The following is a 57,671-nucleotide window of genomic DNA, read 5'->3' as shown; positions in this document are numbered from 1 at the left end:
CTCGCGGGTGCTCGACGAAGCCGGGATCGACGTCGTCGGGCAGTACTCCGACGCGGACTCGTTCCTCGCGACGCTCCCCGAGCACGCCCCCGACGTCGTCGTGATGGACGTGCGGATGCCGCCGACCTTCACGGACGAGGGTGTCCGCGCGGCCGTCGAGACCCGCCGCCTGGCACCGCGCACCGGGGTCCTCCTGCTCTCCCAGTACGTCGAGGCCACCTACGCCGAGGACGTCCTCGCCGCCGGCGCGACGGGCATCGGGTACCTGCTGAAGGACCGCGTCACCCGGCTCGAGGAGATCGACGACGCCGTCCGCCGGATCGCCGCCGGAGGCACCGTGCTCGATCCCGAGGTCGTCACGCAGCTGATGAGCCGCCGCCGCAACCCGCTCGAGGCCCTCACCCCGCGCGAGCGCGAGGTGCTCGGACTCATGGCCGAGGGGCGCACGAACGCCGCGATCGCCCGCGCACTGGTCATCGGGACGGGCGCGGTCGAGAAGCACGTGTCGAGCATCTTCGGCAAGCTCGCGCTCGAGGACACGGGCGAGGACCACCGTCGCGTCCTGGCCGTGCTGGCCTACCTGGGTTGAGCGGAACACCGTTGAGCAGGATCCCCGCGCCGGTCCTCGCACTCGCCGCGATGGTGTCCGTCCAGCTCGGCGCGGCGATCGCGAAGACCCGGTTCGACGACGTCGGCTCGGTCGGGGCCGCCACGCTCCGCCTCGTGATCGGCGCCGTCGTCCTCGCGCTCGTCGTCCGTCCGCGGGTCCGGCGCTGGAACCGGGCGCAGTGGCTCGGTGCGATCGGCCTCGGACTGGCGCTCGGCGGCATGAACGTCTTCATCTACGTGGCGTTCGCGAGCATCCCGATCGGCATCGCGGTGACCATCGAGTTCCTCGGGCCGCTCACCCTCTCCCTCGCGCACACCCGGCGGTGGCGGGACGTCCTCTGGGCGGTGCTCGCGCTCGCCGGGGTGGTGCTGCTCGGGGTGGGCCCGGCAGCGGTGACCGCGGTCTCCGGCGTGGTGTTCGCCGTCCTCGCCGCGGCGTGTTGGGCCGGGTACATCGTCATGAACCGGCACGTCGGCGCGGCGATCCCCGGTGTCGACGGCCTCGCGGTGTCGATGCTCGTCGCGATGCTCGTGTCGCTGCCGTTCGGGCTCCGGTCCGCCGTCGACGGGGTCGTGCGCGAACCGGTGCTGCTCCTGGTGTTCGGCGGCGTCGCCGTGCTGTCGAGCGTGCTGCCCTACGCGCTGGAGATGCTCGCACTCCGCCGGATGCCGACCCGGGTGTTCGGGGTGTTGCAGAGCCTCGGGCCGGCGATCGCGGCCCTCGCGGGCCTGGCGATCCTGCGCGAGGGCCTCGCGCCGCTCGAGATCGTGGCGCTCGGGTGCGTCACCGCGGCGAGCGTCGGGGTGACGCTGTCCGGACGACGCGAGCGCGGCCGTGGGCCTGGAGGCGCGGATTCCGTTCCGTGACGACGGAACGCGGTCCGCGCCTCCAGGAAGACCCGTCTACTCGTCGCAGAGGAAATCCGCGTACGTGGGTTCCGACCGCTCGCCCGTCAGGAGCGACGGGTCGTTGACTCGTCGTTCGACGTACGCCGCGATGACCTCGGGCGGCGTGAGCACGTGGGCGACCCAGGACGGCACCTCGCTCTTCTTCACGGTGCCTCCTCCCAGTTCCAGCATTCGGATCGAGTGTCTCGATCGTCGAGTTGCTCGTCGTACCGGTGTTCTCTCAACCATCGTCGTCCTGTCAGGGGAAGTCAATGCGGTGCGTTCTCCGGACTGCGCCTGCTGACGTCCGCGCGCAGGGTGCGGTGCTTCACGGCGGAGCGCCACACCCACGCGTTCGCCTGCTGCCCGAACTGCGCCCACTCGACGAGCACGGCGTCGCGGGTCCAGCTCTTCGCGAAGGCCTTCACCCGGACGTGGAACGAGGGGAACTGGATCCAGGCCCACACCGGCACGGGGGTGACGGCGTGGCAGACGTCGGGGCCGCGGGCGTCCTCGGACAGGGAGTACGCGCGCGGACGTTCGACCTCCGGGTGCTCCGGGGGCTGCCACCGGTCCTCGCGACGCCTTCCCACGACAGTATTCGAACGTGTGTTCGAATCGGCGTCAAGTCGGCCGCGTCGCCGGTGGACACCCGCGATCCATGACCGGCGTGTCGAGAGCGGTCAGGGGCGGGCTCGGCCGGTCGACTCGCGGACGCTCAGGGTCAGGGACGGTCCCGGGCGTGACGGAAGCGGAGCGCCGGCGTCGATCTGCTCGCGCAGGAGGGTCGCCGCCCGCTGCCCGAGCTCCACGGTGTCGCGCGTCAAGGAGGTGATCGACGGCCGGACCAGCCGGATCATCGCCGAGTCGTCGAACGACACGATCGAGACGTCCCCCGGCACCGCGACGCCCATCTCGCTCGCGACGCCGAGGCCGGCAACCGCCAGCACGTCGTTGTCGTACACGATCGCAGTCGGCCGGACGGCCCGGGAGAGCAGCGTCCGCGTCGCACTCGCCCCCGCCTCGGCGGAGTAGTCGGTCGGGATCGACTCGGTCTCCTCGAGTCCCTCCGCCCCGGTGAACGCCCGCACACGATCGATCCGCATCGCTGTGTGCTCGAACTCGGGCCGGCCGGCGACGTGCGCGATCCGCCGGTGGCCGAGTGCGTGCAGGTACCGCAGCACGGTGTCGGTCGCGTCCGAGTCGTCGATCCAGACGCTGGGCGCGGCGCCCTCGGCGGAGGGGTGCGACCCGACGATCACGGTCGGCATCCCGAGTTCCGCCAGCAGGGCGAGCCGGTCGTCGTCACGGCGGGGATCGATCACGATCACGCCGTCGACCCGGTGCCCGCGCCACCAGTCCCGGTAGGTCTCGAGCTCCTCGACGGCGTCCCGCGCGACGAGGAGGTTCATGCCGACGTGACTGCCGGCGAGTCCGAGCTGGATGCCCGAGATGAGGTCGCCGAAGAACGACTCGGTGCCGAGCGTCCGCGCCGGCCGGTTGAGGACGAAGCCGATCGACCCGGCCTTCGCGCCACCGAGGGCACGCGCCGCGGTGTGCGGTTGCCAGTCGAGTTCCCGGGCGACGGCACGGACCCGCGCGCGGGTCTCGTCGGACACCCCCGGGCGGTCGTTGAGCGCGAACGAGACCGCGCTGATGGACACACCGGCGCGCGCGGCGATGTCGGCGATCGTCGTGCGACGGTTCTTGGGCACGGACTTGACTATAGCGCTTTAGTTCGCCAGCATCGCTGCATTCGACCGGTTCGGCGACAGGAACTGAACCGGTTCAGCGGATGACGAAGGAGTCAGATCCCATGAGGACCACGACACGAGTGACGAAGGGCCGCGCGGTCGCGCTGCTCGCCACCGCGGCTGCGACCGCGCTCGTCCTGACCGGCTGCTCGGGCGGCAGCAGCGGCTCGAGCGGCGCAGGGGGCGGGGACATCAGCGGCACCATCACCCTGCAGACCTGGGCGCTCACGCCGACCTACACCGACTACCTCAACGGGGTCATCAAGGACTTCGAGAAGGCCCACCCGGACGCGAAGGTCAAGCTGCAGGACCAGCCCGGCGACGGCTACGCCGACAAGGTGCTCAGCCAGGCGTCGTCCAACACGCTGCCGGACGTCATCAACCTCCCGCCGGACATCGCCCTGCCGCTCGCCAAGCGCGGGTACCTGCAGGACGTGTCGAAGGACGACTCGAAGCTGGCGAGCACCTACGTCTCCGGCGCGCTCGACTCGTACGAGTACAAGGGTCTCGACGGCACGTACGGGTACCCGTGGTACCTCAACACCGACGTCGACTACTGGAACAGCGACATGTTCGCGAAGTGCGGGCTCGACGCGGACAACCCGCCGAAGACCACCGACGACCTGTTCACGCAGGCGAAGACCATGCACGACAACTGCCCGACCGACTACCTCATGAGCCGGAAGCCCGGGCTCGGCGACTTCACCCTCGCCGGCGTCAAGGTGCTCAACTCGGACGGCACGAAGTTCACCTTCGCCGACTCCTCGAAGGCGGCCGACCTGATCGACCGGTACAAGACCGCCTACCAGGACGGCTACATGCCCTCCAACGTCCTCAACAGCGACTACCTCGGCAACTCCACCCTGTTCACGCAGGCCAAGGTCGCGTGGACGACCGGTGGCGCGACGTCGCTCGCCGACTTCGAGAAGAACAACCCGTCGCTCAAGGGCAAGGTGACCGTGAGCCCGGCGCTCGACACCCCGCCGCTCTACGTGCAGGGCCTGTCCGTTTCGAGCAAGTCGAAGCACCTCGCCACGGCAGAGGCCTTCGCGAAGTTCATGACGAACGCGAAGAACCAGGAGGCGTTCGCACACCTCGTGAACATCTTCCCGTCGACCACGTCGTCGCAGTCCGACCCGTACTTCTCGAAGGACGACGGCACCGTGAACGGCAAGGCCCGCGTGCTCGCGAACGAGGCGCTCAAGAAGGCGAAGGTGCTCAACCCGGTCGAGGCGAACTCCGCGATGACGGACTTCCTCGACCAGCAGATCGCCCTCGCGATGAAGGGCCAGGTGACGCCGGAGAAGGCGCTGCAGACGGCCCAGACCAAGATGAACAGCCTGCTGGCCAACGGCTAGTCGGCGCATCGGAACAGGAGGACCGTCATGCGCGCGAACCGCTGGTTCACCCCCTGGTTGCTCGTCCTGCCGGCACTCGTCTGGCTCGTCGGGTTCAGCCTCTGGCCGTCGATCAACACCGTGCGGCTGTCGTTCACGAACGCCAGCCCCCTCGGCGGCGTCAGCCAGTGGGTCGGCTTCCGGAACTTCGAGGCCCTGCTCGCGGATCCCCAGGTGTGGGAGGCGCTGCTCAACAGCGTCATCTACATGGCGATCTGCCTGCCGCTGCTGACGGTCCTCCCGCTCCTCATGGCGGTGCTCGTGCAGCAGAAGCTGCCCGGGATCGCCTTCTTCCGGACGGCCTACTACACCCCGGTGATCGCCTCCGCGGTGGTCGTCGGGCTCATCTGGACCTGGATCCTCGACGACCGCGGGGTCATCAACGAGATCGTGAAGGCCCTCGGCGGCGCGGGCATCCCGTTCCTCACCGACCGGTGGCTGCTGCTCATCAGCGCGATCAGCCTGACGGTGTGGAAGGGCCTCGGCTACTACATGATCATCTTCCTCGCGGCACTCGCGAACGTCGGCAAGGACCTGCACGAAGCGGCCGCCCTCGACGGCGCCGGCTCCGTGCGTCGGTTCTGGTCGGTCACCATGCCGGGCGTCCGCGGGACGATGACACTCGTCGGCATCCTCGTGTGCGTGAGCGCGCTCCGGGTGTTCAGCGAGCTCTACATCCTCACCAACGGCACGGGTGGACCGGGCGGGCAGGACAACTCCCTCGTCATGCTCATCCAGCAGTACGCCCGCGGCTTCACCGGCAACCTCGGCTACGCGTCCGCCCTGAGCCTCCTGCTCTTCGTCGTGACGCTCATCCCGATGCTCGCGCTCGCGCGGATGAACAGCAAGGCGGACAAGTGACGAACACGACCTCGACCACGGAACCGGTCATCGGGGGCGCCGCCGGCGCAGCCGCACCCGCGCCCGATGTGAGCGGAGCGACGGGCGCACGCCGCGCCTCCAGGCAGGGCGGTGACGGCCGGAAGCGGCGCCGCCAGGTCTGGGGCGTCATGTCCACCCGCGAGAAGGTGATCCGCTACGTCCTGCTCGTGGTGGTGCTCTTCATCACGATCGGCCCGTTCCTCTGGCAGCTGTCCACCTCGCTCAAGGGCGCCGGCGAGGACATCTACACGGCGAACCCGTCCTTCATCCCGACCCAGCCGACGATCGAGAACTACCTCAAGGTCGCTGCAGCGATCCCGGTCTGGCGCTACATCGGCAACTCGCTGCTCGTCGCCGCGATCGACGTGTTCGGCAACATCGTGTTCGCGACGCTCGCCGGGTTCGCCCTCGCCCGCCTGCAGTGGCGCTTCCGGAAGGCCGTCCTCGGCCTGTTCCTCGCCACCCTGGTGCTACCGGGCGAGGCGACGATCATCAGCCAGTTCGTCACCGTGAAGGACCTCGGCCTCGCCGACAACCTCGTCGGCGTCGCGCTGCCCGGCATGATCGCCGCGCTCAACGTGCTGCTCATGTTCAACGCGTTCCGGCAGATCCCCGAGGAGATCGACCAGGCCGCCGTGATGGACGGCGCCAACGCGATGCAGCGGCTCCGCTACATCTCGCTGCCCGCCGTGCAGGGCACCATCGCCGTGATCGCGATCTTCTCGTTCATCGGCGCGTGGGACGACTTCCTCTGGCCGCTCATCGTCCTGCAGTCCCCGGAGAACCTCACCCTCACGGTCGGTCTGCAGTACCTCCAGGGCACGTTCGCCACCGACCAGCGCATGATCGCGGCCGGCACCATGATCGCCTTCATCCCGATCGCCGTGATCTTCGCCGTCCTGCAGCGCTTCTTCTTCAAGGGCGTCGAAGAGGGCGGGGTGAAGGGCTGATGCGCTTCGGCGTCAACCACACCCCCTCCGTCGGATGGTTCCACTCGTGGCTCGACTTCTCCGCGTCGGACACCGCCCGGGACATGGAGGCGATCGCGTCGCTCGGCGCCGACCACGTGCGGATCTTCCCGCTGTGGCCGGTCGTCCAGCCGAACCGGACCCTCATCCGGAAGCAGGCGCTCGCCGACGTCGCGACCGTCGTCGACATCGCCGGATCGTTCGGGCTCGACGTGAACGTCGACGCGCTGCAGGGACACCTGTCGAGCTTCGACTTCGTCCCCTCGTGGCTCGACAGCTGGCACCGGCGGAACATGTTCACCGACCCGGACGTCGTCGCGTCGACGGCCGCGTACGTGGAGGCGCTCGCCGCAGCCGTCGCGGACCGACCCAACCTGCTCGGGATCACCATCGGCAACGAGGTCAACCAGTTCGCGCACGCGCCGCACCCGTCGCCGCACGACATCACGGCGGAGCAGGGACACGCGTGGGCGGCGGCGATGGTCGCCGCGGCGCGGCGCGGGCTGTCATCCGGTGGGTCCGGTGCGGTCGGTCTGGAGGCGCGGCACGCGTCCGCCCCGCCGGTCGCGGGCAGCGCCGGGTCGCGTCCCGAGCCGCTGGTCACCGTCGCACAGTACGACGCGGCCTGGTACGACGACGCGCAGCCCTTCGGCCCGGAGCACGCGGCGGACCACGGCGACGCGACCGTCACGCACTCGTGGGTGTTCAACGGATCGGCCACACTGCACGGCGCACTGGGACCCGGATCGGTCCGGCACGGCGAGTACCTGCTGCAGCTCGCCGCCGCGTGGAACCGCGACCCCGCACGCCCCAACTGGCTGCAGGAGGTCGGGGCCCCGACGAACGTGGTCGACCCCGCCGACGCCGCCTCGTTCACCGAGCAGACCATCCGGCACGTGCTCGACGCGCAGAACGTGCTCGGGGTCACGTGGTGGTGTTCGCACGACGTCTCCCGGTCGCTCGCCGACTTCCCGGAGCTCGAGTACGACCTCGGCCTGTTCACGAACGACGGCCGGTTGAAGCCCGCGGGGGAGGCGTTCGCCGCCCTCGCCCGGGAACACGGCTCACGGGCGGGCGCGGGGACCGCCGCGACGCCTGCGCCGACGACGACGGGGCTCGTGCTCGACGACGTCCTGGCGGACGGGACGACCCGGTACGGTCTCCGAGCCGACTGCGCGCCGGGCGGCCGGTTCGCGGCGGCATGGCTGGCGCTCGCCGAGACCGACCCGGACGGGCGCGGGCCCCAGGTCGTCCTGCGCTCCCGGCTCGGCGATGCAGGGCTGCTCGCCGCTCGTGGGATCACCCGCTGCGTGGACGTCCCCGCCGACCTCGACGGCACGGCGCTGTCCGTCGCGCACCCGGCGACCATGCCCTGACCCGGGCCCGGGCCCGGACCCCGACCCGCACGACCCGCACGACGGACGCGGCACCGCCGACGCTCCCAGCAGCACCCGCACGACCTGAACCGCCACCGACACCGCCACCGCCACCGCCACACCGCACCGCCGCCGGCTCCGACGCCGGCCCTCCCGAACCAGGAAGGTCCCCATGCACGACGACATCCCCCTCACCACCGGACGGGCACGACGCGTCCTCGACGAGCGGATCCTGCCCGCGGTCCACGCCACGGCGACGCCGCTCGCGACCGCGTGGCACGAGCTGCCGGGGGAGCCGATCCCGCCCGCGGAAGGGCTGCAGCTCGACTTCGCACCGTACGAGGTCGGCACGACGTGGGGTGCTGCGTGGGGGACGACGTGGTTCCGGCTGACCGGGACGGTACCGGCCCACTGGGCGGGCCGTCGCGTCGAGGTCGTCATCGACCTCGGGTTCGACAAGAACATGCCCGGCTTCCAGTGCGAGGGCCTCGTGTACCTCGCCGACGGCTCCCCGGTGAAGTCGATCAACCCGCGGAACCAGTGGGTGCTCGTCACGGAGCGGGCCGAGGGCGGCGAGACCGTCGAGCTCTTCGTCGAGGCCGCGTCGAACCCCGTCCTGCTCGACTACCACCCCTTCCTCCCCACGCAGGAGGGCGACGTGCAGACCTCGTCCTCGAAGCGCCTCTACACGAGCCGCCGGATGGACCTCGCCGTGTTCGAGTCCGAGGTGCACGAACTCGCCCTCGACATGGAGGTCCTGCTCGAACTCCAGGCCGAACTGCCCGAGGGGCCACGGCGGATGCGGATCCTGCAGGCACTCGACGACGCCCTCGACCGGCTCGACCTGCAGCACATCGCCGCGACCGCACCGGACGCCCGCGCGGCGCTCGCCGACGTCCTGGCAGCACCGGCCGAGGCCTCAGCGCACACGATCTCCGCCGTCGGGCACGCCCACATCGACTCCGCGTGGCTGTGGCCCGTGCGGGAGACGATCCGCAAGGTCGCCCGGACCACCTCGACCATGACCGAGCTCATCGACCAGACCGACGAGTTCCTCTACGGCATGTCCAGTGCGCAGCAGTACGCCTGGATCAAGGAACACCGGCCGGAGGTCTACGCCCGGGTCAAGGCCGCGGTCGAGGCCGGTCGGTTCCTGCCCATCGGCGGCATGTGGGTCGAGTCCGACACCGTGATGCCGACCGGCGAGAGCATCGTGCGGCAGTTCTCCCAGGGACAGCGGTTCTTCGAGCGGGAGTTCGGCATCCGGCCGAAGGGCGTCTGGCTGCCGGACAGCTTCGGGTACTCGCCGGCGCTGCCGCAGCTCATGCGCCGCGCGGGCTTCGAGTGGTTCTTCACGCAGAAGATCTCGTGGAACCAGGTGAACAAGTTCCCGCACCACACGTTCCTCTGGGAGGGCATCGACGGGTCGCGGGTGTTCTCGCACTTCCCGTCGATGGACACGTACAACTCGCGGCTGTCCGGCAGCGAGGTCGCGAAGGCGTCCCGGCAGTTCCGCGAGAACCGGCTCGCGACCGGCTCGATCGCCCCGGTCGGCTGGGGCGACGGCGGCGGCGGCACCACCCGCGAGATGACCGGCACCGCGAAGCGACTGGCGGACCTCGAGGGCAGCGCCAAGGTCCGCTGGGAGCACCCGGACACGTTCTTCGACCGGGCGAAGGCCGAGCTGCCCGACCCGCCGGTGTGGGTCGGTGAGCTCTACCTCGAACTCCACCGCGCCACGCTCACCAGTCAGCACGGCACGAAGCAGGGCAACCGCCGGTGCGAGCAGCTGCTCGTCGAGGCCGAGCTGTGGGCAACGACCGCGGCAGCCCGCACCGACTTCGCCTACCCGTACGACGAACTCGACGCCCTGTGGCAGCAGGTCCTCCTCCAGCAGTTCCACGACATCCTGCCCGGTACCTCCATCGCATGGGTGCACCGCGAGGCAGTGGCGAAGTACGCCGAGACGGCCGCGAGCCTCACCGCGATCATCCAGCAGGCGCTGTCGGCACTGGCCGGTGCCGGGGACGCGACGGTCGTCGTGAACCCGGCCCCGTTCCTCCAGGCCGGCGCACCCGCGCTCGGTGCTGTCCTGGCGACCGACGTGGCGGACGTGACCGCCGTGTCGCTGGCCGAGCAGGACGGCGGGTACGTCCTGGCGAACGACCTCGTCCGGGTCGTCGTCGACGCCCAGGGGCTCGTGACGAGCGCCGTCGACCTGACCACCGGGCGCGACGCCATCGCTCCCGGCCAGGCGGCGAACCTGCTGCAGCTGCACCAGGACTTCCCGAACATGTGGGACGCGTGGGACGTCGACCGGTACTACCGGAACCGGGTCGAGGACCTCGTGGCGGTGACCGGGCTGACCGCCTGCGTGGACGACCGGACCGGCGTGGCGCGGCTCGTCGTGGAGCGTGCCTTCGGCGACTCGACGGTCAGGCAGGAGATCACCCTCGCGCCCGGCTCCCGCACCCTGGAGTTCGACCAGACGACGGACTGGCACGAGACCGAGAAGTTCCTCAAGGTCGCGTTCCCGCTCGACGTCCGCGCCGAGCACACCGTCGCGGAGACGCAGTTCGGTGCCCAGAAGCGCGTCACGCACACGAACACCTCGTGGGAGGCCGCGAAGTTCGAGACCTCGATGCACCGCTACGTGCTGGTGGAGGAGCCGGGCTTCGGGGTCGCGCTCGTGAACGACTCGATCCACGGGTTCGACACCACGCGCGACGCCGTCGACGGCCACGTCACCACGACCGTGCGGCTGTCGCTGCTCCGCGCACCGCGGTTCCCCGACCCGGAGACCGACCAGGGCGTGCAGACGCACCGGTACGGCATCGTCATCGGCGCCGACCAGCTCGGCGCGACGTCTGCCGGGGTCGTCATGAACGCGAGCGCCCGGACGATCACGGGCGCCCGCGGGTTCGAGCCGCTCGTCCAGGTGTCCGGCGACGTCGTGCTGTCGAGCGTCAAGCTGGCCGACGACCGCTCCGGCGACCTGGTCGTCCGCGTCTACGAGCCCTCCGGGCGGCGGGGGACCGGCGGCATCGCGGTGTCCGGTACCGCTACCGCTACCGGTGCCGTCTTCGGCGACCCCGTCGAGGTGACGTTGCTCGAGGAGTCCGACCCGTCGCTGCCGGGCGTCGCCTCGGTCACAGACGGCGTCGCCGCGTTCCCCGTCGACGCCTACGAAGTGCGGACCTTCCGGTACCCGCGCGCATGAACGTCCCGGGGCCGGCCCTTCGGGTGGGCCGGCCCCGGACGACACGACGGCATCCGCGGTCGTGGTCATCCACTCGATGAGGAGTGACATGAAGAAGAGCATGAAGTTCGGGATCGTGGCGGCCATCGCCGCGATGGTCGTCGCGCCACTGGTGCCGGCCGCCGCGTCGGCAGCGCCGTCGCCCACCGGCCTCGCGCACGGCGTCGGCGCGCAGCACGGAGTCGGTCACGGCGCGCAACCGCACGCGACCCCGACCAAGTCCGGGCCGACGAGCATCGCGTACGTCGAGGTCAACAACGACGAACTCGCGAACGTCGCCCGGTACCAGCTGGCCAACGGGGCGAACGCCTTCGACGTGGCGATCATCTTCGCCGCCAACATCAACTGGAACGGCTCGAAGGCCGTCCTGTACAACAACGAGAACGTCCAGGCGACCCTCGACGACGCCGCCACGCAGATCAAGCCGCTGCAGGCGAAGGGCATCAAGGTGTCGCTGTCGATCCTCGGCAACCACCAGGGCGCCGGGATCGCCAACTTCACGACCCAGGCAGCGGCGCAGGACTTCGCGTCCCAGGTCGCCGCCACCGTGTCGAAGTACGGGCTCGACGGGGTCGACCTCGACGACGAGTACTCGGACTACGGCACGAACGGCACCGCGCAGCCGAACCAGCAGTCGATCGGCTGGCTCATCAGTGCGCTCCGCGCGGACATGCCCGGCAAGCTCATCTCGTTCTACGACATCGGCCCGGCGTCCACCGCACTGTCATCGTCGAGCAGCACCATCGGCTCGCAGCTCGACTACGCGTGGAACCCGTACTACGGCACGTACTCCGCGCCGTCGATCCCGGGGCTCGACAAGTCGCGGCTGTCGGCAGCCGCGGTCGACATCCAGAACACGCCGCAGTCCACCGCGGTGTCGCTCGCTTCGCGCACGAAGGCGGACGGCTACGGCGTCTTCATGACGTACAACCTGCCGGGAGGCGACGAGTCCGCGTACGTGTCGGCCCTGACCCAGCAGCTCTACGGCCAGGCCGCGACGTACCAGTAGCGGCTCCGTCACGCGCCCCGCGTCCTCCAGCTCCGGCCAGGAGGCGCGGGGCGCGTCCGTCCCGTCGGTGCGGCCCAGCACCCGGCCGTACGATCGCGTCGTGGAGCTCGAGTTCGACGGCGAGGTGATCGAGTGGCGCGGGCCGGCGCCGTTCTTCTACGCGGTCGTGCCGCCGGACGTCGCCGACGTCATCCACGAGCTCGCGCCGATGCTGAGCTACGGGTGGGGTGTGATCCCCGCGCGGGTGTCGATCGGCTCCGTGAGTTGGACGACTTCGCTGTTCCCGAAGGACGGTGGGTGCCTCGTGCCGCTCCGCGCGGCCGAACGTCGCTGCGCGGGCGTCGAACTCGGCGACGCCGCGCACCTCGTCCTCACCCTCGGCGAGTGACGACTGACATCTGGTACATCACGACGCTATCCTGCTGAGGTGCGTTCGTCGATCAACGACCGAGGGCCGGGTGCGACCGAAGCCATCGTGCACGTCGTCGAGCGGCAGCCGCGATGGGTGGTCTTCCTGGTCGCCTCCGCAATGGTCGGTATCGACGTCGTAGTCTGGTGTCTGGCGACGAGTTCGGGCGACGCGCGCGACACCGTCGCGATACCCGTCGCCGTGGCGGTCTCCGTGATCGTCGCGGCGCTCATCGTCGCGCCGCAGACCTTGACGGTCACGCCCGACGCCGTGTGCCTCCGGGGGCTCCTCTTCGTCCGGGTGACCGTCTCCCGCGCAGACGTGTCGCGCGCTGCAGTCGAGCAGGTCGACCCGCTGAAGTACGGAGGGCTCGGAGTCCGTGCTGCGAACGGGGCGCTGGCATTCGTCACCGGTCGCAAGGCCGCGCTGCGTATCGAGACCCACAGCCGGCGGTGCTACGTCTTCACCACGGAGCGGGCGGAGATGCTCGTGGAACTGATCGCCGACGGCAACCGAGGGGGATGACGGGAATCGAGCATCGGCGCAGTGCCAGTAGGTCGTGGAGGGGATGACGGGAATCGAGCATCGGCGCAGTGCCAGCTGGAAGTGGAGGGGATGACGGGAATCGAACCCGCGTAGCCAGTTTGGAAGACTGGGGCTCTACCATTGAGCTACATCCCCGCGGCCGCGCACGAGTCGCAGCCCCATCATCGTAGCGGACGAACGAGCACCGACATGCCACCACGGGTCACGCTCCCGCCGAGCGCGCAGGATGCCCGGCGGATCAAACGCTCGCGGGTGCTCTCGTACGTGCTGGTGCTCCTCGCCGCGGTGGTGTTCTCGCTGCGCCCGGAGCTGTTCGGGGATCCCCAGACGCAGCCGGCGCACGCGCTCCTGCACGCCTGGCGCATCGTCGCCGGCATCGTGCTCGGCGCGGCCGCGCTCGCGGTGCAGGTCGTCGTCGGCGTGCAGTGGAGGAAGACGTTGCGCCACGGCGGGGAAGCTCCCGGGAACCGAGCACCGGGGGACCGCTAGACTCATCGGCGTCGCATGCGCCTGCCGGCGTGGGCGGACACCCCTGGCCCAGTCAAACGGGGCGTAGCTCAGCTTGGTAGAGCGCCCGCTTTGGGAGCGGGAGGTCGCAGGTTCAAATCCTGTCGCCCCGACCAGGACCACACGAACGTCAACCAACAGGAGAACATCCCTTGGCCACCAGCACCGTCGACAAGGTGAGCGACACCCGCGTCAAGCTCACCGTGAACGTGACGCCGGAAGATCTCAAGCCGAGCATCGACCACGCGTACAAGCACATCGCCGAGCAGATCAACATCCCCGGCTTCCGCAAGGGCAAGGTCCCGCCGGCGATCGTCGACCAGCGTGTCGGCCGGGGCGAGGTCCTGAACCACGCCGTCGGCGACGCCATCGACAACTTCTACCGCCAGGCGGTGGAGGAGCAGGAGCTGCGCATCCTCGGTCGTGCCGAGGCCGACGTCGCCGAGCTCCCGAACGTCAAGGACTTCACGGGCGACCTCGTCCTCACCTTCGAGGTGGACGTCCGTCCGGAGTTCGACCTGCCGGAGTACGACAAGTACGAGCTGACGGTCGACGCCGTCGAGGTCTCCGACGACGAGATCGAGGAGGAGCTGCAGAACCTCCGCACCCGTTTCGGCACGCTCGTGACGGTCGACCGCCCGGCGACGAAGGGCGACTTCGCGCAGATCGACCTCACCGCCACGATCGGCGACGACGAGGTCGACTCGGCCACCGGCGTCTCCTACGAGATCGGTTCGGGCGACCTGCTCGAGGGCATCGACGAGGCGCTCGAGTCCCTCACCGCCGGCGAGTCGACGACCTTCGAGTCGAAGCTCGTGGGTGGCGACCGTGAGGGCGAGACCGCCCAGATCGCCGTGACCGTCACCGCCGTCAAGGAGCGCGAGCTCCCCGAGGCCGACGACGAGTTCGCGCAGATCGCCAGCCAGTTCGACACGATCGACGAGCTCAAGGCGGACCTCAAGGAGCAGATCGCGAAGTCCAAGACCTTCGGTCAGGGCGCCGCGGCTCGCGACAAGCTCGTCGAGAAGCTCATCGAGGACGTGAACATCCCGATCTCGGAGAAGCTCATCGAGGACGAGGTGCACCGTCACCTCGAGCAGGAGAACCGTCTCGAGGACGACGAGCACCGCAAGGAGGTCTCCGAGTCCAGCGAGAAGGCCTTCCGCTCGCAGATCCTCCTCGACTCGATCGCCGAGAAGGAAGAGATCCAGGTCTCGCAGGAAGAGCTCACGCAGTACCTCATCCAGGCCGCTGCGCAGTACGGCATGGAGCCGGGCGAGTTCATCAAGGTCATCGACCAGAACGGGCAGATCCCGGGCATGGTCGGCGAGGTGGCCCGTTCGAAGGCCGTCGCGACCGTCCTCTCGAAGGTGACCGTCAAGGACACCAACGGTGACGACGTCGACCTGTCCGCCTTCACGGCGGGCGTCGCGCAGACCCCCGCGGAGGACGCGGAGTAGTCCGCGACCACCTTCCTGACTGGAGGCGCGGTGCCGGCTGGCACCGCGCCTCCAGTCCGTTTGCGGGCCACCCGCATTGCCGACAGCGAACAGACGCGAAGTGGTGCGTTGCACCCGATAAGTTCGACATCAAGCGACAACTGAACGGGAGCTTTTCCATGGCCGAAGCAACACTGAACCCCAGTGTTTTTGACCGCCTTCTGAGAGACCGGATCGTGTGGCTCGGCTCCGAGGTCCGCGACGACAACTCGAACGAGATCGCAGCGAAGCTGCTGATGCTCGCCGCCGAGGACCCTGAGAAGGACATCTACCTCTACATCAACTCGCCCGGTGGCTCGATCACGGCCGGCATGGCGATCTACGACACGATGCAGTTCGTGCCGAACGACATCGTCACGGTGGGCATCGGCCTCGCCGCCTCGATGGGGCAGTTCCTGCTCTCGTCCGGCACGCCGGGCAAGCGCTACATCACCCCGAACGCGCGCGTGCTGCTGCACCAGCCGTCCGGTGGTTTCGGCGGCACCGCTGCCGACATCCAGACGCAGGCGAAGGTCATCCTCGACATGAAGCAGCGGATGGCCGAACTCACCGCGGAGCAGACCGGCAAGTCGATCGAGCAGATCCTCAAGGACAACGACCGCGACAACTGGTTCACCGCGCAGGAAGCCCTCGAGTACGGCTTCGTCGACCACCTCCGCGCGTCCTCGAACGAGGTCATCGGCGGTGGTGGAACCGTCGGCGACGGCGAGACCCCCACCGAAGCGGCCGAGCCCGACGCCCAGTCCTGACCCGACCCACCGAAGAAAAGGAAACGAGAATGCATCTCCCCATGCTCGGTGGCGCGCAGAACGTCCCGGCCCCCACTGATCGGTACATCCTGCCGAGCTTCGAAGAGCGCACGGCCTACGGCTACAAGCGGCAGGACCCGTACGCCAAGCTGTTCGAGGACCGCATCGTGTTCCTCGGCGTCCAGGTCGACGACGCGTCGGCGGACGACGTCATGGCGCAGCTGCTCGTGCTCGAGTCGATGGACCCGGACCGCGACATCGTCATGTACATCAACTCGCCCGGTGGCTCGTTCACCGCGATGACGGCGATCTACGACACGATGCAGTACATCCGTCCGCAGATCCAGACGGTGTGCCTCGGCCAGGCGGCCTCGGCGGCGTCGGTGCTCCTCGCTGCCGGTACTCCCGGCAAGCGTCTCGCGCTCCCGAACGCCCGTGTGCTGATCCACCAGCCGGCGACCCAGCAGGGCGGCGGTCAGGCGTCCGACATCGAGATCCAGGCCGCGGAGATCCTCCGCATGCGCACCTGGCTCGAGGAGACCCTGTCGAAGCACTCGAACCGGACGCCGGAGCAGGTCAACAACGACATCGAGCGTGACAAGATCATGTCCGCGGAAGAGGCTCTCGAGTACGGCCTGATCGACCAGGTCCTCACGAGCCGCAAGAACCTGCCGGCGCTCGTCAAGTAGCAGCAGCAGCAGCAGAAGAGCCCCGCACCGAACGGTGTGGGGCTCTTCTCGTACGTGCTGGTGTCAGTCGTCGTCGGTGTCGTCGGCCGCGGGGGCGGGACGACGACGGAGGAGGAGCAGGACGGCGACGACCACGCCGACGAGCACGACACCGCCGGCACCGATCCAGATCGCGTCGGACGCCGCGGAGTCGGTGTCTCCCGACGCAGTGCCCGTGGTGTCCGCGCTCGCGCTCGCACCGGTGCTCCCGCTGCCGGAGGTGGCGCAGACCGGTGGCTTCGACGAGCCCTTCGCGGGCGTGAACCCGGCGGGGGCGTCCCACGTGAACGTGTACTCGTCGGACACGGTGTGGCCGTCGGCGGAGATGATCTGCCACTCGACGGTGTACTTCCCGGAGTCGCCGAGTGCCGCCTTCGTCGTCATCGACGGTCCGTCGACGTCGAGGCAGCCGTCCTCGTAGTACTTCCCGTCCGGGCCGACGATCCGGTACGCGAACCCGGAGTCCGTGCCGCCGATGTCGAGCAGCCTGTCGTTCGTGGTGATCTCGAACGTCTTCGGCAGCGACGTCAGCGTCCCGTCGACCTTCGGCGTCGAGGCGATCATGTAGTTGTGCGCGCTGGCGGGGCCGGCGAGGCCGAGGACCGCACTGCCCGCGATGGCGAGGGCCGCGGCTGTCCCGGCCACGAGCCTCCCGGCCCGCCCTGCCGCTGGTCCGCGCGACCGCCTGTCGCGCGTCGGACGTGGGTCGGGCGTCACTTGGAGGTGCTCCGGCGGCGCGTGTTCGCGACCGCGACGACCAGGGCGACCGCTCCGAGCACCAGGCCGCCGAGGCCGAGGAAGCGGCCGACGAGGTCGGGGTCACTCGAGGTGCTGGTGCTGGCGGCCTCGGCCGTCGGGGTGGCGGCGACCGGGTCACCGTCCGCCGAGGTGGCCACGGCCGCGGTCATGGTGATCGAGGGCGCCGGGTGCTCGGGTTCGGCCTCGCCCGCCTTCTGCTCCTGGTTCCACTCGACGGAACCCTTCTCGCAGGTCTGCAGCGCGGGGAACTCCACGACGTCGCCGGCCTTGCCGTCGGGCAGCGAGAACGACAGCGCGAACGTGTCGCGCTCGTCGGCGGGGAGCGGGGTCTTCGCGGTGTAGGTGACGCTCGTCACGCGCTCGCCGGCGTCCTCGGCTTCCTCGTCGTCGGCGGACGAGGACGGGCTCGTGTAGGGCTCGGTCGCCTTCGTGATGGTCCAGTTCGGGTTCACCGTCGGCGTGACCTCGATGACCGACTTCGGCACCTGGAACTCGATCTTGGTCGTGGGCGAGCCGTCGCAGCCGTGCGGGACCGAGAACGTCGCCGTCGTGTACGAGTTCGCCGCGGTCGACGAGGCGGTCGCACTCACGTGGGCGCTGGCGACACCCGCGGTGCCGAGGACGATCGCGGCGGTGACACCGAGGGTCGCGGTGCCGGCGACGGCGAGACGCTTGGACATGTGTTTCCTTCCGGAGCGGAGTTCTACAACTTGTAGAGAAGTCGGGAACACGGTAGCAGGATCGAACGCCCTGGGCGAACGCCGCAGCCGAAACCGGCTCGGCGTCGCAGCCGGTGTCACCGGTTGCGATTAGGCTCGTCCACAAGTCGGGCAGGTCGTCGACCTGCATCGGTCAACCAGGGAGGGCACCGACATGGCACGCATCGGAGAGAGCGCTGACCTGCTCAAGTGCTCCTTCTGCGGCAAGAGCCAGAAGCAGGTCCAGCAGCTCATCGCCGGTCCCGGCGTGTACATCTGCGACGAGTGCGTCGAGCTGTGCAACGAGATCATCGAAGAGCGACTGGCCGAGGCCGGCGAGGACACCGCGAGCGGTGACTTCGAGCTCCCCAAACCGCGCGAGATCTTCGACTTCCTGCAGGAGTACGTCATCGGGCAGGACCCGGCGAAGCGCGCCCTCGCCGTCGCCGTCTACAACCACTACAAGCGCATCCGTGCGCAGGGGCAGATCACCGCGGCGGAAGACCGTGACGACGTCGAGATCGCGAAGTCGAACATCCTGCTGATCGGCCCGACGGGCTGCGGCAAGACATACCTCGCGCAGACCCTGGCGAAGCGGCTCAACGTGCCGTTCGCCGTCGCCGATGCCACCGCTCTGACCGAGGCCGGCTACGTCGGCGAGGACGTCGAGAACATCCTCCTCAAGCTCATCCAGGCCGCCGACTACGACGTGAAGCGCGCCGAGACCGGCATCATCTACATCGACGAGGTCGACAAGATCGCGCGCAAGGCCGAGAACCCGTCGATCACGCGCGACGTCTCCGGCGAGGGTGTGCAGCAGGCGCTGCTCAAGATCCTCGAAGGGACCACCGCGTCCGTCCCGCCGCAGGGCGGCCGGAAGCACCCGCACCAGGAGTTCATCCAGATCGACACGACGAACGTGCTGTTCATCGTTGCGGGGGCGTTCGCCGGGCTCGAGGACATCGTCTCGTCGCGGGTCGGCAAGCGGGGGATCGGCTTCGGCGCCCCGCTGCACAGTGCGCTCGACCAGCAGGACCTCTACGCGGACGTCCTGCCGGAGGACCTCCACAAGTTCGGGCTCATCCCGGAGTTCATCGGCCGTCTCCCCGTCGTGACCACGGTGTCGCAGCTCGACCAGTCGGCGCTCATGCAGATCCTCACCGAGCCGAAGAACGCGCTCGTGAAGCAGTACCAGCGGATGTTCCAGATCGACGGTGTCGAGCTCGAGTTCGACCGTGGTGCGCTCGAGGCGATCGCCGACCTCGCGGTCCTGCGGCAGACCGGTGCCCGCGGGCTCCGGGCCATCCTGGAAGAGGTTCTCGGCCCGGTCATGTTCGACGTCCCCTCGGACGACGACGTCGCCCGCGTGGTCATCACGCGCGAGTCCGTGCTCGAGAACGCGGCGCCGACGATCGTGCCGCGTCCGCGGGCGAAGCGCGTCGAGAAGTCGGCGTAGCGCGGCGGAGCGGCGCGGCGCGGCGGCGGTCCGAACCATGGATCCGACATCGAACCGGGCCGCGGCGCTGGTTCGATGTCGGGAACGTGGTTCGACGCGCGCCCCGGGCCCGCGCGGCCGCCGGCCCCGGCACACCGCGCCGGCCCGGCGCGCCGCGGGCTACTCCAGCCCGCGGCGCCGCAGCAGCGGCCCGACCTCGGCGTCACGCCCCCGGAAGTCGCGGTACGCCTCGAGCGGGTCCTTCGCGCCCCCGACCCCGAGCAGGCGGGTCGCGAAACGCTCCCCGGCCTCGCGCGAGAGGCCGCCGTTCTCCCGGAACCACTCCACGGTGTCGGCGTCGAGCACCTCGGACCAGATGTACCCGTAGTACCCGGCGTCGTACCCGCCCGAGAACGTGTGCGCGAAGTACGTGGACGAGTACCGGGGCGGCACCGCCTCGACGGCGATGCCCGCGTCGGCCAGGGCCTGACGCTCGAACGCTTCGACATCCTCGACGGCCGCAGCGTCAGCAGCGGAGAGCCGGTGCCACGCCTGGTCGAGGAGCGCGGCGGCGAGGTACTCCGTCGTCGCGAAGCCCTCGTTGAACCCGGCGGAGTCGCTCAGGCCCAGCACGAGCTCCGGCGGCAGCGGCTCGCCCGTCTCGTGGTGCTTGGCGTAGTTCGCCAGGACGGACGGCCACGACACCCACATCTCGTTCACCTGCGAGGGGAACTCCACGAAGTCGCGCTCGACGTTGGTGCCGGAGAACCGCGGGTAGGTCGTGCGGGCGATGAGGCCGTGCAGGGCGTGCCCGAACTCGTGGAAGAGGGTCTCCACCTCGTCCTGGATCAGGAGCGTCGGTGATCCCGCGGCGGGCTTCGCGACGTTGAGGTTGTTCACGACGACGGGCAGCGTGCCGAGCAGGGCGGACTGCTCCACGACGGGGTTCATCCACGCACCGCCGCGCTTGCCGTCACGCGTGTAGAGGTCGAGCAGGTACAGCCCGACCTGTTCGCCGGAGTCGCCGTGCACCTCGAACACCCGGACCTCGTCGTTGTACCCGTGCAGGTCCGGACGCTCGGTGAAGGTCAGGCCGTACAGTTCCCCGGCGGCGTGGAACACCCCGTCGTGCAGAACCCGGTCGGCCTCGAAGTACGGCCGGAGCGCCGAGCTGTCCGCGGCGAACTGCTCGCCGCGGAGGAGCTCGGTGGCGTACGCCCAGTCCCACGCCTCGATGTCGAACCCGACGGTGCGGGACCGGACGGCGCGCTCGTCGTCGGCGTTCGCGGCGGCTGCCGGCACGAGGGAGGACAGCAGTCCGTCGACGGCCTCGGGCGTCTTCGCGGTCTCGTCGGCGGTGACGACGGCGGCGTGGTTCGGGAAGCCGAGCAGTTCCGCGCGTTCGGCACGGAGCCGGACGATCCGCAGCAGCACGTCGCGGTTGTCGTGCTCGTTGCCGCGACGACCGCGGGACAGCGAGGCGCGCATGATCCGCTCCCGCAGGCCCCGGTCCGCCAGGGACGCGAGCCACGGGTGCCCCGTGTAGAGCGGCAGCGTGATGAGCCAGCCGTCGAGCCCGCGGTCTGCGGCGGCTGCGGCCGCGGCTGACTTGGCGCCGTCGTCGAGGCCCTCGAGCTCCTGCTCGGACGTCACGTGCACCGCGAGGTCGTTCGTGTCCTCGAGCAGGTTCCGTTCGAACGTGGTGGTGAGCGTCGAGAGCTCCTGGTTGATCGCGGTGAGGCGCTCCTTGCCGGCGTCGTCGAGGCCGGCGCCCGCCATGGTCATCTCGGTGTACGTGCGCTCGACGAGACGGCGGTCCTCGTCGGTGAGGTCGGTGCGGTCGGCGAGCGAGGACCGGACGGCGGCGATCCGCTCGTACAGCCGACCGTCGAGGGTGATCGCGTCGCGGTGGGCGGCGAGGAGCGGGGAGACGTCGGCCTCGAGGTCGTGCAGCTCCGGCGTCGAGTCCGCCGACGACAGCGTGAAGAACACGTGGCTGACGCGGGCGAGCAGCTGTCCGGTGCGCTCGAGCGCCACGAGGGTGTTCTCGAACGTGGGGGCGTCGGGTGAGGCGGCGATCGCCTCGACCTCGGTGCGCTGCTCCGCCATGCCGGCGTCGAACGCCGGCCGGTAGTGCTCGAGTCGCACGTCGCGGAACGGCGGGAGGGAGTAGGGGAGGGTGCTCGGTGCATCGAACGGGGTTGCCATCCCACCACCCTAGGGACTGGAGGCACGGTGCGGGCGGGCCCCGCGCCTCCCGTCCCGCAGGTGGTCGCGTCTCAGGCGCGCGTCGCCGCGTCGATGAGTGTCGCGGCCGCGCGCCGCGCGTGCACGGCGGGCGCCGTCGAGCCGGCGATCGCCGCGGTCGTCTGCGCGCCCTCGGCGAGCAGCGCGAGCTGCGCTGCGAGTTCCTCGGCGCGGTCGGGGTCGGGGACGGCATCGGCGGTGAGCTGATGGACGAACCGCTGGAAGGAGTCCTTGTGCGCGCGGGCGATCTCGGCGACGGCGGGTGAGGTGGCCCCGAGCTCGCCGAACGCGTTGATGAACCCGCAGCCGCGGAACGCGTCGTCGCCGAACCACGACTCGAGGAAGTCGTACATCGCGAGGAGCTTGTCGCGCGGTGTCGTGGCGGCGTCGACCGCGCCGCGCACCCCGCGCTCCCAGATGTCGTGCCGGCCGGCGAGGACGGCGGCGATGAGCTGCTCCTTGCCGGGGAACGCGGCGTAGAGCTTCTTCAGCGACACCCCGGCGCCGGTGCGGATGGCGTCCATGCCGACCGCCTGGATGCCGCGCGCGTAGAAGAGCCGGTCGGCGACGTCGACGATGCGCGCCCGGACGTCGCACTCGATGCTGCTGGTGGCCATGGGCGTACCCGGTCAGTCCTCTTCCGCGGCGTCGTCCGGGTTCGTCACCTGCGCGTGCCCGGCGTCGTCGAGGTGGATCGACGTGCCGTCGTCCAGTGCGACCATCGGCTTGCCCTCGAGGAACGTCAGGGTCCAGCCCCACCCCGTCGTGTCCACGGACTCCGATGCGAGCTCGTCCTCGACGCCGCGTACGGCGACGACCATCGCCTCGGGCAGTCGCGCGGGTGGCTCCCCACCCACGTTCCAGCGTGTGCCCAACTGCATCCGTGCCTCCAGTCCGTCGCTCGGCGGCCGGTCGCGGACGCGACCGGCCGTCCGCGACGCTACGCCTGCTGCTCCGCCAGTTCGATCTCGGTGACGGCCAGCTCGGCCCCGTCCACGAAGGACAGGTTCTCGATGCGGCCGACGGCCGCCAGGTCGACGGCGGCGCGCTCGAGGAGCGCCCGCGTCTCGGCCGGGGCGGTGACGACTGCGTGCGTGACCGGCGTCTTCTGGGACGCCTTCGCCGCGGTCTTCGCCCCGCGGATGCCGATGAGCGCCTGTCCGACAGCCCCGAGGAGACCAGACGGTTCGGCCTGCGTGGGCAGCTCGGCCACGGTCGGCCAGGAGGCGCGGTGCACGCTGGTGTCGTGGGTCCAGGCCCACACTTCCTCCGTCGCGAACGGGAGGAACGGTGCGAGCAGGCGCAGGAGCGCGTCGATCGCGGCGCGGAGCGCGAGGACCGCGCTCGCCTGCGTCTCGTGCGTCGACTCCGTCGCGGTGCCGTACGCGCGCTCCTTGACGAGCTCGAGGTAGTCGTCGCAGAACGTCCAGAAGAAGCGTTCCGTCACCTCGAGCGCGCGAGCGTGGTCGAACCCGTCGAACGCCGTGGTGGCCTGCTCGATGACCGACCCGAGCTCGGCGAGCACGTCGATGTCGAGCGGCTCGGTGACGCTCGTCGCGCCCTCGGGCAGGGGGAATCCGTAGACGAACTTCGCCGCGTTGAGGACCTTGATCGCCAGGCGACGGCCGACCTTGATCTGCTTCGGGTTCTGCGGGTCGAACGCCGCGTCGGTGCCGAGCTTCGACGACGCCGCCCAGTAGCGGACCGCGTCGGCGCCGTGCTGCTCGAGGATGGACAGCGGCGTGACGACGTTGCCCTTCGACTTCGACATCTTCTTGCGGTCGGGGTCGACGATGAAGCCGGAGATGCTCGCGTGCTTCCACGGCACCACGTCGGCCTCGAGCTGGCTGCGGAGCACCGTCGTGAACAGCCAGGTGCGGATGATGTCCTGCGCCTGCGGGCGGACGTCGTACGGGTACACCAGGTCGTAGAGGGCCGGGTCGGTCTCCCACTTGCCCGCGAGCTGCGGGGTGAGCGACGAGGTGGCCCAGGTGTCCATGACGTCGAGTTCGCCCTGGAACCCGCCGGCCACGCCGCGCTGCGACTCCTCGTAGCCCGGTGCCGGCTCGGACGCCGGGTCGACGGGGAGCTGGTCCTCGGTGGGGACGATGGGCTGGTCGAACACCGGGTTGCCGTCGGCGTCGAGCGGGTACCAGACCGGGAGCGGGACGCCGAAGAAGCGCTGGCGGGAGATCAGCCAGTCGCCGGAGAGGCCCCCGACCCAGTTGTCGTAGCGGACGCGCATGAAGTCCGGGTGGAACGCGATCTCGTCGCCGCGCTGCCGGAGCGTCGTCTTGAGCTGCTCGTCGCGCGCGCCGTTCACGATGTACCACTGGCGGGTCGAGACGATCTCGAGGGGCTTGTCGCCCTTCTCGAAGAACTTCACCGGGTGCTGGATCGTCTTCACGTCGCCGATCAGGTCGCCGGACTCGGTGAGGGCGTCCACGACGACCTTCTTCGCGGAGAACACGGTCTTGCCGGCCATCTCGGCGTAGAGCGCCTTGCCGCCCTCGGACTCGATCCACGCGGGCTCGTCCGAGCGCACGCGGCCGTCGAAGCCGATGATCGCGCGGTTCGGCAGCTGCAGCTCGCGCCACCACACCACGTCGGTGGTGTCACCGAAGGTGCAGACCATGGCGATGCCCGCGCCCTTGTCCTGCTGCGCCAGGTGGTGCGCGAGCACGGGGACCTCGACGTCGAACAGGGGGGAGCGGACCGTCGTGCCGAAGAGGTCCTGGAAGCGCTCGTCGTCCGGGTGCGCGACGAGGGCGACGCACGCGGGGAGGAGTTCGGGACGGGTGGTCTGGATGACGATGTCACCCGTGCCGTCGGACTTGTGGAAGGCGATGCCGTGGTAGGCGCCGGGCATCTCCTTGTCCTCGAGCTCGGCCTGTGCGACCGCCGTGCGGAACGTCACGTCCCAGAGCGTCGGGGCGTCGGCCTGGTATGCCTCGCCCCGCTCGAGGTTGCGGAGGAAGGCACGCTGGGCGCTCGCGCGGGAGGTGTCGTCGATCGTGCGGTACGACTGCGTCCAGTCCACCGACAGGCCGAGCGTGCGGAAGAGGTGCTCGAACTGCTGCTCGTCCTGCACGGTCAGGCGCTCGCACAGCTCGATGAAGTTGCGCCGCGACACCGGGATCTGGTCGGCCGCCTTGCTCGACTTGTTGTCGCCGCCCTCGAACGGCGGCACGAAGGCCGGGTCGTAGGGGAGCTGCGGGTCGCAGCGGACGCCGTAGTAGTTCTGGACGCGGCGCTCGGTGGGGAGGCCGTTGTCGTCCCAGCCCATCGGGTAGAAGACCCGCTTGCCGCGCATGCGCTCGTACCGGGCCTTGAGGTCGGTGTGGGTGTACGAGAACACGTGGCCGATGTGCAGCGAGCCGGAGGCGGTGGGCGGCGGGGTGTCGATCGAGTAGACGTCGTCGCGGGTGATGCCGGTGCGGTCGAAGCGGTAGGTGCCGTCCTGCTCCCAGACGGGGCCCCAGACGTCTTCGAGACCGTCCACGGTGGGCTTCTCGGGCATGGGCTTCGTCATGGAGGCGCCTTTCGATCGATGTGTGCGGCACCGAGTCCGTGATGAGGTGCCTGAGTGTCCGCGCGCACTGCGCAGGGGTACCGTGCGGTGTGCGCGGTGTACCCCAGGTTACCCGGTCCCGCTCAGGCCGCGGGCGTTCACTCCGCTCGGGCGGCAGAGGTTCCATCGCAACTGATATTCCACTCTGGCCGTCAGTCTGGTAGGCTCTCGGAGTTTGTTCGGCGGGCGGATCCAGCGCTCGCGTGCTGCAGCGTCGCCGTCCCGTCGGATGCCCGAAGGAAGCCCACAGCACAACCGGAGGACGACTTGCCGACGAACGACGACCACGCGGGGCCCAGCAGGCCGCACCACACGAAGCCCGTGCGCACGAAGGCGCAGGCCAAGCGCGCCCGCCGCAAGCTGACCGAGGACGACGTCACCGTCGTCGAGGAGTCGCTGCTCAAGCGTGCCGTCGCCGCCGCTGCGCTCGGCAACGCCATGGAGTGGTTCGACTTCGGCATCTTCGCGTACCTCACCGTGACGATCTCGAAGGTCTTCCTGCCCGAGGGGGACCCGGCCGCGAACGTCGTCGCGACGTTCGGCTTCTTCGCCGCCGCGTTCATCGTGCGCCCGATCGGCGGAGCGGTGTTCGGTCCGATCGGTGACCGCATCGGCCGGCAGAAGGTCCTCGCGCTCACCATGATCCTGATGGCCGCGGGCACGCTCGCCATCGGTCTCATCCCGTCGTACGACACGATCGGGTTCTGGGCGCCGATCCTCCTGCTCCTCGCCCGCTTCCTGCAGGGCTTCTCGACCGGCGGTGAGTACGGCGGCGCCGCGACGTTCATCGCCGAGTACTCGCCCGACAAGCGCCGCGGGTTCATGGGCTCGTGGCTCGAGTTCGGCACCCTCGCCGGGTATGTTCTCGGCGCGTCGATCGTCACCGGCCTGCAGTTCGGCTTGTCCGAGGACGCACTGCTCAGCTGGGGTTGGCGCATCCCGTTCATCATCGCGGGGCCGCTCGGCCTGATCGGTCTCTACCTGCGCCTCAAGCTCGAGGAGACCCCGGCGTTCCAGAAGCAGCAGGAGCAGGCGCAGGAGCGCGAGTCCCAGAAGACGCCGTTCCTCAGGCTCTTCGCGGAGAACTGGCGCTCGCTCGTCATCTGCATCGGCCTGGTCCTCGTCTTCAACGTGACCGACTACATGCTCCTGTCGTACATGCCGACCTACCTCGAGCAGAACCTCGGGGAGGACTCCACCTTCGGCCTCATCCTCATCGTCATCGTGATGATCCTCATGATGGTCGTCATCACCTTCGGGGGTCGCCTGTCCGACAGGTTCGGCCGCCGCCCGGTGCTCGCGGCGGGCTGCATCGGCTTCATCGTGCTGTCGTGGCCGGCCCTGCAGCTCGTCCAGAGCGGCACCGGCGTCGGGGTCTTCTTCGGCCTGCTCATCCTCGGCCTGGTGCTCGTGACGTTCACCTCGACGATGCCGTCGACGCTCCCCGCGCTGTTCCCGACGATCATCCGGTACGGCGCCCTCGCCATCGCGTTCAACGTGTCGGTGTCGCTCTTCGGCGGGACCACCCCGCTCGCGACGTCCGCGCTCATCAACGCGGCGCAGGACGCCGGCTTCGGCTGGGCGGAGGACATCCCGGCGTTCTACCTGATGGCCGCGGCCGTGATCGGGCTCGTCGCGGTGTACTTCACCAAGGAGACCGCGTCGTCGCCGCTCATGGGGTCCGGGCCGACGGTCGCGTCGGAGGACGAGGTCGCCGGGGTCATCAAGGACTACAACGACCCGACGTCGGAGCTCGCGCAGTCCGACTGGGCGAAGGAGTTCTCGACCAGCGAGATCCCGATCATCTCGGGCGACGTGCCGTCCTCGGGGGACGCCCCGAAGGAGCCCGCCGGCTCCTGACGGCAGCCGTCACGCGGCGTCGGCCTCCGGCCGCGGGCCCGCGGCGAGCCGGTCCGCCGCGTGCAGGAGCCGCGCGGTCACGGCGTGCGTCGGCCGGTCGAACACCGACGCCGCGGGGCCGTGCTCCACGACGCGGCCCTCATGCACGACGAGCACGTCGTCGGCCATCCGTCGCACGGCACGGAGGTCGTGCGACACGAACACCATCGCCACGCCGGTCGTGTCCCGCAGGCCCTCGAGCAGCGTCAGCACCGCGTCCTGCACCGTGGCGTCGAGCGCCGTGACGGGTTCGTCGAGCACGATCACCTCGGGCGAGGTCGCCAGCGCCCGGGCGATCGCGAGCCGTTGCCGCTGCCCGCCGGACAGCGTCAGTGGGGACCGGCGTCGGAGCGCGGGGTCGAGCCCGACCTGCTCGAGCGCCGCGTCGACACGGTCACCGAGGGCACCGCGGGCGGAACGTTCGGCACCGCCCGAGAACGCGTCCGCGAGGACACGCTCCACGCTCCACCGCTCGTCGAACGTCGCGCCCGGGTCCTGCACGACGGCGGACAACCGGTGCCGCCACGGTCGACGTTCGCGTTCGTCGAGTGGTACCCACGGCGACCCGTCGAGCGTGACCGTGCCGGTGTCGGGGGTCTCGAGTCCGAGGAGCATCCGCGCGAGCGTGGTCTTCCCGGAACCGGATGCGCCGATCACCCCGAGGACCCGCCCGCGACCGAGCCCGAACGACACCGCGTCGACCGCGGGCACGCCGTCGAACGAGCGGGAGAGTCCGGCCGCCGCGAGCACCGTACCCGTCTCCGCCGGGGCAGGAGCGTCGGCGCGAGGCGTCGCACCGGCAGACCGCGCAGCGTGCGAGGCGGCGCACACGAGCGCCTGCGTCGACGCGTGCTGCGGGTCCTCGAACACGGACGTCACCGTGCCCTGCTCGACGACCCGCCCCTCGTGCATGACGACCACGCGGTCCGCCCACCCGGCGACGAGTCCGAGGTCGTGCGTGATCACGAGCAGCCCGGCCCCTCGTGCCTGGGCCGCACGCAGCTGCTCCATCACGGTCACGGCGACCCCGGCGTCGAGCGCCGTGGTGGGTTCGTCCGCCACGACCAGCGCCGGCGACCCCACGGTCGCCGCGGCGATGAGCGCGCGCTGCCGCATCCCGCCCGACAGCGTGCCCGCGAGCCGGCCGTCCGTCGCGATCGACGGGTCGAGGCCGACCCCGGCCAGGGCGTCGCGGACCGCCTGCACGCGGGACGCCGCGGTCATCTCGGTGTGGAGCCGCAGCGCGTCCGCGACCTCGCGCCCGACGGGACGCAGCGGGTCCAGGGCACCCAGCGCCTCCTGGCCGACGTAGCCGACCCGCGACCCGCGCACGCTGCGCCACCGGCGGTCGGAGAACGCCCGGACGTCGAGACCGGCCACGGTGAGCCGGTCGACGCGCACGGCGGAGCCGGGCGCGGACAGACCGAGCGCCGCCCGCGCGGTCACGGTCTTGCCCGAGCCGGACGGGCCGACGAGGGCGACGCACTCGCCGGCCGCCACGCTGAGCGCGACGTCCTGGACGACTGCGGTACCGCCGATCGAGACGGTGAGTCCCTGCACGTCGAGCACGGTCATCGGAGGGGTCCTGTTCGTCTGATCGCCCGGCCGAGCACGGTCACCGCGGTCGCGAGCACGACGATCGCGAGGCCGGGGAACGTGCTCATCCACGGCGCGGTCTGGAGGTAGGTGCGGCCGTCCGCGAGCATCGCGCCCCACTCCGGGGCGGGCGGCGGCGTGCCGACGCCGAGGTAGCTGAGAGCCGATGCCCACACGATCGCCTGCCCGATGCCGAGCGTCCCGACGGCCACGACCGGCCAGAGGGCCGCGGGCAGCACGTGCCGGACGACGATCCGGGCGGGGGAGCGGCCCATCACCACGGCGGTCTCGACGACCTGCGAGCGTCGGGCGGTCCGGACGAGGCCGCGCACGATCCGCGCGTAGCCGGGTGCGGTGGCGAACCCGACCGCGAGCGTCGCCGGCACGGGGCCAGGCCCGGTCACCGCGATGACGACCAGCGCGACGAGGAGCAGCGGGAGGGCGAACGCGACCTCGGTGATGCGTCCCACGACGGCGTCGACGAGCCGGCCGCCGAGCCCCGCGACCACTCCGAGCACGACGCCGATCCCGCCGCCGACGAGCGTGGCGACCACGCCGACCACGAGCGACGCCCTGGTGCCGGCGACGACCCGGGCGAGCACGTCCCGGCCGGACTCGTCGGTCCCGAACGGACTCGACCACGACGGCGCCTGGAGTGCGTGCGCGGGGTGCACCGCGAGCGGGGAACCACCGCCGAGCAGCGCCGGCCAGGCCGCCGCGACGACCGCGAGGGCCACCACGGCGGCCGCGACCGCCCCCGCCGGGCCGAGCGTCCCCCCACGGAATCGCTCGGACCGGCCGGTGGACGGGTCGCGCTGGGCACCGGCCTGGAGGCTCGGCTCGGCGATGCCGCTCACCGTGCGCCCGCCTCGGCCCGGGTGGCGCGCGGGGCGCGTCCGCGGGGACGATCGTCGCCACGCGTCGCGTCCACACGCGGGTCCACCAGACGCTCGACGAGGTCCGCGACCGCCAGCACCACCACGTACGCCGCCGCCGAGACGAGCGCGATCCCTGCGACGAGCGGCATGTCCCGCTGCGTCACCGCGGTCACCAGCGCGCGGCCGATGCCCGGGAGCGCGAACACCGACTCGACGACGACCGCACCGGAGACGAGCGAGCCGAAGGCCCACGCGGACAGTGCGATCCCCGGGAGTGCGGCGTGCCGGAGCAAGTGCCGTCCGAACAGTCCCGCGCGGGTCTCGCCGCGGCTCCGGGCAGCGAGGGCGAACGCCGACCGCTGGGCGTCGACCACCCCGTCGCGGACGGTCTCGGCGAGGTACCCGGCGACCGGCACGGCGACGGTCACCACCGGCAGCACCCAGCCCCCGGCCGTGCCGTCACTGACCGCGGGCGCCCACCCGAGTGCGCTGGCGAACACCACGATGAGGACGCTGCCGAGCCAGAAGTGCGGCGTGACGCTCGCCGTGACGCTCAGCGCGCTCGACACAGCGGCAGCGGAGCGGCCGCGCTGCGTCGACCACCACGCGGCCGCGATCGCGAGCACCCACGCCACGACGAGCCCGAGCACCGCGAGCGTCAGCGTCACGGGGAGCTGCTGCCCGAGGAGCGTCGCGACCGGGGTCCGGAACGCGTACGAGTCGCCGAGGTGCCCGGTCGCCAGGCGTCCGAGGAACACGGCGTACTGCACGAGCACCGGCCGGTCGAGACCGTACTCCTGGCGCACCTGGGCGACCGCCTCGGCCGAGGCCTGCGAGCCGGGCCCGCCGAGGATGGCGAGCGCGGGGTCGCCGGGGATCAGCCGGATCGCGACGAACACGATCGTCGCGACCGCCCACAGCACCCCGATCCCGCCGAGCGCACGCCGCAGCACCCAGCGCGACCACCGCCCTGGGGCCGTGCGTCCGCCGGAGGGCAGCCGGTCCGGCGGGCGCACGCCGCGCCTCCCGTCCGTCATCGTGTCAGCGGTCGATCCAGGCCGTGCCGAACCACGGCGTGGACACCGCCGTGGTCTGCACGCCGTGCACGCTCGAACGCAGCAGGAAGTGGTTCTGCTGGTCGTAGAGCGGGAGCACGGTGCCGCTTCCGAGGATGGTCTTCTGCGCCTGCTCGTACAGGTCCCCGCGCTCCGAGCTGTCGGACGTCCGCGCGGCCCGCTCGAGCAGGTCGTCGAGCTCCGGGTCGTCGAGCTGTGCGAGGTTCGCGAAGTACCCGGAGGGTGCCGGCTCGATGCTCGCGCTGTCGTACAGGATGCGGAGGACGTCCGCGCCGACCTTCGTGTACGGGGCGCTGACGACGTCGTACTGGTTCGCCGCGAGGGCCGCGTACCAGCTCGAGAGATCGAGTTCCTTCAGCACGACCTTGAACCCGACGGCCTTCTCGGACGCCTGGATCTGCTGGAAGAGGCTGCGCTCGGCGGGCACCGACTGGTTCGTCGACACCGGGAACGTGACGGTCAGCTGCTGGCCGTCCTTCTCGCGGATCCCGTCGGAGCCGACCTTCCAGCCGGCGTCGTCGAGGAGCTTCTTCGCCTTCGTCGGGGAGTACCCGAACAGGCTCTTGTCGGAGTAGGCGTACGGCTCGACGCTGGAGAGCACCGAGTACGAGCGCTTCGCGGTGCCCAGGAAGAGCGACCGGATGCCGGGGTCGATCTCGGCGCCCGCGATGAACGCCTTGCGGACGGCCTCGTCGCGGAACACCCCGTGGCCGGAGTTCAGCTCGAGGCGGTTGGACGCTCCGGGGCGCGGGGCGTCGAGGTCGCGGATCGAGCTCTTCGAGGACGCCGCCTTCAGCTGATCGGGCTGGGCGTTGTCGATGACGTCGACCTGACCGGACTGCAGCGCCGCGTACCGCGAGGTCGAGTCGGGCAGGAACCGCCACGTGATGCCGGAGAGCCGGGGCTTCGTGGAGCTGCCGGCCAGCGGCGTGTAGTGCGCGTTCTTCGTGAGGGTCACGCGGTCGCCGTGCTTCCACCCGGTGACCTCGAACGGACCGGTGCCGACGGGGGACTCGCAGTTGGTCGCCTGCGGACGCTGGAGCGCCTTCGGGGACTCCATGCCGACCCAGGGCTGCGAGAACGACTCGAGCAGGGCGCTGTCTGGACGGCCCAGCGTCAGCGTCACGGTGTGGTCGTCGGTCGCGGTGGCCTTCGTGATCGACTGCAGGGCGAGGTAGCCCGTGCTCGACGCCGTCGCCGGGTCCTGCACGTGCTCGATGTTGGCCACGACCGCTGCGGCGTCGAACGGGGTGCCGTCGGTGAAGGTGACGTCGTCGCGGAGCGTGAACGTCAGCGTCTTCCCGTCGTCGCTCGTCGTCCACGACTTCGCGAGTGCGGGTACCGGCTTGCCGTCGTCGAGCGCGGTGAGCTCCTCGACGTACTGGCTGGAGAGCAGCGCCTGCGGGTAGTTGCCGCCGACGTGCGGGTCCAGGCAGGTCGGCTCGGCGTCGCCGGACGCGTAGACGAGCGTGCCACCGTCGACCGGAGTGCTGCTCGAGCTCGCGGTGCCGCCACCGGTGCAGCCGGCGAGCACGAGGAGGAGCGTGGCAGCGCCGGCGACAGCGGTCACGCGTTTCTGTACTGAGTCCAAGATCATGGCTGGACGAGTCTAGCGGTTTACTGGGGCCATGGACGAACCGATGCGCCGTGGTGGCCGACCCCGACGCTCGAGCGCCGAGGTGCTCGCCGATGCCGCGGCCGAACTGTTCCTCGAACAGGGCTACGGCCGGACGACGGTCGACCAGATCGCCGCCCGGGCCGGGGTGAGCCGCGCGACGTTCTTCAACTACTTCACGGCGAAGTCGGACGTGCTGTGGCTCGACCTCGACGCCGCGGTCGCCTCGCTGCCCGCGCTGCTCGAGCAGTCCGCTGAGACGTCGGGCGTCCGCGCGGTCGAAGAGGCTCTGCTCGCCGCCGCCCGTGCCCACGATCCCGACCGGGTGCCGTGGGCGATCGCCCAGGCCGAGGTGATGGGCATCGGGCCCGAGCTCGTCGCCAGCGTGGCCACCCGGGTGATGGCGCAGCACGCGGCCGTCGCGGCGTTCGTGGCGAGCCGGACGGGGGAGCGGCCGACGGCGCTCTGGCCGCAGACCGTGTCCGGCGCGATGCTCGGGGCGGCCGCCGCCGCGTTCGGGGTGTGGGTGGCGGACGGGGTCGGACGTCGTCCGCTCGTCGAGTACGTCGGTGCCGCGCTCACCCCCGTGGCGTCGGGACTCGACGCGCACTGAGCGGGGTACGGCCGCCGCTCGGGGTGCTCAGTCGGGGCGGAGCGCGCCCGCACCGCCCGACGCGACGTCCTCCACGGTGCCGTCCCGGACGACCTCGGGGACCTCCCCGCCGGTCGGCACGAGCGACTCGTCGCCCGGGTAGCTCAGCGTCAGGACGGCCTCCTCGATGTACTCGCTCTCCTCGAGGGACCGCTCGACGTCGCGGAGGCGGACGGCGACGTGCTCCTCGTTCTCGTTCCCGGTGAGGTCGACGGCAGCGACGAGGTACACCCGGGACGGCCCGACGAACTCCAGGTGCAGGTACGTCACCCGTTCGATCTGCTCCCGGCCGAGCAGTTCGACGAGCACGGCGTCCTCGAGCTCCGGGGACGTGCTCTCGCCGAGCAGGAACCGGCGGTTGCGGTCGATGAGGACGACCGCGACGACGCCGAGCAGGACGCCGATCGCGATGGAGCCGACCGCGTCGAAGACCGCCAGTCCGGTGACCTGGTGCAGGAACACCCCGAGGAACGCGACGACGAGGCCGACGAGCGCTGCGGCGTCCTCGGCGAACACCGCCCGCAGCGTCGGGTTGGACGACTCCAGCACGTGCCGGAGCACGGGCACGCGCCGCTTCGTCGCCGCCCCGTGCGCCTGCCGGTACGCCTGCAGGAAGCTCGTGCCCTCGAGGCAGAACGACACCGCGAGCACGATGTAGTTCAGCAGGACGTCCTCCGCCGGCCCGGTGTCCCCGAGCTCGGTGATGCCGTGGTAGATCGACACGATGGCCCCGGCGGTGAACAGTCCGAAGGCGGCGAACATCGACCAGATGTAGGTCTCGCGGCCGTAGCCGAGCGGGTGCGCGGTGTCGCGCTTCCGGGCACCCCGGCGTTCGGCGACGAGCAGGAACACCTCGTTCCCGGTGTCCGCCCACGAGTGCGCGGCCTCCGCGACCATCGACGCCGATCCGGAGATCAGGGACGCGACCGTCTTGGCGATCGCGACGAGCAGGTTCGCGCCGAACGCGATGACGACGGTGAGCAGGGATTCGGGACGCTCCTGCTGCGCAGGGGCGGCGTCGGACGAGGGCATCGCTCCAGCATGCTCCCGTCCGCTAAACTCGTGCACACAGGCGTCGAACCGGCCATCACCGGTGAGCCTCCGGAAGAACGCGGACCGCGGTGCCAGTCACTGCCGGGCCGTCAGTAGAACCGGGCGGACCGGGCCGCGCGATCCCCGAACACGAGCGGTCGTGGGCGCTGTCCCGCGGCAAGCGAGGTGGTACCGCGGAGCATGCTCCGTCCTCGTGGACAGTCCAGTCAGCGACCCACAGGAGCCCCCGGTGCCGTACCCGCTCAACTCCAGCAACGACGGAGTCACCCCGTCTCCGTCGTTCCCCGCCGTCGAGCAGGGCATCCTCGCCTTCTGGAAGGGCGACGGCACGTTCCAGGCCTCGGTCGACCAGCGTGAGGGCTGCCCGGAGTGGACCTTCTACGACGGCCCGCCGTTCGCGAACGGCCTGCCGCACTACGGGCACCTGCTGACCGGGTACGCGAAGGACGTCTTCCCGCGCTACCAGACCATGCGCGGCAAGCAGGTGCACCGCCGCTTCGGCTGGGACACGCACGGTCTGCCCGCCGAGCTCGAGGCGATGCGGCAGCTCGGCATCACCGAGAAGCACGAGATCGACGAGATGGGCGTCGACGTCTTCAACGCGGCCGCGAAGAAGAGCGTCCTGCAGTACACCGACGAGTGGCAGCAGTACGTGACGCGCCAGGCGCGCTGGGTCGACTTCGAGAACGACTACAAGACCCTCGACGTGACGTTCATGGAGAGCGTGCTCTGGGCGTGGAAGCAGCTGTGGGACAAGGGTCTGGCGTACGAGGGCTTCCGGGTCCTGCCGTACTGCTGGAACGACCAGACCCCGCTGTCGAACCACGAGCTGCGCATGGACGACGACGTCTACACGATGCGCCAGGATCAGTCCGTCACGGTGTCGTTCCCGCTGCGCGGCTCGCGAGCGGAAGCGCTCGAGCTGGTCGGCGTGCGGGCGCTCGCCTGGACGACGACCCCCTGGACCCTGCCGACGAACGCCGCGCTGGCGGTCGGGCCGGCGGTCTCGTACGTGGTGCTGCCGGCCGGGCCTGGAGGCGCGGCTGACGGTGGTGCCGCCGGTTCCGTCTCCTACATGCTGGCTTCGGACACCGTGGCCGCCTACGCGAAGGACCTCGGCTACGAGACGCCGGAGGACGCCGCTGCCGCGGTCGTCCGCACCCTGGCGGGCGCCGAGCTCGACGGCGTCGAGTACGAGCGCCTGTTCGACTTCCTCGCGGACGTCGAGGGGATGGACAACGCCTGGCGGATCCTCGTCGCCGACTACGTCGAGACCGGCGAGGGTACCGGCATCGTGCACCAGGCGCCGGCCTACGGCGCCGACGACCAGGAGGTCTGCGCCGCTGCAGGCATCCCCGTCGTGCTCTCCCTGGACGAGGGCGGCGTGTTCACGTCACAGTTCCCGCTCGTCGCCGGGCAGCTCTGGTCGGACGCGAACAAGCCGCTGACGAAGGCGGTGCGGGACGCCGGACGGCTCCTCCGCCAGGCGTCGTACGAGCACAGCTACCCGCACTGCTGGCGCTGCCGGAAGCCCCTCATCTACAAGGCCGTCTCGTCGTGGTTCGTCCGCGTGACCGAGTTCCGCGACCGGATGGGGGAGCTGAACCAGGACATCAACTGGGTCCCGGAGAACGTGAAGGACGGCCAGTTCGGCAAGTGGGTCGGGAACGCCATCGACTGGTCGGTGTCCCGCAACCGGTACTTCGGCACGCCCATCCCGGTGTGGCAGTCGGACGACCCGTCGTACCCGCGGCAGGACGTGTACGGCTCGCTCGAGGAGATCGAGCGGGACTTCGGGCGGCTGCCGGTGAACGGTGACGGTGAGGTCGACCTGCACCGCCCGTTCATCGACGACCTCACCCGACCGAACCCCGACGACCCCACCGGGAAGTCGACCATGCGCCGCATCACCGACGTGTTCGACGTGTGGTTCGACTCCGGTTCGATGCCGTACGCGCAGGTGCACTACCCGTTCGAGAACCGCGAGTGGTTCGAGTCGCACAACCCGGCCGACTTCATCGTCGAGTACATCGGGCAGACCCGCGGCTGGTTCTACGTCATGCACGTGCTCTCCACCGCACTGTTCGACCGTCCGGCGTTCAAGAACGTCATCAGCCACGGCATCGTGCTCGGGTCGGACGGTCAGAAGATGTCGAAGTCGCTCCGGAACTACCCCGACGTGTCGGAGGTGTTCGACCGCGACGGCGCGGACGCGATGCGCTGGTTCCTGATGTCCTCGTCGGTGATCCGCGGCGGCAACCTCGTCGTCACCGAGGAGGGGATCCGTCAGGGCGTCCGCGAGTTCCTGCTCCCGCTCTGGTCCACGTACTACTTCTTCACCCTGTACGCGAACGCCTCGGGGGAGTCGGGCTACCGCGCCCAGCGCCGGACGGACTCCACGGACGTGCTCGACCGGTACCTGCTCGCGAAGACCCGGGTGCTCGTCGAGGACGTCACCACACACCTCGACGCGCTCGACACCCCGCTCGCGGCCCTCGCCGTGCGGGACTTCGCCGACGTGCTCACGAACTGGTACGTGCGCCGGTCGCGCGACAAGTTCTGGGCCGGTGCGGAGTCGTCGCCGGAGGCGCAGGTCGCGTTCGACACGCTGTACACCGTGCTCGAGACGCTCACCCGCGTCGCCGCACCCCTCGCGCCGCTCGTCACCGAGGAGGTCTGGAAGGGCCTCACCGGCGGTCGCAGCGTGCACCTCGAGGACTTCCCGTCGGCGGAGGAGTTCCCGGCCGACGACGCCCTCGTGGACGCGATGGACCGGGTGCGCGACGTCGCCTCGAAGGGGCTCGCGCTCCGCAAGTCGACGGGCAAGCGCGTCCGTCTGCCGCTCGCGACCCTGACGCTCGTCGTGCCGGACCCGACAGCGGTCGAGCCCTTCGCGGACATCCTCCGCGACGAGCTCAACGTCAAGCAGGTCGTCCTCGAACCGCAGGAGGAGTCCTCGCTCGGCCGCTACGGCATCGAACGGAAGCTCACGGTCAACGCCCGCGCCGCCGGACCCCGCATCGGCAAGCAGGTGCAGCAGGTGATCCCGGCCGCGAAGAAGGGCGACTGGACGGCGACGGACACCGGCGTCACCGTCGGCGGTGTCGACCTCGTCGAGGGCGAGTACACGCTCGACCTCACCGTCGCGGACGACAGCGTCGCCGTGGCGTTCCTGGACGGCGGCGGCTTCGCGGTGCTCGACACCGTGACCACGCCCGAGCTCGAGGCCGAGGGGCTCGCCCGCGACGTCGTCCGCGCCGTGCAGCAGGCCCGCCGCGACGCCGACCTCGACGTGAGCGACCGCATCGCCCTGCGTCTGCGGGTCTCCGCCGACGCCGTGGACGCCGTCCGCACGCACGAGCGGCTCATCGGCGGGGAGACCCTGTCGACCAGCGTCGAGGTCGAGACCGCCGAGTTCGCGCAGAGCGAGGGCACCGACGTCGGCGACGGTGCGAAGGTGTCCGTGGAGGTGGCACGCGCATGAGCGATCAACCCGAAGACCCGTCCGAGGACGGCATCGAGATCCCCGTCGGCCCGGCCGGCGACACCCGACCCGGCGAGGCCCTGCCCTACGGCGGGGACGACGACGAGGTCAAGCGGGTCGAGGCGGCGCTCTACGCCCGCATCGGTGAGCAGTCGCCCGAGCACCGCCTGTCCGCGACCCGACGCGCCGTCGAGCTCCTCGGCGACCCGCACCTGTCGTACCCGGTGATCCACCTCACCGGGACGAACGGCAAGACCTCGACAGCCCGGATGACCGAGAGCATCGTCCGCGCCCACGGCCTCCGCACCGGGCTCATGACGAGCCCGCACCTGGTGTCGATCCGGGAGCGCATCGTCATCGACGGCGCGCCCATCGCCGCCGAACGCTTCGTGGAGAACTGGGACGACATCGTCCCGATCCTGGAGATGACCGACCAGGAGCTCACCGACAAGGGCGAGCTCCCGCTGACGTTCTTCGAGGCGCTCACCGTCCTCGCCCTGGCGTGCTTCGCCGAGGCGCCGGTCGACGTCGCCGTGATCGAGGTCGGCATGGGCGGCGAGTGGGACTCCACCAACGTCGTGCAGAGCCAGGTCCAGGTGTTCACGCCGATCGCCATCGACCACGCCAAGCAACTCGGCAACACCGTCGCCGAGATCGCGCGAACCAAGTCCGGCATCATCAAGCCGTCCTCGTCGGTCGTGTCGAGCGCGCAGACGCCGGAGGCGCTCGCCGAACTCCAGCGCGCCGCCGAGCTCACCGAGTCGACCCTCGCGGTCGAGAACGTGGGCTTCAGCGTCGTCGACGTGACACCGGCCGTCGGCGGGCAGCTCATCACCGTGCAGGGCGTCGCGGGACGCTACGACGACCTGTTCCTGCCGCTCTTCGGCCGGCACCAGGCGCACAACGCCGCCGCCGCGATCGCCGCCGTGGAGTCCTTCCTCGGCCGCGGCTCGCAGCCGCTCGACGAGGACGTCCTCTCCGAGGGCCTCGCCGGCGCGACCAGCCCCGGACGGCTCCAGCCGATCGCGCAGGACCCGACCGTGGTCGTCGACGCCGCGCACAACCCGCACGGTGCCCGCGCCCTCGCCGAGGCCCTGCCGACGGCGTTCCCGTCCGGCCACGTCGTCGGCGTCGTCGGGATCCTCGGCGACAAGGACGCCCGCGGCTTCGTCCGCGCGCTCAAGGACACCGTCGCGACGTTCGTCGTCACGCAGCCGCCGGGGGACCGCGCGCTCGACGCGGACGCCTTCGCGCGCATCGTCGTCGACGAGGTCGGCGACGAGCGGGTCGTCGTCGAGCCCTCGCTCGAGGCCGCGCTGCAGGAGGCGCGCGACCTCGCGGACGACGCCGACGCGGACGACGCCATGGTGCTCGTGGCGGGCTCCATCGTGATGGTGGGCAAGGTCATGGACCTGGTGCACGCGGAAGGCGGGACGAAGTGACCGACGCACCACGCGCCTCCAGGCCGGCCCGCGCACCGCGCACCAGGAAGCCTCGTCGGGAGCGCGGCGCGCAGGAGAGCCTGCTGTCGATCACCCTCATCCTCGAGGCGATCATGTTCTTCTTCCCGATGCTCGTCGTGTTCGGCAAGGGCACGCTGCCGCCGGCCGCCGCGTTCGGTGGCGGCATCGGCGCGATGATCGTGCTGGCGCTGGCCTCACGCCTGACGGGCAACCGGGCCGGTGTATGGTTCGGGTGGCTGCTGCAGGCGGCCATCCTCGCCACCGGGTTCATCGAGCCGTTCATGTTCGCGGTCGCCGTGGTGTTCCTGGCACTGTGGGTCTTCTGCTTCGCCAAGGGCGGTCAGCTCGACCGTCAGAACGCCGCGCGACGGGCCGCACCGGGCGAGGACTGACCACACCGTTCGACCCCGAACACACTAGGAGTTCTGCGTGTCCGACCTCGAAGAGACCCTCGTCCTCGTCAAGCCCGACGGCGTCGCCCGCCAGCTCACCGGTGAGATCCTCCGCCGGATCGAGGCGAAGGGCTACGAGATCGTCGACCTCAAGATGCTGACGGCCCCCCGTGACCTGCTCGACGCCCACTACGAGGAGCACCAGGGCAAGCCGTTCTTCGAGCCGCTCGTCGAGTTCATGCAGTCCGGACCGGTCGTCGCGGTGCGCGTCGCCGGCAACGGCGTGATCGCCGGCTTCCGCTCGCTCGCCGGCACCACCGACCCGACCTCGGCCGCACCGGGCACCATCCGTGGCGACCTCGGTCGTGACTGGGGCCTCAAGGTGCAGCAGAACCTCGTGCACGGCTCGGACAGCCCCGAGTCGTCGGCGCGCGAGCTCGCGCTCTGGTTCGCCTGAGACCGCGGGGAGCGACTCGTGACCAACAACGACCGTCCGACCAAGAACGAGCGTCGTCAGCACGCCCGTGACGTCGCCCGGCAGCGCGCTGAGGCCGAGAAGCGCCGCAAGCGCCGCAACAGGTGGTTCCTGCAGGGCGGCATCGGCCTCGCGATCGTGGCGATCGCGGTGATCGTGGCCGTCGTGGTGGTGAACCTCAACAACCAGCCCACGGCATCGGCAGCCGGGCCGAAGAACATGGCCACCGGCGCGATCCAGTTCACCGGCAGCGACGGGAAGGTCACCCCGGTGACCACGAAGGCCGTGACCGCGAAGGGCACCGCCTCGCCGGTCCCGACGTCGAACGCGAACGGCGCCGTCGCGGTGACCGAGTACGTCGACTGGGCCTGCCCGGTCTGCAAGCAGTTCGAGGCCGCGTACGCCGACCAGATCCTCGACAAGGTGAAGTCCGGCGATGCCACGCTGGCGATCCACCCGGTGTCGATCCTCGACCGGAACTACCAGAACTCGCGCTACGCCAGCCGTGCCGCCAACGCCGCGATGTGCGTCGCGAACTACGCTCCGGACAAGTTCCTCGACGTCCAGACGCAGTTCTTCGACAACCAGCCGGAGGAGGGCACGTCGGGACTGACGGACGCCCAGATCGCGAAGCTCGTGAAGGCGGGCGGTGCGACCGGATCGAACGTCTCCGAGTGTCTGTCGAACGAACGGTTCAAGGGCTGGGTTACGAAGTCCACCAACGCGGTCCTCGCCGACAAGAGCCTGCAGGGCACGCAGGGCTTCGGTACGCCGACCGTCCTGGTGAACGGCAAGAAGGTCGACACGCTGACGGACGTCATCACCGAGATCGACGCCGCGGCGAAGTAGCCCGATCCCGTACGACGTCGGCCCCCGCTCCCGATCCGGAAGCGGGGGCCGACGTCGTACGGCGCGGTGGGCCTACGCGGCGGCGCCGTTCTGCTCCACGAACGCGGCGAACGCGTCGGTGTCGGTGAGCGAGCCGCTGTACTGCTTCCCGTTGACGATGACCGTCGGGGTGCTCGTGACCTTGTCGAGCGACGAGTTCGGGATCTCGTCGTTGAGCACACGGTTCGTGGCGTCCGCGACCCACCCGGCGAACCTCTGGTCCCTGATGCACGACGCGACGTTCGCGTTCGTCGCGCCGGCTTCCTTCGCCAGGGACGCGAGCTTGTCGTTCGTGAGACCGCGGGTGCTCTCGGACGGCTGGTTCTCGTAGAGCGAGGTGTTGAACGCCAGGAACGCGTCGGGGTCGTAGTTCGCGACGCAGGCGGCCGCGGCGGCGGAGCGGGTCGAGTACTTCGAGCCGAGCGACGAGCTGTCGAGCAGGTTGAACGGGTGCAGCTCGAGCGTCGCCGAACCGTCCTGCACCCACTGCTGGATCTGGGACATCTGGCTGGTCTCGAACTGGTTGCAGTACGGGCACATGTAGTCCGAGTACACGGTGATGTTCGCGACCGAGTCGTCCTGCTTCGTCGGGGTCGGCTTCCCGCCCTCGGGGACGGCCTTCGTCTCGACCGGGACGACCTTGCCGTTCGACCCCTGGAAGAGGATCCCGTCGCTCGCCATGTTCTTCGGGCCGGGGCCGGCGGGCTGCACCGAGTTCGCGATCACCACGACGACGATCGCGACCACCGCGAGACCGCCGACGATGATCCCGCTGATCCCCAGCGTCCGGTTGCGGCGACGACGCGCCTGCTCCTTCGCGCGGGCCAGGCGTGCGCGTTCCCGCGCCGCCTCCCGCCGGGCCTTCTTGCTCTCGTTCTCGCTCATCGACTCCGAGCGTAGGTGCTGGCCCGACGGCGGTCGGCCGTCCTCGCTGGGAAGGAACCAGGAATTCGATGACGCGTCATCGACAACGTCCAGCGGAGGTTCAGAAGGCCGAAAGGAGCGTCGGGAACTTGATGATGATCGTCACGACGATGAACAGGTAGTTCGCGAGGGGGAAGGCCCAGCAGAAGGGCAGCAGCACGCGTCCGACTCGCTGGGTGCCCGCACCGAACCGGCCCTGCGCGGCGTTCCAGATCGTGAACACCCAGAACATCGGGATGGTCATCGACCAGACGAGCATGCACCACGGGCACAGGGCCCCGATGAACCACACGGTCTGGGTGAACAGCCACGTCACGAACACCCACGCCACGAAGACGCCGACGTTGAAGGCGATCCAGAACCAGCGTGAACCGTTCCGGAAACCGGCGAGCAGCATGACGGCGACGGCGATCGGCGCGACGAACCCCATCACGCCGAGCAGCGGGTTCGGGAAGCTGAACAGGTGCCCCTGCCAGCTCGCCATCACGTCCGAGCAGCTGATGAACGGGTTGACGTCGCAGGACAGCACCTTCTTGGGGTCCGCGTACTTCGCGAACTCGTCCAGCACGAGCGAGAAGGAGCCGTACAGACCGACCGCGCCGGTGATCAGGAGGAAGACCGCCATGGCGATCGGACGGCGGGCGGCAGGTGCAGGCGTGCTCACGGCGTCATCATCGCATGTCCGTTCCGGTCCTTTCCCGGTGCGGCATGCGATAATCGCTGGAGGTCGTGCGGCCATCCGCACGACGACGAAAGCTTTCCGGGCGCAGCCCGGACGATCAGGCGCGGTGAGAGCGTGCCGTGACCGGGACGCGCGTCACTCCGACGCCGAGCCGGTCGGGCCGGGTGCCCGACACGGAACGGCAGCGGACACCACAAGTTGACGCACCGGTCACAAGACAGCGAACGCGGGGGCGTGGACGCCGCCCGCTACAACTACAGAATTCCCGCCGTCCGTCACGGGCGCGAGCGGGGTCAAGGAGTGCACCAGGTCCATGGTGGAGCAGAACAACGACAACACGAACAACGAAGAAGTCGCGCCGAAGCGCCGCAGCCGCCTGTTCGGCGGTCGTCGCGCCCGGTCGGCCGGCCAGGAGGCACGTGGGGACGTCGCGCAGGCGGCTCCCGTCGACCAGACGGTCGCGCCGACCGACGAGCGGGTCACCGCGCCCGCTGCGGCCGCGCCGACCGCTGTCGCGGCGGCGGTGTCGCTCGAGGTCGAGGCGGTCGCCGCCCCGAGCGACGAGCCGCACGACGTGAGCACGGTCACCGGCGACCTGCCGGTGGTGGACGCGACCGGATCGGGTGCGGCGAGCGACGAGGCGGAGACGACCCGCGCCTCCAGTCCGGATCCGGAACCCGCCGCAGCGCCGGCCGAGCCGGAGCAGCCGGCTGTCGAGGAGCCGTTCGTCCCGAAGGCGACGAGCACCCTCAGCCTGATCTTCCACGCCCCGGTCCTGCCGGAGCTGCCGCACCGCGCGCCCCGTGCGGAAGAGGACGACGAGGAACACGGCGGCCGCCGCCGTTCGCGTCGCCGTGGCACGAGCGCCGACCGGGAGCCGCGCGAGCCGCGCGACCACCAGGAGCCCCGCCGTCGCGAGGTCGAGTACATCACCGAGCCGCAGAAGGTGAAGGGCTCGACGCGGCTCGAGGCGAAGAAGCAGCGTCGCCGCGACGGGCGCGACGCCGGCCGCCGTCGCCAGGTCGTCACCGAGGACGAGTTCCTCGCCCGCCGCGAGAGCGTCGACCGCCAGATGATCGTCCGGTCGAGCTCCTCGAAGATCGAGATCGGCGTGCTCGAGGACAACGTCCTCGCCGAGCACTACGTGACGAAGTCGCACAACGTGTCGCTCATCGGCAACGTGTACCTCGGCAAGGTCCAGAACGTGCTGCCGTCGATGGAGGCGGCGTTCGTCGACATCGGTCGTGGGCGCAACGCCGTGCTGTACGCGGGCGAGGTCGACTGGGCCTCGGTCGACACCGGCAACCACGGACGCCGCATCGAAGCCGCGCTCAAGCCGGGCGACAAGGTCCTCGTGCAGGTGACGAAGGACCCGGTCGGCCACAAGGGCGCCCGTCTGACCAGCCAGGTCTCGCTGCCCGGCCGGTACCTCGTCTACGTGCCGAACGGCTCGATGAACGGCATCTCCCGCAAGCTCCCGGACACCGAGCGCGCGCGCCTCAAGAAGATCCTCAAGGAGGTCCTCCCGGAGCACGCCGGCGTCATCGTCCGCACCGCTGCCGAGGGCGCCACCGAGGAACAGCTCACCCGCGACGTGCAGCGCCTCACCAGCCAGTGGGAGGCCATCCAGAAGAAGGTCGCCAACGGTCAGGCGCCGGTCATGCTCCACTCGGAGCCCGACCTGCTCGTGAAGATCGTCCGCGACGTCTTCAACGAGGACTTCACGAAGCTCATCATCGACGGTGAGTCCGCCCGGTCCACCATCGACGAGTACCTCACCGCGGTCGCGCCGGACCTCAAGGACCGCGTCGAGCTGTACGACGGCCCGGACTCGTTCGAGGAGTACCGCCTCAACGAGCAGATCGAGAAGGCGCTCGACCGCAAGGTGTGGCTGCCCTCGGGCGGTTCGCTCGTGATCGACCGCACCGAGGCCATGACCGTCATCGACGTCAACACGGGGAAGTTCGTCGGATCCGGCGGCAACCTCGAGGAGACGGTCACGAAGAACAACCTCGAGGCGGCGGAGGAGATCGTCCGTCAGCTCCGCCTGCGCGACATCGGCGGCATCATCGTCGTCGACTTCATCGACATGGTGCTCGAGTCGAACCGCGACCTCGTGCTGCGCCGGCTCGTCGAGTGCCTCAGCCGCGACCGCACGAAGCACCAGGTCGCCGAGGTGACCTCGCTCGGCCTCGTGCAGATGACCCGCAAGAAGATCGGCGTCGGGCTCCGCGAGTCCCTCGACGAGGTCAACGCGAAGGTCAACGACAACAACGCCGACCCCGGGCCCTCGAAGAGCCGTCGCAAGGGCCGCGGCGGCAACGGCAACGGCGGGAACGGCAACGGGGGCGGCGCCTCCGGGTCGTCGAACGGCGGTTCGTCGAACGGGTCGTCCTCGCAGACGCACCAGATCACGGACGACGTGAAGAACGCACTGTCCCGCATCGCGGCGTCGACCATCCCGCACGAGGAGCACGAGGGTGCCGCCACGCCGGTGTCCGCTCCGGAGACGTCCGCGCCCGAGGCTCCTGCTGCGTCGGAGTCGCAGGAGCACGGGGAGCAGGCCTCGGGTTCGAAGCGTCGTCGGCGCCGTGGTGGCCGAGGGGCCGGCGCTCCGGAGTCGACTTCATCGACCTCGTCGACCTCGTCGAACGACGGTGCTGTCGACGCTCCCGCTGCTCCCGCTGCGGCCGACGTCGGCACGGCCGACGCGTCGGCGCCCGCGCCCGCGCCGGAGGCCGCTCCGGCAGCCGCCCCGATCGCGGACGAGGCCCCCGCGAAGGCCCCCACGCGTCGCCGGGTCAGCTCGAGCGCCCCGGTGACCCCGGCCGAGACGTCGGTCGCGATCCTCGACATCCCGATCGCCGCCACGAAGCGCGAGCCGCGCAAGGTGAGCGGTGACGCCGAGTCCCTGCTCGACTCCGTCCTGCAGGCGCTGCCGGAGCCGAAGCAGCCGGGGCAGGGCCGTTCGCGGTCGCGTCGGGTGTCGTCGCCGAGCATCAGTGCACCGGCGACCGCCGAGGGCGACGCCACCGACGACGGCGCCGTGATCCTGGGGAACTGAGGATGTCGAACCCTGGCGACCCCCAGCGGTCGCAGCAGGACCGCGGGTACTACGGAGCGGGCTGGTCGCAGCCCGCTCCGCCCGCGCCCCCGTACGGGGCGCCGCAGGCCGGAGGACCGTACGGTGCGCCGCAGTCCGGCGGCTCGTACGCGCCACCACGGCCACCCCGCGCGCCGGCCGACCCGCGACGGGCGTTCGCCCCGGGGGCCTCGGTCACGAACACGGCCGGGGCGCTCATCGCCGTCGTGTCGATCGTCCTCGTCGAGTTCGTCTCCGGCCTGATCGGACTGCTCGGCGCCTCGCTCGTCGTGCACCCGTTCTCGTCGTACGGGACCGGCAACAGCCTCATCGGCGGGTTCGTCAGCGGGGTCTTCGCCGCACCGTTCCCGTTCTACGCGGGGGCCTTCCTCGCGCTCGCGTTCCTCACCCCGATCGCCCGCCGGAGCCCGCTGCCGACGGTGCTGCTCCGGGCCGTGCTCGCCGGGGCTGCCGGCACGATCGCGCTCGCCCTCGTCGGGGTCTTCACCGGGTCCGTCGGCGCCGTCCGGTACGGGGGAGCGCGTCTCGTGATCGACATCGTCACCACGCCGCTGCAGAACGGTGTGCCGTTCACGCTGATGCTCCTCGCCACGTCGACCGCGGCGTGGCTCTGGCTGGGGCGTCCCCGTGGCGGGCACCGAGCGCCGGGTTCCCCGGGAACGCCCGGCACCGTGCGTCCCGCCGACGCCGTGCCGCCCGCGACCGTGCAGCCGGCGCCGCAGCCACGAGCGCCGCAGCCACCCGTGCCGCCGCACGGGGTCCAGCAGCCGCCGTCCGACCCGTGGGGTGGTCCGGCGCCCCGCTGACCCGTGAGCGGCGCGCTGACCCGTGAGCGGCGCGCTGAGCGTGAGCGCCGCCGTGCGCCGTGCCACAGGCGGTCGCAGGAGGAGCGTCGGGGGTGAGCTGCGCCTCCAGGCCCGCGATCGACGGGCGACGGCCGCGAGAGGCGACCTCAGAACGCGCGCTTGTCCCGCTGCGCCACGCGGAGCCCGCTGCCGATCAACCGGAGCACCAGCTCCCGCCCGGTGACCGCCGTGGCTCCGGCGGCGACGAGTTCCTCGTACCGCGCCAGCGGCACGTCGTAGTGGTCGTGGTCGAACGCGCGACGGGGGACGCCGGCCCGGTCGGCGAACGCGTGCAGCTCGTCGTATGATGTGTCACTGACGAGGTGCGACCACAGAGTGTCGTGTGCGGGCCACGTCGGCGGGTCGATCAGCACGGTCACACGGCAATCGTACGTGTCGCCGTTTGACCGGACCTGGGGGCATCGAGTATTCTCGATCCCTGGTGTCAGCGGGCCGTTCTGCCTGCGTCGCCGATCGGGCCCGGGTCACCGGGAGCCGCTCGTGCAGAAGTGGGCACCCGAGACTTCCCTCAAGCAGAGTTACGTAAGGATTTCCACGTGGTTTACGCAGTAGTGCGCGCCGGCGGCCGTCAGGAGAAGGTCGAGGTCGGCACGATCATCACGATCGACCGTGCCAAGGCCGACGACAAGGGCAACATCGACCTCGCCCCGGTGCTCCTCGTGGACGGTGACAAGATCACGTCGGCGGCTTCCGAGCTCGCCAACGTGACCGTCACCGCCGAGGTGCTCGAGGACCTCCGCGGTCCGAAGGTCGTCATCCAGAAGTTCAAGAACAAGACCGGGTACAAGAAGCGTCAGGGTTTCCGCGCTGAGCTCACCCGCGTCAAGATCACCTCGATCGCGTAAGGCGGGAGTAGAAGATGGCACACAAGAAGGGTGCGAGCTCCACTCGCAACGGTCGTGACTCGAACGCACAGCGCCTCGGCGTGAAGCGCTTCGGTGGCGAGGTCGTCAACGCCGGTGAGATCATCCTCCGCCAGCGCGGCACCCACTTCCACCCGGGCGCCAACGTCGGCCGTGGTGGCGACGACACGCTGTTCGCCCTCTCGGCCGGTTCGGTCGAGTTCGGCACCAAGGGCGGCCGCAAGGTCGTCAACATCGTCAACGCGTAACGCCAACGACGATCAGACTCTGCGGGAGGGGCGGGCCACGTGCCCGCCCCTCCCGTTCTTTTCGCAACACCTAGGAGTGGACCCATGGCGACGTTCGTCGACCGCGTGACCCTGCACCTCAGCGCGGGGAACGGCGGCAACGGCTGTGTGTCGGTCCGCCGTGAGAAGTTCAAGCCCCTCGCCGGCCCGGACGGCGGCAACGGCGGTGACGGCGGCGACATCGTCCTCGTCGCCGACCCGCAGGTGACGACCCTGCTCGGGTACCACCGCTCGCCGCACCGTTCCTCGCGCAACGGGCAGCCCGGCATGGGTGACATGCGCAGCGGCATCAGCGGGGAGACCCTCGAACTGCCCCTGCCGATCGGCACCGTGGTGTACGACGAGGACGGCGAGGTGATCGCCGACATGACCGAGCCGGGCATGCGCGTCGTGATCGCCCCCGGTGGCCAGGGGGGTCTCGGCAACGCCGCGCTCTCGACCACGAAGCGCAAGGCCCCCGGGTTCGCGCTCCTCGGCACCGAGGGGTGGTCCGGCGACGTCAGCCTCGAGCTGAAGACCATCGCCGACGTCGCACTCGTCGGGTTCCCGAGCGCCGGCAAGTCCTCGCTCATCGCCGCGATCTCCGCCGCGAAGCCGAAGATCGCCGACTACCCGTTCACGACCCTCACGCCGAACCTCGGCGTCGTCGAGTCCGGCTCCACCCGCTTCACCGTCGCCGACGTCCCCGGGCTCATCGAGGGCGCGTCGGAGGGCAAGGGTCTCGGGCTCGAGTTCCTCCGCCACGTCGAGCGCTGCGAAGCGCTGCTGCACGTCATCGACTGCGCGACGCTCGACCCCGGCCGCGACCCGATCAGCGACCTCGACGTGATCCTCGGTGAGCTCGAGCGCTACCCGGTCCCCGAGGGCCAGGTGCCGCTGCTCGAACGCCCGCAGATGATCGCCCTCAACAAGGTCGACGTGCCCGAGGCCGAAGAGCTGGCGTCTTTCGTGCGAGAAGAGCTCGAGGGACGCGGCTACCGCGTCTTCGCGATCTCCACCGCGTCCCGCAAGGGCCTGCGCGAGCTGACGTTCGCACTGGCCGACGTCGTGGAGCAGGCCCGCGCCTCCCGTACCGCCGAACCGGTGCCCGAGCGCATCGTGCTCCGCCCGAAGGCCGTCGACGACAAGCCGTACACGATCCGTGCCGAGGGCGGCGAGGAGCACCGCTTCTACCGCATCCGCGGCGCGAAGCCGGAGCGCTGGGTCCAGCAGACCGACTTCACCAACGAAGAGGCGATCGGCTACCTCGCCGACCGCCTGGCGAAGCTCGGCGTCGAGGACGGCCTGTTCAAGGCCGGCGCCGTCGCCGGGTCCACCGTGGTCATCGGTGGCGACGGCGGCACGGTGTTCGACTGGGAGCCGACGCTCACCTCGACCGCCGAGCTCATCACGAGCGCCCGCGGTACCGACGCGCGCATCGGGGCGACCTCGCGTCCGACCCGCAACGAGCGTCGCGAGGAGTACTTCGAGCGCATGGACGCGAAGGCCGCCGCCCGCGCCGAGCTCGAGCAGGAGCGCATCGCCGGACTGTGGGCGGACGACGACGACACGTTCGTCGGGGACACCTCGTCCGACAGCGCGTCCGCGAGCCGCGGCGGGGACGCCGCCGGAACCGACCAGGAAGACCGGGACTGACCGCAGCATGACCGACACGACCGCACGCACCGACCTCGGACCCGTCACCCGGCGCGAGGACATCCCACGTGCGCGGCGGATCGTGGTCAAGGTCGGTTCGTCGTCGGTCAGCGGTGACAACACGGGGCAGATCGCCCCGCTGGTCGACGCACTCGCCGCCGCGCACGGCCGGGGAACCGAGGTCGTGCTGGTCTCCTCGGGCGCCATCGCCACCGGCTTCCCGTTCCTCGGACTCGAGGGGCGCCCGGACGACCTCGCCACGCAGCAGGCGGCGGCGGCCACGGGGCAGAACGTCCTGATGTTCCGGTACCAGAAGGAACTCGACCGGCACGCCGTCGTCGCGGCGCAGATCCTCCTGACCGCGGGAGACCTGCAGAACCCGACGCACCGGGTCAACGCGCAACGGGCGCTCGACCGGCTCCTCGCCCTGCGGGTGCTGCCGATCGTGAACGAGAACGACACCGTGGCCACGCACGAGATCCGCTTCGGCGACAACGACCGGCTCGCGGCCCTCGTGGCGCGCCTGCTCGGCGCGGACGCCCTCGTGCTGCTCTCCGACGTGGAGTCGTTGTACACGCGGCCGCCGGAACAGCCCGGGGCGTCGCCGATCGAGTTCGTGCCGTTCGGTGACGAGCTGGCCGGGGTCACGTTCGGGTCGATCGGTGCGGCTGGTGTGGGCACCGGGGGTGCCGGCACGAAGGTCGCGGCGGCGCGGCTCGCCGCCGAGGCGGGGACGTCGGTGCTCGTCACGGCGACGGCGCTCGTGGAACGGGCGCTGGCGGGCGAGCGGGTCGGCACCTGGTTCGAGGCGGCGCCTCGCGGCTGACGGGTCGGTCTGGAGGCGCGGGTCGGTCCGACACGCGGCTCACGTCCGCCGAGAGGACACGTTCTGTCGCTCTCGGCGCCTCCGAGCGGCGCATTGCGCACCCTCGGCGACCCGCCTGCGGCGTGTCGTGCGCGGTCGCGACGGAGCGTGACGGCGGTCACGCGACAGATGCCCACGCCTAGAATCGAGCCATGTCGCTGACCGCACCCGCACCGACCCTGACCGACAAGCTCGTCGCCGCGCGCGACGCCTCGTCGGCGCTCGCCACGGCCACCACCGCGGTGAAGGACGCGGCGCTCCTCGCGATCGCCGAGGGTGTGCGGGCCGCGACGGACGACATCGTCCAGGCCAACCACGGTGACCTCGTCGCGGGTGAAGAGGACGGGCTGTCGTCCGGTCTCCTCGACCGGCTGCGCCTCGACGCCGCACGGATCGAGGCACTCGCGCGCGCGGTCGAGCACGTCGTCGGCCTCACCGATCCCGTCGGCCAGCACGTCCGGGGGTCGCGACTGGCGAACGGTCTCCAGCTCACCCAGGTCCGGGTGCCGTTCGGCGTCGTCGGCGCGATCTACGAAGCCCGCCCGAACGTCACCGTCGACATCGCCAGCCTCGCCCTGAAGAGCGGCAACGCGGTGGTCCTGCGCGGGGGATCGGCCGCGCAGCGCACCAACGCCGTGCTCGTCGCCCGCATCCAGGACGCCGTGGCCTCCGTCGGGCTGCCGCGCGAACTCGTGCAGACCATCGACGAGTTCGGGCGTGCCGGGGCGACGGAACTCATGCGGGCGCGCGGGCTCGTCGACGTGCTCATCCCGCGGGGGAGCGCCTCGCTCATCCAGACCGTCGTCACCGAGTCGCGGGTGCCCGTCATCGAGACCGGCGCAGGTGTGGTGCACGTGTTCCTCGACGAGTCGGCGCCGCTCGAGCGCTCGGTCGACATCGTCCTCAACAGCAAGGTGCAGCGACCGAGCGTCTGCAACGCCCTCGAGACCCTCCTCGTGCACGAGCGCGCCGCCGAGCGACTGCTGCCGGTGCTCGCGGACCGCCTGCGCGCGGCGGGCGTGACGCTCCGCGGTGACGACGCCACGCGGGTGATCGTCCCCGGCGTGCTCCGCGCGACGGACGACGACTGGGCGACGGAGTCGATGGACCTCGACCTGTCCATCCGGGTCGTCCCGGACGTCGACGCCGCGATGGCGCACATCGCGCGGTGGTCCACGCACCACACCGAGTCGATCGTCACGAACGACGTCGACACGGCGGAGCGCTTCATCGCCGAGGTCGATTCCGCGGTCGTGATGGCGAACGCCTCGACGCGGTTCACCGACGGCGGGGAGTTCGGCTTCGGGGCCGAGGTGGGGATCTCCACGCAGAAGCTGCACGCCCGCGGGCCGATGGGGCTGCCCGAACTCACGAGCACCAAGTGGATCGTGCGCGGGCAGGGCCAGATCCGCGGCTAGACTGAACGCCGACTTCCCCCGACCGAACGGAGCATCGGACCAATGACCTTCCTCGCTGAAGCCGCTGAGCACGCCTCCGGGGTCCCCGCGTACGTCTTCCCGCTCGTCGGCGCCCTCTTCTTCGCGTTCCTCGGGTTCGTGACCTGGAGCTTCCGTGACGTGGCCTACCGTCACTCGCACAAGTTCGAGGCCACCCGCCACCACGAGACGGGTGTCGACGAGTTCGGTCACACCAAGATCTGACCCGCCACTCCATGCTCGAGAGCACGGGGCGGCCACGCATCGGTGTGATGGGTGGCACGTTCGACCCGATCCACAACGGCCACCTGGTGGCCGCGTCCGAGGTCGCGCGTGCGTTCGACCTCGACGAGGTGGTGTTCGTGCCCACCGGGCAGCCGTACATGAAGTCCGGCGTCACGGACGCCGAGCACCGGTACCTGATGACCGTCGTGGCGACCGCGTCGAACCCGATGTTCACCGTCAGCCGCGTCGACATCGACCGTCCCGGCCCGACCTACACGGTCGACACGCTCCGCGACCTGCACGCCCAGCGCCCCGACGCGCAGCTGGTCTTCATCTCCGGCGCAGACGCCGTCCAGCAGATTGTCGACTGGAAGGACCATGATGGTCTCTGGGACCTCGCGCACTTCGTCGCCGTGACTCGTCCGGGACACGCCCTGAGCATCACCGGATTGCCCGAACGCGACGTAAGCTTGCTCGAAGTTCCCGCGCTGGCCATATCGTCGACCGATTGCCGCGACCGGGTGAGACGCGGTTTCCCCGTTTGGTACTTGGTCCCCGACGGTGTCGTCCAGTACATCTCGAAGCACCATCTGTATCGGAGCGTTGCATGAGTTCGTCCGACGCGCAGCCGCCCCTGTCGCGGCGCCAGGCGCGCGAGCGTGAGCGTGCCGCCGCGAGCGGTGCACAGCCCGTGACGCCGCCGCCGACGGTCGCGGCCCCGACTGAGCAGCCGGAAGCCCGCCGTCGTCCCGGAAGCCACGTCGCGCCGGCCCCGAGCGCACCCGCGCAGTCCGCCGCACCGTCGTCCGCCGCGTCGGCGCCGACCGGCGTCCCGCCGATGCCCCCGGCCTCCGCGACCGAGATCGTGCCCGGCACCGGTGGCCTGACGCGTCGCCAGATCCGCCAGATGCGGGCGGCCGAAGGTCAGGCCGTCCAGCCGGTGCCGCTGCAGATCCCGACGCCGCAGTCGTCCGACCGTACCGTGCAGGACGTGCTCGGATCGGTGGACGCGCTGCAGGCCGACCCGCAGTCCGCCGCCACCGACCGGTCGGAGCCCGGGCCCTCGGCGCAGGAGCCGCCCGCCGAGACCGTGGCGCTCGACCAGGCTGCGGTCGCCCAGGCCACCGAAGCCGACGGGTCGCCCGACGCGATCCAGCCGCTCGAAGAAGCCGCCGCACACAGTGAGGAGCCGCGTCGACACCGTTCGACGTGGGCCCCTCACGACGCCGTCGACGAGACGGAACCCGAGCCCGCTGCCGAGGTCGCACCGGATGCCCCGGACGTTCCGGCCCAGTCGCCGAGCGCTCCGGTCGGCTCCTCCACGCCGGCGGTGTTCCCGCTCTCGCTGGACGAGAACGACACGAACGAGGTGCCCGCTGCGCCGACCTCGGCTCCGCGTTCGTCCGCGCCCACGTCGGCGCCGCGCTCGGCCGGCACCGACGACACCGGCGCGCCCCGCGTCCCCGCTTCGTTCCAGCGTCCGTCCGAGCCGAAGCCCGTCACGACGGCGTTCGAGCCGCCGGTCGGCCATTGGTCGCAGCAGGCGCACGGCTCCAACGACGCCGAGGTCCACGACGAGGAGACCGGAACCCGTCGCGTCGCCGTGACGAACACGAACGCGATCATCCTGCCGAACTCGGCCCTCGCCGATCCGACGGGAGCGCTCAACGCCACGGGTGAGGTCATCCTCACCGGTTCCATCGACCTGCCCGCCTCGCTGTCGTCCACCGGGTCCCACCGTCCGATCGACGGTGCCGAGGTCGATCGACTGCTCGAGCAGCACGACGAGCAGCCCGACACGGACGCCAGCCCGGTCCGTGCCAGCCGCGCGGTGTCGAGCCACACCTCGACCCGTCAGGTCGTGCTCGCCGCCGCCAAGCCGAAGGAATCGCGGACGCCGCTCATCCTCGGCGTGACGGTGGGTGCCGTCGGCCTGGCTGCCGCAGCGGTGATCATCGTGGCGCTCGTGACCACCCACACGTTCTGACACCGACACCCGGACATCACGACGTCGGCCATGGCCTGGTCGGTGTCGGCGGGGTGGCTTATGATCGGGACCCATCAAGCGATCCGGCATGCTGCCGGGTCGACGACCGGAAGGAATCCGTGACCGCCTCCTCACGCGCACTGGAACTCGTGCAGATCGCCGCGCTCGCGGCCGACGCCAAGCAGGCCGATGACCTCGTCGCCCTCGACGTGACCGGGCCGCTGCAGCTCACCGACGTGTTCCTGCTCGCGACCGGCCGGAACGAGCGCAACGTGCTCGCCATCGCGGACGAGATCGAAGAGCGCCTCCTCGAAGCCGGGGCCAAGCCACTCCGTCGCGAAGGCCGGAGCGAGGGCCGCTGGGTCCTCATCGACTTCGGCGACATCGTCGTCCACGTCTTCCACGAAGAAGACCGCCAGTACTACTCGCTCGAGCGCCTCTGGTCGGACTGCCCGACCATCCCGCTCGAGCTCCCGGTGGACCACACCGCCTAGCTGCGACTCGCCCGGGTGGCGGCGACGATTTCGTCACCCGGCGTTCGCATGGTGTACGCTTCTATGGTGCCTCCGGGAGCGGAGGCATGAGCAAGACAAGCACGAAGCAAGACAGTTCGGGTCTGTGGCGCAGCTGGTAGCGCACCTGCATGGCATGCAGGGGGTCAGGGGTTCGAGTCCCCTCAGATCCACCAAAGCCCCCGCGGTTCTCCGGAACCGTGGGGGTTTTCGCATGCTCGGAGCCTCGCGTTCCGCAGACGCTCCGGGCACGGCGATCCCGATACGCTGAGCGCATGAGCAACGACGCGCCGCTGTCCGGTTCCGCACTGACGATCACCGCCGCCGGGTACACGGCCGAGATCGCTTCCGTCGGGGCCACGCTGCGGGCGCTCCGGTACGAGGGTCGCGACCTGGTGGTGCCGTTCGACGCGGACGAGGTCCGTCCCGCCTTCCGCGGGGCCGTGCTCGCACCGTGGCCGAACCGGGTCGTCGACGGTCGGTACTCCTTCGGCGGCGTCGAACACGAACTCGCGCTGACCGAACCGCGGCGGCAGCACGCCCTGCACGGACTGGTCGCGTGGACCGACTTCCGGATCGTCGCGCACGAGCCCGACCGTGCCGTCCTCGGTACGACGGTGCCCGCGCAGGTCGGCTACCCGTTCCGTGTCGAGGTGCTCGTCGAGTACCGCGTCGACGCGGCCGGGTTCCACACGACGATCACGGGCACGAACACGGGTGCCGACGCGGCGCCGTGGGGGACCGGTCCGCACCCGTACCTCGTCGGTGGCGAGGGTCGGGTCGACGACTGGACCCTGACCCTCCCCGCGGCGCAGGTGCTCGAGGTCACGGAGGACCGCCTCATCCCGACCGGGCTCGCGCCGGTGCACGACGAGTTCGACCTGCGCACGGCGACGCGCATCGGCCCGCGGTTCATCGACCACGCGTACACCGGGTTCGACCGCGACGCCGACGGCATCGCCACGGTCGTCCTCACCGCGGCCGATGGCCACGGTGTCCGGGCGTCCTTCGGACCGGAGTGCCCGTGGGCGCAGGTGCACACCGCCGACCACGTGATCCCCGAGTACCACCGCGCCGGTCTGGCCGTCGAGCCGATGACGTGCGCGCCGGACGCGTTCAACGCGGGCGCCGAGGCCGGGCTCGTCGTGCTCGAGCCGGGCGCCTCGCACGTGGCCTCGTGGACGATCGACGCCGTCTGAAGGAGACTGTGGCCGGCGCCCGCATCGAGCTCCGACGGCTGGGCACGGCTCCCGATCTCGGCTCCTTGGCCGCCGGTGCCGAGGGTGACGTCGTCTGGCTCGACTCCTCGCTGCCCGAGGGAGCGCCCGCAGCAGCGCACGAGCGTGCCCGGTGGTCGGTCCTCGCCTGGACGGACGGGCCGTTCTCGGTGCGGTTCCGGCACGAGGCCCGGCGGGCGTTCCTCGACGTGCCCCCGGCGTCCTGGTCGTGGTTCGGTGCGTCGCGGGTGGATGACCGTCCGGCGTTCGACGTCCTCTCCGACCTGCTCGACGGCACGCCGGTACTGTCGGAGCCGGTCCCGGGGTGCGGCTTCGCACTCGGCTGGGTCGGTTTCCTCGGGTACGAGCTCGGTCGCGAGTCGGGTGGCGCCGACCGGACGGCCGACGGGCACGCGGACGCCGACCTGCGGTTCGCGGACCGCGCCGTTCTCGTCGAGGAGGGCGGTGACGCCTGGGCGCTCGCCCTGGTGGCGGACGCGGAACCGGCGGCCAGTGCGGCGAACCGGGCATGGCTCGAGACGGTGACCGCCTCGACCGCGCAGGCCGACGTCGACGACGCGCCCCCGCGCCTCCCGGACGGCTCGGAGGCGACGGGGCGCGTGACGCGGGCCGCCTACGAGAGCGCTGTCGACGCGTGCCGTGCGGAGATCCGTGAGGGCAACGCGTTCCAGGTCTGTCTCACCACCGCCTTCGCGGTCCGGGAGGCGCGGGTCGACCCCGGTACGGACCCGCACCTGACCGAGTACCTGCGTCTGCGTGCCGTGGACCCCGTCCCGTTCGGTGCGTACCTGCGGCTCGGTCCGCTGCGCGTGGCGAGCCGGTCGCCGGAGCGGTTCCTGCGCATCGAGGCCACCGGTGCGGTGTCCGCGGAACCGATCAAGGGGACGAGACGGCGCGCCGAGGACCCTGTGGAGGACGAAGCGGTGCGTGCGGAACTCGCCGCGAGCGTGAAGGACCGGGCGGAGAACGTGATGATCGTCGACCTGCTCCGGAACGACCTGCTCCGGACGGCGTTGCCGGGCTCGGTCCACGTCGATCGGCTCTGCGACGTCGAGACGTACGCGAGCGTGCACCAGATGGTGTCGACGATCGGTGCGGTGCTGCCCGCTGGGGCCTCGCGGGCCGCCGTCGTGCGTGCCGCGTTCCCGCCGGGGTCGATGACCGGTGCGCCGAAGATCAGTGCCATGGCGATCGCTGATCGGCTCGAGGACGCGCCTCGCGGGGTGTACTCGGGCGCGATCGGGTACTTCTCGGCCAGCGGGGCGGCCGACCTGTCGGTGGCGATCCGCACACTGGTGACGGTCCTCGACGAGGACGGCTCGGTCCGGTCTCGGACCTTCGGCGCCGGCGGCGCGGTGACGTGGTCGTCGGTGGCGGCGGACGAGGCGGACGAGGTCGAGACGAAGACGCGCTCCGTGCTCGCCGGGCTGGGGGCCGTCGCCCGCTGGTGACGGAGAGCGTGTCGAACGCGTGTTCGAACCCTTGTCCACAGGATGTCGGACCCGATTGACATCATCGAACACATGTTCGAATATGAGGGCATGCAGACGGCGGCGGCACTCCGGTCGCCCGGGGCCCCACGGGAGTCACCCGGGCGGTCCAGTGCTGCCCGGCCGGTGCGGCGGGTCGACCACCTGGGGGACGCCCGGGCGGCGCTCGAGCGGATCACCTCGCTGCGTTCGCGCGTCGCCGAGATGGAGTCCACGCGCGTCGACACCGAGGGGCTGCCCACCGCCGAAGCGCTCGCGCCGCTCCTGCCCGGCGGTGCGATCCGCGTGGGCGGGTCCTACGCGGTGCAGGAGTCGGTGCTCCTCGCGATGACGATGCTGCAGGCCGCCTCGGCCGCCGGCGCCTGGTGCGCCGTCGTGGGCGTCCCGTCCTTCGGGGTCGAGGCGGCGGCCGCCGCCGGCATCGACCTCGAACGGCTCGTGCTCGTCCCGGACCCGGGCGACCAGTGGCTCACCGTGACCGCCGCGCTGGCGGACGTGGCGCAGATCGTGCTCACCCGTCCGCTCGGCCGGGTGGTGCCGGGTGACGTCTCCCGACTGTCGGCCCGACTCCGGCAGCGGGGCGGCGCCCTGGTCGCACTCGGGTCCTGGCCGGGGGCCGACGTCACGCTGCGGGTGACGCGGTCCGAGTGGAGCGGCATCGGGGACGGCCACGGCTTCCTGACGGAGCGACGGGTCACGGTGTCGGCGGCCGGCCGTGCCGGAGCGGCGCGACCGGTCGACGCCGAGCTGCTGCTGCCCGCGGCGGACGGCACGGTGCGGGCCGCCGTGCCCGCTGC

The 57,671-nt window shown here is 70.7% G+C and carries 53 protein-coding genes and 3 tRNA genes (1 of these 56 running past the window's edge); 38 read left to right on the top strand and 18 right to left on the bottom strand.

The window, feature by feature from the left end:
• Together HP507_RS05675 and HP507_RS05670 are read left to right on the top strand one after the other, a co-directional pair.
• A protein-coding gene (locus HP507_RS05675; RefSeq protein WP_175350869.1) for a response regulator transcription factor crosses the window boundary here: on the top strand, positions 1-589 show its 3' portion. 74 nt of this gene lie to the left of the window's left edge; 589 of the gene's 663 nt are visible here — the last part of the coding sequence; its start codon lies beyond the left edge, outside the window; it ends in the stop codon at positions 587-589.
• Between the two features lie 11 nt (positions 590-600).
• The gene (locus HP507_RS05670) at positions 601-1,476 is read left to right on the top strand and encodes an EamA family transporter (protein WP_175350868.1); all 876 of its coding nucleotides are present in this window, start codon (positions 601-603) and stop codon (positions 1,474-1,476) included.
• Between the two features lie 36 nt (positions 1,477-1,512).
• Here the strand turns inward: HP507_RS05670 and HP507_RS05665 are convergent, their stop codons facing one another.
• The 3 genes from HP507_RS05665 to HP507_RS05655 all read right to left on the bottom strand — a co-directional run bounded on the left by HP507_RS05665 (position 1,513) and on the right by HP507_RS05655 (position 3,212).
• On the bottom strand, positions 1,513-1,665 hold the full coding sequence (locus HP507_RS05665; RefSeq protein WP_175350867.1) for a hypothetical protein: 153 nt from the start codon (positions 1,663-1,665) through the stop codon (positions 1,513-1,515).
• A 101-nt stretch (positions 1,666-1,766) separates the two neighbouring features.
• Positions 1,767-2,090: a hypothetical protein gene (locus HP507_RS05660; RefSeq protein ID WP_175350866.1), complete on the bottom strand. Its 324-nt coding sequence runs from the start codon at positions 2,088-2,090 to the stop codon at positions 1,767-1,769.
• A gap of 90 nt (positions 2,091-2,180) precedes the next feature.
• Positions 2,181-3,212, bottom strand: coding sequence for a LacI family DNA-binding transcriptional regulator (locus tag HP507_RS05655; protein WP_175350865.1), 1,032 nt, complete (start codon positions 3,210-3,212; stop codon positions 2,181-2,183).
• A 101-nt stretch (positions 3,213-3,313) separates the two neighbouring features.
• Here HP507_RS05655 and HP507_RS05650 point away from each other — a divergent pair, with 101 nt between their 5' ends.
• The 8 genes from HP507_RS05650 (at position 3,314) to HP507_RS05615 (ending at position 13,076) form a co-directional block, all read left to right on the top strand.
• Complete coding sequence (locus tag HP507_RS05650) at positions 3,314-4,609, top strand: ABC transporter substrate-binding protein (RefSeq protein ID WP_175350864.1); 1,296 nt, start codon at positions 3,314-3,316, stop codon at positions 4,607-4,609.
• A gap of 27 nt (positions 4,610-4,636) precedes the next feature.
• Entirely contained in the window at positions 4,637-5,509 is an 873-nt protein-coding gene (locus HP507_RS05645) for a carbohydrate ABC transporter permease (RefSeq protein ID WP_175350863.1), read from the top strand.
• Entirely contained in the window at positions 5,506-6,480 is a 975-nt protein-coding gene (locus HP507_RS05640; RefSeq protein WP_271207158.1) for a carbohydrate ABC transporter permease, read from the top strand. The genes HP507_RS05645 and HP507_RS05640 overlap by 4 nt, the downstream gene beginning before the upstream one ends.
• Positions 6,480-7,874 (top strand): glycoside hydrolase 5 family protein, encoded by a 1,395-nt coding sequence (locus tag HP507_RS05635; RefSeq protein ID WP_175350862.1) that lies wholly within the window; start codon positions 6,480-6,482, stop codon positions 7,872-7,874. The genes HP507_RS05640 and HP507_RS05635 overlap by 1 nt, the downstream gene beginning before the upstream one ends.
• A gap of 172 nt (positions 7,875-8,046) precedes the next feature.
• Positions 8,047-11,094 (top strand): alpha-mannosidase, encoded by a 3,048-nt coding sequence (locus tag HP507_RS05630; RefSeq protein ID WP_175350861.1) that lies wholly within the window; start codon positions 8,047-8,049, stop codon positions 11,092-11,094.
• 88 nt (positions 11,095-11,182) lie between these two features.
• Complete coding sequence (locus tag HP507_RS05625) at positions 11,183-12,142, top strand: endo-beta-N-acetylglucosaminidase H (protein ID WP_175350860.1); 960 nt, start codon at positions 11,183-11,185, stop codon at positions 12,140-12,142.
• A gap of 100 nt (positions 12,143-12,242) precedes the next feature.
• Positions 12,243-12,530 (top strand): DUF1905 domain-containing protein, encoded by a 288-nt coding sequence (locus tag HP507_RS05620; protein ID WP_175350859.1) that lies wholly within the window; start codon positions 12,243-12,245, stop codon positions 12,528-12,530.
• Positions 12,531-12,569: 39 nt separating this feature from the next.
• Positions 12,570-13,076 (top strand): hypothetical protein, encoded by a 507-nt coding sequence (locus tag HP507_RS05615; RefSeq protein WP_175350858.1) that lies wholly within the window; start codon positions 12,570-12,572, stop codon positions 13,074-13,076.
• Between the two features lie 82 nt (positions 13,077-13,158).
• Here the strand turns inward: HP507_RS05615 and HP507_RS05610 are convergent.
• Positions 13,159-13,232 (bottom strand) — tRNA-Gly (locus HP507_RS05610).
• 54 nt (positions 13,233-13,286) lie between these two features.
• On the opposite strand from HP507_RS05610, the gene HP507_RS05605 reads away from it, so the two are divergent.
• From HP507_RS05605 to HP507_RS05585, 5 genes are all read left to right on the top strand, one after another.
• Positions 13,287-13,586 carry a hypothetical protein gene (locus HP507_RS05605; protein WP_175350857.1) on the top strand — a complete coding sequence of 100 codons (300 nt, stop codon included), beginning with the start codon at positions 13,287-13,289 and terminating at the stop codon, positions 13,584-13,586.
• A 57-nt stretch (positions 13,587-13,643) separates the two neighbouring features.
• Positions 13,644-13,720: transfer RNA gene (locus HP507_RS05600), tRNA-Pro, on the top strand.
• Positions 13,721-13,756: 36 nt separating this feature from the next.
• Positions 13,757-15,064: a trigger factor gene (tig, locus tag HP507_RS05595; protein WP_175350856.1), complete on the top strand. Its 1,308-nt coding sequence runs from the start codon at positions 13,757-13,759 to the stop codon at positions 15,062-15,064.
• 158 nt (positions 15,065-15,222) lie between these two features.
• The gene (locus HP507_RS05590) at positions 15,223-15,852 is read left to right on the top strand and encodes an ATP-dependent Clp protease proteolytic subunit (RefSeq protein ID WP_175350855.1); all 630 of its coding nucleotides are present in this window, start codon (positions 15,223-15,225) and stop codon (positions 15,850-15,852) included.
• Between the two features lie 29 nt (positions 15,853-15,881).
• Positions 15,882-16,541: an ATP-dependent Clp protease proteolytic subunit gene (locus HP507_RS05585; RefSeq protein ID WP_097180535.1), complete on the top strand. Its 660-nt coding sequence runs from the start codon at positions 15,882-15,884 to the stop codon at positions 16,539-16,541.
• A gap of 63 nt (positions 16,542-16,604) precedes the next feature.
• On the opposite strand, the gene HP507_RS05580 is transcribed toward HP507_RS05585, so the two are convergent.
• Positions 16,605-17,225 carry a copper resistance CopC family protein gene (locus HP507_RS05580; protein ID WP_175350854.1) on the bottom strand — a complete coding sequence of 207 codons (621 nt, stop codon included), beginning with the start codon at positions 17,223-17,225 and terminating at the stop codon, positions 16,605-16,607.
• A 68-nt stretch (positions 17,226-17,293) separates the two neighbouring features.
• A complete protein-coding gene (locus tag HP507_RS05575; protein WP_175350853.1) occupies positions 17,294-18,019 on the bottom strand; it encodes a YcnI family copper-binding membrane protein in 726 nt (241 codons plus the stop codon).
• Positions 18,020-18,212: 193 nt separating this feature from the next.
• Between HP507_RS05575 and clpX the strand changes: the two genes are divergently transcribed.
• Positions 18,213-19,493 carry an ATP-dependent Clp protease ATP-binding subunit ClpX gene (gene clpX, locus HP507_RS05570; RefSeq protein ID WP_175350852.1) on the top strand — a complete coding sequence of 427 codons (1,281 nt, stop codon included), beginning with the start codon at positions 18,213-18,215 and terminating at the stop codon, positions 19,491-19,493.
• A 159-nt stretch (positions 19,494-19,652) separates the two neighbouring features.
• On the opposite strand, the gene HP507_RS05565 is transcribed toward clpX, so the two are convergent.
• The 4 genes from HP507_RS05565 to valS all read right to left on the bottom strand — a co-directional run bounded on the left by HP507_RS05565 (position 19,653) and on the right by valS (position 25,251).
• Entirely contained in the window at positions 19,653-21,680 is a 2,028-nt protein-coding gene (locus tag HP507_RS05565; RefSeq protein WP_175350851.1) for a M3 family metallopeptidase, read from the bottom strand.
• Positions 21,681-21,751: 71 nt separating this feature from the next.
• Entirely contained in the window at positions 21,752-22,336 is a 585-nt protein-coding gene (locus tag HP507_RS05560) for a TetR/AcrR family transcriptional regulator (protein WP_175350850.1), read from the bottom strand.
• Between the two features lie 12 nt (positions 22,337-22,348).
• Positions 22,349-22,600 (bottom strand): hypothetical protein, encoded by a 252-nt coding sequence (locus tag HP507_RS05555; protein ID WP_175350849.1) that lies wholly within the window; start codon positions 22,598-22,600, stop codon positions 22,349-22,351.
• A 59-nt stretch (positions 22,601-22,659) separates the two neighbouring features.
• The gene (valS, locus tag HP507_RS05550) at positions 22,660-25,251 is read right to left on the bottom strand and encodes a valine--tRNA ligase (protein WP_254700958.1); all 2,592 of its coding nucleotides are present in this window, start codon (positions 25,249-25,251) and stop codon (positions 22,660-22,662) included.
• A gap of 306 nt (positions 25,252-25,557) precedes the next feature.
• Between valS and proP the strand changes: the two genes are divergently transcribed.
• Complete coding sequence (proP, locus tag HP507_RS05545) at positions 25,558-27,150, top strand: glycine betaine/L-proline transporter ProP (protein ID WP_217508520.1); 1,593 nt, start codon at positions 25,558-25,560, stop codon at positions 27,148-27,150.
• A gap of 9 nt (positions 27,151-27,159) precedes the next feature.
• Here proP and HP507_RS05540 read toward each other — a convergent pair whose 3' ends face one another.
• From HP507_RS05540 to HP507_RS05525, 4 genes are read right to left on the bottom strand one after another with little or no spacing between them, the layout of a single operon-like run.
• Positions 27,160-28,764 carry an ATP-binding cassette domain-containing protein gene (locus HP507_RS05540; protein ID WP_175350848.1) on the bottom strand — a complete coding sequence of 535 codons (1,605 nt, stop codon included), beginning with the start codon at positions 28,762-28,764 and terminating at the stop codon, positions 27,160-27,162.
• On the bottom strand, positions 28,761-29,642 hold the full coding sequence (locus tag HP507_RS05535; RefSeq protein ID WP_175350847.1) for an ABC transporter permease: 882 nt from the start codon (positions 29,640-29,642) through the stop codon (positions 28,761-28,763). The genes HP507_RS05540 and HP507_RS05535 overlap by 4 nt, the downstream gene beginning before the upstream one ends.
• Positions 29,639-30,679, bottom strand: coding sequence for an ABC transporter permease (locus tag HP507_RS05530; protein WP_271207156.1), 1,041 nt, complete (start codon positions 30,677-30,679; stop codon positions 29,639-29,641). Before HP507_RS05530 ends, HP507_RS05535 begins: the two co-directional genes overlap by 4 nt.
• Before the next feature lie 25 nt (positions 30,680-30,704).
• Positions 30,705-32,336 carry an ABC transporter substrate-binding protein gene (locus tag HP507_RS05525; protein WP_175350846.1) on the bottom strand — a complete coding sequence of 544 codons (1,632 nt, stop codon included), beginning with the start codon at positions 32,334-32,336 and terminating at the stop codon, positions 30,705-30,707.
• Positions 32,337-32,367: 31 nt separating this feature from the next.
• Between HP507_RS05525 and HP507_RS05520 the strand changes: the two genes are divergently transcribed.
• Entirely contained in the window at positions 32,368-32,967 is a 600-nt protein-coding gene (locus tag HP507_RS05520; protein ID WP_175350845.1) for a TetR/AcrR family transcriptional regulator, read from the top strand.
• A gap of 27 nt (positions 32,968-32,994) precedes the next feature.
• On the opposite strand, the gene HP507_RS05515 is transcribed toward HP507_RS05520, so the two are convergent.
• A complete protein-coding gene (locus tag HP507_RS05515; protein ID WP_175350844.1) occupies positions 32,995-34,038 on the bottom strand; it encodes a cation diffusion facilitator family transporter in 1,044 nt (347 codons plus the stop codon).
• A gap of 250 nt (positions 34,039-34,288) precedes the next feature.
• Between HP507_RS05515 and ileS the strand changes: the two genes are divergently transcribed.
• From ileS to HP507_RS05490, 5 genes are read left to right on the top strand one after another with little or no spacing between them, the layout of a single operon-like run.
• Positions 34,289-37,543 carry an isoleucine--tRNA ligase gene (gene ileS, locus HP507_RS05510; RefSeq protein ID WP_175350843.1) on the top strand — a complete coding sequence of 1,085 codons (3,255 nt, stop codon included), beginning with the start codon at positions 34,289-34,291 and terminating at the stop codon, positions 37,541-37,543.
• Positions 37,540-38,985: a bifunctional folylpolyglutamate synthase/dihydrofolate synthase gene (locus HP507_RS05505; protein WP_175350842.1), complete on the top strand. Its 1,446-nt coding sequence runs from the start codon at positions 37,540-37,542 to the stop codon at positions 38,983-38,985. Before ileS ends, HP507_RS05505 begins: the two co-directional genes overlap by 4 nt.
• On the top strand, positions 38,982-39,398 hold the full coding sequence (locus tag HP507_RS05500) for a DUF4233 domain-containing protein (RefSeq protein ID WP_175350841.1): 417 nt from the start codon (positions 38,982-38,984) through the stop codon (positions 39,396-39,398). The genes HP507_RS05505 and HP507_RS05500 overlap by 4 nt, the downstream gene beginning before the upstream one ends.
• Positions 39,399-39,435: 37 nt before the next feature.
• A complete protein-coding gene (ndk, locus tag HP507_RS05495) occupies positions 39,436-39,855 on the top strand; it encodes a nucleoside-diphosphate kinase (protein ID WP_092093953.1) in 420 nt (139 codons plus the stop codon).
• Positions 39,856-39,873: 18 nt separating this feature from the next.
• Positions 39,874-40,722: a DsbA family protein gene (locus HP507_RS05490; RefSeq protein WP_175350840.1), complete on the top strand. Its 849-nt coding sequence runs from the start codon at positions 39,874-39,876 to the stop codon at positions 40,720-40,722.
• A 72-nt stretch (positions 40,723-40,794) separates the two neighbouring features.
• Here the strand turns inward: HP507_RS05490 and HP507_RS05485 are convergent, their stop codons facing one another.
• Together HP507_RS05485 and HP507_RS05480 are read right to left on the bottom strand one after the other, a co-directional pair.
• Complete coding sequence (locus HP507_RS05485) at positions 40,795-41,646, bottom strand: DsbA family protein (protein WP_175350839.1); 852 nt, start codon at positions 41,644-41,646, stop codon at positions 40,795-40,797.
• Positions 41,647-41,746: 100 nt separating this feature from the next.
• Entirely contained in the window at positions 41,747-42,349 is a 603-nt protein-coding gene (locus HP507_RS05480; RefSeq protein WP_271207155.1) for a vitamin K epoxide reductase family protein, read from the bottom strand.
• 331 nt (positions 42,350-42,680) lie between these two features.
• Here HP507_RS05480 and HP507_RS05475 point away from each other — a divergent pair, with 331 nt between their 5' ends.
• Together HP507_RS05475 and HP507_RS05470 are read left to right on the top strand one after the other, a co-directional pair.
• Complete coding sequence (locus HP507_RS05475) at positions 42,681-45,431, top strand: Rne/Rng family ribonuclease (RefSeq protein WP_175350838.1); 2,751 nt, start codon at positions 42,681-42,683, stop codon at positions 45,429-45,431.
• Between the two features lie 2 nt (positions 45,432-45,433).
• Entirely contained in the window at positions 45,434-46,276 is an 843-nt protein-coding gene (locus HP507_RS05470; RefSeq protein WP_175350837.1) for a hypothetical protein, read from the top strand.
• Between the two features lie 146 nt (positions 46,277-46,422).
• Here HP507_RS05470 and HP507_RS05465 read toward each other — a convergent pair whose 3' ends face one another.
• Positions 46,423-46,695, bottom strand: coding sequence for a DUF4031 domain-containing protein (locus tag HP507_RS05465; RefSeq protein ID WP_175350836.1), 273 nt, complete (start codon positions 46,693-46,695; stop codon positions 46,423-46,425).
• A 177-nt stretch (positions 46,696-46,872) separates the two neighbouring features.
• Here HP507_RS05465 and rplU point away from each other — a divergent pair, with 177 nt between their 5' ends.
• From rplU to HP507_RS05400, 13 genes are all read left to right on the top strand, one after another.
• Entirely contained in the window at positions 46,873-47,181 is a 309-nt protein-coding gene (gene rplU, locus HP507_RS05460) for a 50S ribosomal protein L21 (RefSeq protein ID WP_022905369.1), read from the top strand.
• Positions 47,182-47,195: 14 nt separating this feature from the next.
• Positions 47,196-47,447, top strand: a complete 252-nt coding sequence (gene rpmA / locus HP507_RS05455) for a 50S ribosomal protein L27 (protein ID WP_022905368.1) — start codon at positions 47,196-47,198, stop codon at positions 47,445-47,447.
• Positions 47,448-47,531: 84 nt separating this feature from the next.
• Entirely contained in the window at positions 47,532-49,121 is a 1,590-nt protein-coding gene (gene obgE / locus HP507_RS05450; protein ID WP_175350835.1) for a GTPase ObgE, read from the top strand.
• Between the two features lie 7 nt (positions 49,122-49,128).
• Positions 49,129-49,947, top strand: coding sequence for a glutamate 5-kinase (gene proB, locus HP507_RS05445; RefSeq protein ID WP_217508519.1), 819 nt, complete (start codon positions 49,129-49,131; stop codon positions 49,945-49,947).
• 191 nt (positions 49,948-50,138) lie between these two features.
• Positions 50,139-51,404 (top strand): glutamate-5-semialdehyde dehydrogenase, encoded by a 1,266-nt coding sequence (locus HP507_RS05440; RefSeq protein ID WP_175350834.1) that lies wholly within the window; start codon positions 50,139-50,141, stop codon positions 51,402-51,404.
• Positions 51,405-51,446: 42 nt separating this feature from the next.
• Positions 51,447-51,647, top strand: a complete 201-nt coding sequence (locus HP507_RS05435; protein WP_175350833.1) for a hypothetical protein — start codon at positions 51,447-51,449, stop codon at positions 51,645-51,647.
• Positions 51,648-51,658: 11 nt separating this feature from the next.
• Positions 51,659-52,258, top strand: coding sequence for a nicotinate-nucleotide adenylyltransferase (gene nadD / locus HP507_RS05430; RefSeq protein WP_175350832.1), 600 nt, complete (start codon positions 51,659-51,661; stop codon positions 52,256-52,258).
• Positions 52,255-53,634 (top strand): hypothetical protein, encoded by a 1,380-nt coding sequence (locus tag HP507_RS05425; protein ID WP_175350831.1) that lies wholly within the window; start codon positions 52,255-52,257, stop codon positions 53,632-53,634. Before nadD ends, HP507_RS05425 begins: the two co-directional genes overlap by 4 nt.
• A gap of 119 nt (positions 53,635-53,753) precedes the next feature.
• Positions 53,754-54,128 (top strand): ribosome silencing factor, encoded by a 375-nt coding sequence (gene rsfS, locus HP507_RS05420; protein WP_175350830.1) that lies wholly within the window; start codon positions 53,754-53,756, stop codon positions 54,126-54,128.
• A gap of 118 nt (positions 54,129-54,246) precedes the next feature.
• Positions 54,247-54,322: transfer RNA gene (locus HP507_RS05415), tRNA-Ala, on the top strand.
• Between the two features lie 99 nt (positions 54,323-54,421).
• On the top strand, positions 54,422-55,345 hold the full coding sequence (locus HP507_RS05410) for an aldose 1-epimerase family protein (RefSeq protein WP_175350829.1): 924 nt from the start codon (positions 54,422-54,424) through the stop codon (positions 55,343-55,345).
• A gap of 8 nt (positions 55,346-55,353) precedes the next feature.
• Positions 55,354-56,835 carry an anthranilate synthase component I family protein gene (locus HP507_RS05405; RefSeq protein WP_175350828.1) on the top strand — a complete coding sequence of 494 codons (1,482 nt, stop codon included), beginning with the start codon at positions 55,354-55,356 and terminating at the stop codon, positions 56,833-56,835.
• Between the two features lie 72 nt (positions 56,836-56,907).
• On the top strand, positions 56,908-57,671 hold a 764-nt coding region (locus tag HP507_RS05400), incomplete at its 3' end, for a hypothetical protein (protein ID WP_175350827.1).

It is taken from the genome of Curtobacterium pusillum (genome assembly GCF_013359865.1).
Taxonomy (GTDB): Bacteria; Actinomycetota; Actinomycetes; order Actinomycetales; family Microbacteriaceae; genus Curtobacterium; species Curtobacterium pusillum.
This window is presented reverse-complemented; position numbering and strand designations above follow the sequence as displayed.

Excerpts from the sequence above, each read along its gene's own strand:
- HP507_RS05650 (WP_175350864.1), top strand. The coding sequence starts at position 3,314 with ATGAGGACCACGACACGAGTGACGAAGGGCCGCGCGGTCGCGCTGCTC.
- HP507_RS05645 (WP_175350863.1), top strand. The coding sequence starts at position 4,637 with ATGCGCGCGAACCGCTGGTTCACCCCCTGGTTGCTCGTCCTGCCGGCA.
- HP507_RS05635 (WP_175350862.1), top strand. The coding sequence starts at position 6,480 with ATGCGCTTCGGCGTCAACCACACCCCCTCCGTCGGATGGTTCCACTCG.
- HP507_RS05630 (WP_175350861.1), top strand. The coding sequence starts at position 8,047 with ATGCACGACGACATCCCCCTCACCACCGGACGGGCACGACGCGTCCTC.
- HP507_RS05625 (WP_175350860.1), top strand. The coding sequence starts at position 11,183 with ATGAAGAAGAGCATGAAGTTCGGGATCGTGGCGGCCATCGCCGCGATG.
- HP507_RS05605 (WP_175350857.1), top strand. The coding sequence starts at position 13,287 with ATGCCACCACGGGTCACGCTCCCGCCGAGCGCGCAGGATGCCCGGCGG.
- HP507_RS05590 (WP_175350855.1), top strand. The coding sequence starts at position 15,223 with ATGGCCGAAGCAACACTGAACCCCAGTGTTTTTGACCGCCTTCTGAGA.
- HP507_RS05585 (WP_097180535.1), top strand. The coding sequence starts at position 15,882 with ATGCATCTCCCCATGCTCGGTGGCGCGCAGAACGTCCCGGCCCCCACT.
- HP507_RS05575 (WP_175350853.1), bottom strand. The coding sequence starts at position 18,019 with ATGTCCAAGCGTCTCGCCGTCGCCGGCACCGCGACCCTCGGTGTCACC.
- clpX (WP_175350852.1), top strand. The coding sequence starts at position 18,213 with ATGGCACGCATCGGAGAGAGCGCTGACCTGCTCAAGTGCTCCTTCTGC.
- HP507_RS05565 (WP_175350851.1), bottom strand. The coding sequence starts at position 21,680 with ATGGCAACCCCGTTCGATGCACCGAGCACCCTCCCCTACTCCCTCCCG.
- HP507_RS05560 (WP_175350850.1), bottom strand. The coding sequence starts at position 22,336 with ATGGCCACCAGCAGCATCGAGTGCGACGTCCGGGCGCGCATCGTCGAC.
- HP507_RS05555 (WP_175350849.1), bottom strand. The coding sequence starts at position 22,600 with ATGCAGTTGGGCACACGCTGGAACGTGGGTGGGGAGCCACCCGCGCGA.
- valS (WP_254700958.1), bottom strand. The coding sequence starts at position 25,251 with ATGACGAAGCCCATGCCCGAGAAGCCCACCGTGGACGGTCTCGAAGAC.
- HP507_RS05540 (WP_175350848.1), bottom strand. The coding sequence starts at position 28,764 with ATGACCGTGCTCGACGTGCAGGGACTCACCGTCTCGATCGGCGGTACC.
- HP507_RS05525 (WP_175350846.1), bottom strand. The coding sequence starts at position 32,336 with ATGATCTTGGACTCAGTACAGAAACGCGTGACCGCTGTCGCCGGCGCT.
- HP507_RS05520 (WP_175350845.1), top strand. The coding sequence starts at position 32,368 with ATGGACGAACCGATGCGCCGTGGTGGCCGACCCCGACGCTCGAGCGCC.
- HP507_RS05515 (WP_175350844.1), bottom strand. The coding sequence starts at position 34,038 with ATGCCCTCGTCCGACGCCGCCCCTGCGCAGCAGGAGCGTCCCGAATCC.
- HP507_RS05505 (WP_175350842.1), top strand. The coding sequence starts at position 37,540 with ATGAGCGATCAACCCGAAGACCCGTCCGAGGACGGCATCGAGATCCCC.
- HP507_RS05485 (WP_175350839.1), bottom strand. The coding sequence starts at position 41,646 with ATGAGCGAGAACGAGAGCAAGAAGGCCCGGCGGGAGGCGGCGCGGGAA.
- HP507_RS05475 (WP_175350838.1), top strand. The coding sequence starts at position 42,681 with ATGGTGGAGCAGAACAACGACAACACGAACAACGAAGAAGTCGCGCCG.
- HP507_RS05470 (WP_175350837.1), top strand. The coding sequence starts at position 45,434 with ATGTCGAACCCTGGCGACCCCCAGCGGTCGCAGCAGGACCGCGGGTAC.
- rpmA (WP_022905368.1), top strand. The coding sequence starts at position 47,196 with ATGGCACACAAGAAGGGTGCGAGCTCCACTCGCAACGGTCGTGACTCG.
- obgE (WP_175350835.1), top strand. The coding sequence starts at position 47,532 with ATGGCGACGTTCGTCGACCGCGTGACCCTGCACCTCAGCGCGGGGAAC.
- proB (WP_217508519.1), top strand. The coding sequence starts at position 49,129 with ATGACCGACACGACCGCACGCACCGACCTCGGACCCGTCACCCGGCGC.
- HP507_RS05440 (WP_175350834.1), top strand. The coding sequence starts at position 50,139 with ATGTCGCTGACCGCACCCGCACCGACCCTGACCGACAAGCTCGTCGCC.
- HP507_RS05435 (WP_175350833.1), top strand. The coding sequence starts at position 51,447 with ATGACCTTCCTCGCTGAAGCCGCTGAGCACGCCTCCGGGGTCCCCGCG.
- nadD (WP_175350832.1), top strand. The coding sequence starts at position 51,659 with ATGCTCGAGAGCACGGGGCGGCCACGCATCGGTGTGATGGGTGGCACG.
- HP507_RS05425 (WP_175350831.1), top strand. The coding sequence starts at position 52,255 with ATGAGTTCGTCCGACGCGCAGCCGCCCCTGTCGCGGCGCCAGGCGCGC.
- HP507_RS05410 (WP_175350829.1), top strand. The coding sequence starts at position 54,422 with ATGAGCAACGACGCGCCGCTGTCCGGTTCCGCACTGACGATCACCGCC.